This window comes from Acidovorax sp. FW305-C-20-28 (assembly GCF_058783375.1).
Genome location: NZ_JBYSYM010000038.1, coordinates 1 through 53,783, shown reverse-complemented (window position 1 = coordinate 53,783; position 53,783 = coordinate 1). Strand labels below are relative to the sequence as shown.

At 68.2% G+C, this 53,783-nt stretch carries 60 protein-coding genes (1 of these 60 running past the window's edge); 41 read left to right on the top strand and 19 right to left on the bottom strand.

All coding sequences use genetic code 11. The features are described 5' to 3' along the window. From AC3WOH_RS30110 to AC3WOH_RS30080, 7 genes are all read left to right on the top strand, one after another. Positions 1–441: the final stretch of a hypothetical protein gene (locus tag AC3WOH_RS30110; protein WP_492232976.1), read on the top strand. 990 nt of this gene lie to the left of the window's left edge; the window shows 441 of its 1,431 coding nt (coding positions 991–1,431); the start codon falls outside the window, past its left edge; it ends in the stop codon at positions 439–441. Between the two features lie 153 nt (positions 442–594). Next, complete coding sequence (locus AC3WOH_RS30105; RefSeq protein WP_492232975.1) at positions 595–2,355, top strand: methyl-accepting chemotaxis protein; 1,761 nt, start codon at positions 595–597, stop codon at positions 2,353–2,355. A 131-nt stretch (positions 2,356–2,486) separates the two neighbouring features. Continuing rightward, positions 2,487–3,437, top strand: coding sequence for a TIGR03571 family LLM class oxidoreductase (locus AC3WOH_RS30100; RefSeq protein ID WP_492232974.1), 951 nt, complete (start codon positions 2,487–2,489; stop codon positions 3,435–3,437). Between the two features lie 1,138 nt (positions 3,438–4,575). Further along, positions 4,576–5,931 carry a hypothetical protein gene (locus AC3WOH_RS30095; protein ID WP_492232973.1) on the top strand — a complete coding sequence of 452 codons (1,356 nt, stop codon included), beginning with the start codon at positions 4,576–4,578 and terminating at the stop codon, positions 5,929–5,931. 29 nt (positions 5,932–5,960) lie between these two features. Next, complete coding sequence (locus tag AC3WOH_RS30090; RefSeq protein ID WP_492232972.1) at positions 5,961–6,263, top strand: YciI family protein; 303 nt, start codon at positions 5,961–5,963, stop codon at positions 6,261–6,263. 36 nt (positions 6,264–6,299) lie between these two features. Next, positions 6,300–6,470, top strand: coding sequence for a hypothetical protein (locus tag AC3WOH_RS30085; RefSeq protein ID WP_492232971.1), 171 nt, complete (start codon positions 6,300–6,302; stop codon positions 6,468–6,470). A gap of 25 nt (positions 6,471–6,495) precedes the next feature. After that, complete coding sequence (locus tag AC3WOH_RS30080; RefSeq protein WP_492232970.1) at positions 6,496–6,759, top strand: hypothetical protein; 264 nt, start codon at positions 6,496–6,498, stop codon at positions 6,757–6,759. Positions 6,760–6,800: 41 nt separating this feature from the next. Here the strand turns inward: AC3WOH_RS30080 and AC3WOH_RS30075 are convergent, their stop codons facing one another. Further along, a complete protein-coding gene (locus AC3WOH_RS30075) occupies positions 6,801–7,742 on the bottom strand; it encodes a LysR family transcriptional regulator (RefSeq protein ID WP_492232986.1) in 942 nt (313 codons plus the stop codon). 79 nt (positions 7,743–7,821) lie between these two features. Here AC3WOH_RS30075 and AC3WOH_RS30070 point away from each other — a divergent pair, with 79 nt between their 5' ends. Continuing rightward, the gene (locus tag AC3WOH_RS30070; RefSeq protein ID WP_492232969.1) at positions 7,822–8,730 is read left to right on the top strand and encodes an NmrA family NAD(P)-binding protein; all 909 of its coding nucleotides are present in this window, start codon (positions 7,822–7,824) and stop codon (positions 8,728–8,730) included. Positions 8,731–9,244: 514 nt separating this feature from the next. Here AC3WOH_RS30070 and AC3WOH_RS30065 read toward each other — a convergent pair. Both AC3WOH_RS30065 and AC3WOH_RS30060 read right to left on the bottom strand, forming a co-directional pair. Next, on the bottom strand, positions 9,245–10,693 hold the full coding sequence (locus tag AC3WOH_RS30065; RefSeq protein ID WP_492232968.1) for an RCC1 domain-containing protein: 1,449 nt from the start codon (positions 10,691–10,693) through the stop codon (positions 9,245–9,247). Between the two features lie 190 nt (positions 10,694–10,883). Further along, positions 10,884–11,762, bottom strand: a complete 879-nt coding sequence (locus tag AC3WOH_RS30060) for a LysR family transcriptional regulator (RefSeq protein ID WP_492232967.1) — start codon at positions 11,760–11,762, stop codon at positions 10,884–10,886. A gap of 123 nt (positions 11,763–11,885) precedes the next feature. Between AC3WOH_RS30060 and AC3WOH_RS30055 the strand changes: the two genes are divergently transcribed. The 5 genes from AC3WOH_RS30055 to AC3WOH_RS30035 all read left to right on the top strand — a co-directional run bounded on the left by AC3WOH_RS30055 (position 11,886) and on the right by AC3WOH_RS30035 (position 16,275). Next, positions 11,886–12,884 (top strand): Bug family tripartite tricarboxylate transporter substrate binding protein, encoded by a 999-nt coding sequence (locus AC3WOH_RS30055; RefSeq protein ID WP_492232965.1) that lies wholly within the window; start codon positions 11,886–11,888, stop codon positions 12,882–12,884. Positions 12,885–12,918: 34 nt separating this feature from the next. Continuing rightward, the gene (locus AC3WOH_RS30050) at positions 12,919–14,271 is read left to right on the top strand and encodes an FAD-dependent oxidoreductase (RefSeq protein WP_492232963.1); all 1,353 of its coding nucleotides are present in this window, start codon (positions 12,919–12,921) and stop codon (positions 14,269–14,271) included. A gap of 261 nt (positions 14,272–14,532) precedes the next feature. Then, complete coding sequence (locus tag AC3WOH_RS30045) at positions 14,533–15,243, top strand: P-loop NTPase family protein (RefSeq protein WP_492232962.1); 711 nt, start codon at positions 14,533–14,535, stop codon at positions 15,241–15,243. Next, positions 15,240–15,638: a hypothetical protein gene (locus AC3WOH_RS30040; RefSeq protein ID WP_492232961.1), complete on the top strand. Its 399-nt coding sequence runs from the start codon at positions 15,240–15,242 to the stop codon at positions 15,636–15,638. Before AC3WOH_RS30045 ends, AC3WOH_RS30040 begins: the two co-directional genes overlap by 4 nt. A gap of 46 nt (positions 15,639–15,684) precedes the next feature. Further along, the gene (locus AC3WOH_RS30035) at positions 15,685–16,275 is read left to right on the top strand and encodes a hypothetical protein (RefSeq protein ID WP_492232960.1); all 591 of its coding nucleotides are present in this window, start codon (positions 15,685–15,687) and stop codon (positions 16,273–16,275) included. 28 nt (positions 16,276–16,303) lie between these two features. Here the strand turns inward: AC3WOH_RS30035 and AC3WOH_RS30030 are convergent, their stop codons facing one another. Next, entirely contained in the window at positions 16,304–16,951 is a 648-nt protein-coding gene (locus AC3WOH_RS30030; protein ID WP_492232959.1) for an FMN-dependent NADH-azoreductase, read from the bottom strand. Positions 16,952–17,041: 90 nt separating this feature from the next. Between AC3WOH_RS30030 and AC3WOH_RS30025 the strand changes: the two genes are divergently transcribed. From AC3WOH_RS30025 to AC3WOH_RS30000, 6 genes are all read left to right on the top strand, one after another. After that, complete coding sequence (locus AC3WOH_RS30025; RefSeq protein WP_492232958.1) at positions 17,042–17,428, top strand: winged helix-turn-helix transcriptional regulator; 387 nt, start codon at positions 17,042–17,044, stop codon at positions 17,426–17,428. Between the two features lie 233 nt (positions 17,429–17,661). Next, entirely contained in the window at positions 17,662–18,798 is a 1,137-nt protein-coding gene (locus AC3WOH_RS30020) for an ABC transporter substrate-binding protein (protein WP_492232957.1), read from the top strand. 94 nt (positions 18,799–18,892) lie between these two features. Continuing rightward, positions 18,893–19,198, top strand: a complete 306-nt coding sequence (locus AC3WOH_RS30015; protein WP_492232956.1) for a hypothetical protein — start codon at positions 18,893–18,895, stop codon at positions 19,196–19,198. Positions 19,199–19,214: 16 nt separating this feature from the next. After that, positions 19,215–19,793, top strand: a complete 579-nt coding sequence (locus AC3WOH_RS30010) for an alpha-ketoglutarate-dependent dioxygenase AlkB (RefSeq protein ID WP_492232955.1) — start codon at positions 19,215–19,217, stop codon at positions 19,791–19,793. Positions 19,794–19,937: 144 nt separating this feature from the next. Continuing rightward, entirely contained in the window at positions 19,938–20,087 is a 150-nt protein-coding gene (locus AC3WOH_RS30005) for a hypothetical protein (protein WP_492232954.1), read from the top strand. Positions 20,088–20,249: 162 nt separating this feature from the next. Next, positions 20,250–21,110, top strand: coding sequence for a hypothetical protein (locus AC3WOH_RS30000; RefSeq protein ID WP_492232953.1), 861 nt, complete (start codon positions 20,250–20,252; stop codon positions 21,108–21,110). On the opposite strand, the gene AC3WOH_RS29995 is transcribed toward AC3WOH_RS30000, so the two are convergent. Together AC3WOH_RS29995 and AC3WOH_RS29990 are read right to left on the bottom strand one after the other, a co-directional pair. Beyond that, positions 21,111–23,726 carry a putative bifunctional diguanylate cyclase/phosphodiesterase gene (locus AC3WOH_RS29995; protein ID WP_492232952.1) on the bottom strand — a complete coding sequence of 872 codons (2,616 nt, stop codon included), beginning with the start codon at positions 23,724–23,726 and terminating at the stop codon, positions 21,111–21,113. Between the two features lie 3 nt (positions 23,727–23,729). Beyond that, on the bottom strand, positions 23,730–24,206 hold the full coding sequence (locus tag AC3WOH_RS29990) for a prepilin-type cleavage/methylation domain-containing protein (RefSeq protein WP_492232951.1): 477 nt from the start codon (positions 24,204–24,206) through the stop codon (positions 23,730–23,732). 205 nt (positions 24,207–24,411) lie between these two features. Between AC3WOH_RS29990 and AC3WOH_RS29985 the strand changes: the two genes are divergently transcribed. From AC3WOH_RS29985 to AC3WOH_RS29975, 3 genes are all read left to right on the top strand, one after another. Beyond that, entirely contained in the window at positions 24,412–24,861 is a 450-nt protein-coding gene (locus tag AC3WOH_RS29985; RefSeq protein WP_492232950.1) for a hypothetical protein, read from the top strand. Positions 24,862–24,906: 45 nt separating this feature from the next. Then, positions 24,907–25,164 (top strand): hypothetical protein, encoded by a 258-nt coding sequence (locus AC3WOH_RS29980; RefSeq protein WP_492232949.1) that lies wholly within the window; start codon positions 24,907–24,909, stop codon positions 25,162–25,164. Between the two features lie 184 nt (positions 25,165–25,348). Further along, positions 25,349–26,602 (top strand): alpha/beta hydrolase family protein, encoded by a 1,254-nt coding sequence (locus AC3WOH_RS29975; protein WP_492232948.1) that lies wholly within the window; start codon positions 25,349–25,351, stop codon positions 26,600–26,602. Positions 26,603–26,697: 95 nt separating this feature from the next. Here the strand turns inward: AC3WOH_RS29975 and AC3WOH_RS29970 are convergent, their stop codons facing one another. Then, positions 26,698–27,219 carry a DUF2059 domain-containing protein gene (locus AC3WOH_RS29970; RefSeq protein WP_492232947.1) on the bottom strand — a complete coding sequence of 174 codons (522 nt, stop codon included), beginning with the start codon at positions 27,217–27,219 and terminating at the stop codon, positions 26,698–26,700. Between the two features lie 116 nt (positions 27,220–27,335). Further along, on the bottom strand, positions 27,336–27,815 hold the full coding sequence (locus tag AC3WOH_RS29965; RefSeq protein WP_492232946.1) for an SRPBCC family protein: 480 nt from the start codon (positions 27,813–27,815) through the stop codon (positions 27,336–27,338). Between the two features lie 70 nt (positions 27,816–27,885). On the opposite strand from AC3WOH_RS29965, the gene AC3WOH_RS29960 reads away from it, so the two are divergent. Further along, complete coding sequence (locus tag AC3WOH_RS29960; RefSeq protein ID WP_492232945.1) at positions 27,886–28,284, top strand: MerR family transcriptional regulator; 399 nt, start codon at positions 27,886–27,888, stop codon at positions 28,282–28,284. Here AC3WOH_RS29960 and AC3WOH_RS29955 read toward each other — a convergent pair. Both AC3WOH_RS29955 and AC3WOH_RS29950 read right to left on the bottom strand, forming a co-directional pair. Then, positions 28,264–29,715, bottom strand: coding sequence for a sensor histidine kinase (locus AC3WOH_RS29955; RefSeq protein ID WP_492232944.1), 1,452 nt, complete (start codon positions 29,713–29,715; stop codon positions 28,264–28,266). The two genes, AC3WOH_RS29960 and AC3WOH_RS29955, sit on opposite strands and share 21 nt — an antisense overlap. Then, on the bottom strand, positions 29,712–30,368 hold the full coding sequence (locus tag AC3WOH_RS29950) for a response regulator (RefSeq protein ID WP_492232943.1): 657 nt from the start codon (positions 30,366–30,368) through the stop codon (positions 29,712–29,714). Before AC3WOH_RS29950 ends, AC3WOH_RS29955 begins: the two co-directional genes overlap by 4 nt. 95 nt (positions 30,369–30,463) lie before the next feature. On the opposite strand from AC3WOH_RS29950, the gene AC3WOH_RS29945 reads away from it, so the two are divergent. From AC3WOH_RS29945 to AC3WOH_RS29915, 7 genes are all read left to right on the top strand, one after another. Beyond that, positions 30,464–32,518 (top strand): alpha/beta hydrolase family protein, encoded by a 2,055-nt coding sequence (locus AC3WOH_RS29945; RefSeq protein WP_492232942.1) that lies wholly within the window; start codon positions 30,464–30,466, stop codon positions 32,516–32,518. Positions 32,519–32,531: 13 nt separating this feature from the next. Next, complete coding sequence (locus AC3WOH_RS29940) at positions 32,532–32,909, top strand: hypothetical protein (RefSeq protein WP_492232941.1); 378 nt, start codon at positions 32,532–32,534, stop codon at positions 32,907–32,909. Positions 32,910–33,005: 96 nt separating this feature from the next. Continuing rightward, on the top strand, positions 33,006–33,569 hold the full coding sequence (locus AC3WOH_RS29935; RefSeq protein WP_492232985.1) for a GNAT family N-acetyltransferase: 564 nt from the start codon (positions 33,006–33,008) through the stop codon (positions 33,567–33,569). A 95-nt stretch (positions 33,570–33,664) separates the two neighbouring features. Next, entirely contained in the window at positions 33,665–33,901 is a 237-nt protein-coding gene (locus AC3WOH_RS29930) for a hypothetical protein (RefSeq protein ID WP_492232940.1), read from the top strand. Positions 33,902–34,109: 208 nt separating this feature from the next. Then, positions 34,110–34,823 (top strand): hypothetical protein, encoded by a 714-nt coding sequence (locus AC3WOH_RS29925; RefSeq protein ID WP_492232939.1) that lies wholly within the window; start codon positions 34,110–34,112, stop codon positions 34,821–34,823. Positions 34,824–34,960: 137 nt separating this feature from the next. Continuing rightward, the gene (locus tag AC3WOH_RS29920; protein ID WP_492232938.1) at positions 34,961–35,179 is read left to right on the top strand and encodes a hypothetical protein; all 219 of its coding nucleotides are present in this window, start codon (positions 34,961–34,963) and stop codon (positions 35,177–35,179) included. A gap of 16 nt (positions 35,180–35,195) precedes the next feature. Continuing rightward, complete coding sequence (locus AC3WOH_RS29915) at positions 35,196–36,008, top strand: YkgJ family cysteine cluster protein (protein WP_492232937.1); 813 nt, start codon at positions 35,196–35,198, stop codon at positions 36,006–36,008. 16 nt (positions 36,009–36,024) lie between these two features. On the opposite strand, the gene AC3WOH_RS29910 is transcribed toward AC3WOH_RS29915, so the two are convergent. Next, positions 36,025–36,405 carry a GNAT family N-acetyltransferase gene (locus tag AC3WOH_RS29910; RefSeq protein ID WP_492232936.1) on the bottom strand — a complete coding sequence of 127 codons (381 nt, stop codon included), beginning with the start codon at positions 36,403–36,405 and terminating at the stop codon, positions 36,025–36,027. Positions 36,406–36,876: 471 nt separating this feature from the next. On the opposite strand from AC3WOH_RS29910, the gene AC3WOH_RS29905 reads away from it, so the two are divergent. Genes AC3WOH_RS29905 through AC3WOH_RS29895 form a run of 3 tightly spaced genes read left to right on the top strand, consistent with a single transcriptional unit; the run spans position 36,877 to position 37,853 of the window. Continuing rightward, the gene (locus AC3WOH_RS29905; protein WP_492232935.1) at positions 36,877–37,029 is read left to right on the top strand and encodes a hypothetical protein; all 153 of its coding nucleotides are present in this window, start codon (positions 36,877–36,879) and stop codon (positions 37,027–37,029) included. A gap of 19 nt (positions 37,030–37,048) precedes the next feature. Further along, the gene (locus tag AC3WOH_RS29900; RefSeq protein ID WP_492232934.1) at positions 37,049–37,453 is read left to right on the top strand and encodes a hypothetical protein; all 405 of its coding nucleotides are present in this window, start codon (positions 37,049–37,051) and stop codon (positions 37,451–37,453) included. A 37-nt stretch (positions 37,454–37,490) separates the two neighbouring features. Continuing rightward, positions 37,491–37,853 carry an SMI1/KNR4 family protein gene (locus AC3WOH_RS29895; RefSeq protein WP_492232933.1) on the top strand — a complete coding sequence of 121 codons (363 nt, stop codon included), beginning with the start codon at positions 37,491–37,493 and terminating at the stop codon, positions 37,851–37,853. 57 nt (positions 37,854–37,910) lie between these two features. Here AC3WOH_RS29895 and AC3WOH_RS29890 read toward each other — a convergent pair whose 3' ends face one another. The 3 genes from AC3WOH_RS29890 to AC3WOH_RS29880 all read right to left on the bottom strand — a co-directional run bounded on the left by AC3WOH_RS29890 (position 37,911) and on the right by AC3WOH_RS29880 (position 40,366). Further along, positions 37,911–38,222 (bottom strand): hypothetical protein, encoded by a 312-nt coding sequence (locus AC3WOH_RS29890; protein ID WP_492232932.1) that lies wholly within the window; start codon positions 38,220–38,222, stop codon positions 37,911–37,913. A 64-nt stretch (positions 38,223–38,286) separates the two neighbouring features. Next, positions 38,287–39,711 (bottom strand): leucine-rich repeat domain-containing protein, encoded by a 1,425-nt coding sequence (locus tag AC3WOH_RS29885; RefSeq protein ID WP_492232931.1) that lies wholly within the window; start codon positions 39,709–39,711, stop codon positions 38,287–38,289. 187 nt (positions 39,712–39,898) lie between these two features. Then, entirely contained in the window at positions 39,899–40,366 is a 468-nt protein-coding gene (locus AC3WOH_RS29880) for a hypothetical protein (protein WP_492232930.1), read from the bottom strand. A 205-nt stretch (positions 40,367–40,571) separates the two neighbouring features. On the opposite strand from AC3WOH_RS29880, the gene AC3WOH_RS29875 reads away from it, so the two are divergent. Together AC3WOH_RS29875 and AC3WOH_RS29870 are read left to right on the top strand one after the other, a co-directional pair. Continuing rightward, positions 40,572–40,952 (top strand): hypothetical protein, encoded by a 381-nt coding sequence (locus AC3WOH_RS29875; RefSeq protein ID WP_492232929.1) that lies wholly within the window; start codon positions 40,572–40,574, stop codon positions 40,950–40,952. Between the two features lie 155 nt (positions 40,953–41,107). After that, entirely contained in the window at positions 41,108–41,539 is a 432-nt protein-coding gene (locus tag AC3WOH_RS29870) for a hypothetical protein (protein WP_492232928.1), read from the top strand. A gap of 30 nt (positions 41,540–41,569) precedes the next feature. Here AC3WOH_RS29870 and AC3WOH_RS29865 read toward each other — a convergent pair whose 3' ends face one another. Then, entirely contained in the window at positions 41,570–42,499 is a 930-nt protein-coding gene (locus AC3WOH_RS29865) for a LysR family transcriptional regulator (protein ID WP_492232927.1), read from the bottom strand. A 108-nt stretch (positions 42,500–42,607) separates the two neighbouring features. On the opposite strand from AC3WOH_RS29865, the gene AC3WOH_RS29860 reads away from it, so the two are divergent. Both AC3WOH_RS29860 and AC3WOH_RS29855 read left to right on the top strand, forming a co-directional pair. Then, positions 42,608–43,546, top strand: coding sequence for an SDR family oxidoreductase (locus AC3WOH_RS29860; RefSeq protein WP_492232926.1), 939 nt, complete (start codon positions 42,608–42,610; stop codon positions 43,544–43,546). A gap of 36 nt (positions 43,547–43,582) precedes the next feature. Next, a complete protein-coding gene (locus tag AC3WOH_RS29855; RefSeq protein WP_492232925.1) occupies positions 43,583–44,056 on the top strand; it encodes an AtaL-like protein in 474 nt (157 codons plus the stop codon). 157 nt (positions 44,057–44,213) lie between these two features. On the opposite strand, the gene AC3WOH_RS29850 is transcribed toward AC3WOH_RS29855, so the two are convergent. Next, entirely contained in the window at positions 44,214–44,768 is a 555-nt protein-coding gene (locus AC3WOH_RS29850; protein WP_492232924.1) for a hypothetical protein, read from the bottom strand. Between the two features lie 566 nt (positions 44,769–45,334). After that, positions 45,335–46,378 (bottom strand): hypothetical protein, encoded by a 1,044-nt coding sequence (locus AC3WOH_RS29845; protein ID WP_492232923.1) that lies wholly within the window; start codon positions 46,376–46,378, stop codon positions 45,335–45,337. A 166-nt stretch (positions 46,379–46,544) separates the two neighbouring features. On the opposite strand from AC3WOH_RS29845, the gene AC3WOH_RS29840 reads away from it, so the two are divergent. The 3 genes from AC3WOH_RS29840 to AC3WOH_RS29830 all read left to right on the top strand — a co-directional run bounded on the left by AC3WOH_RS29840 (position 46,545) and on the right by AC3WOH_RS29830 (position 50,174). Next, complete coding sequence (locus AC3WOH_RS29840) at positions 46,545–46,871, top strand: hypothetical protein (protein WP_492232922.1); 327 nt, start codon at positions 46,545–46,547, stop codon at positions 46,869–46,871. A 380-nt stretch (positions 46,872–47,251) separates the two neighbouring features. After that, a complete protein-coding gene (locus AC3WOH_RS29835) occupies positions 47,252–48,910 on the top strand; it encodes a methyl-accepting chemotaxis protein (protein WP_492232921.1) in 1,659 nt (552 codons plus the stop codon). A gap of 388 nt (positions 48,911–49,298) precedes the next feature. Further along, on the top strand, positions 49,299–50,174 hold the full coding sequence (locus AC3WOH_RS29830) for a hypothetical protein (RefSeq protein WP_492232920.1): 876 nt from the start codon (positions 49,299–49,301) through the stop codon (positions 50,172–50,174). Between the two features lie 219 nt (positions 50,175–50,393). Here AC3WOH_RS29830 and AC3WOH_RS29825 read toward each other — a convergent pair whose 3' ends face one another. Together AC3WOH_RS29825 and AC3WOH_RS29820 are read right to left on the bottom strand one after the other, a co-directional pair. Beyond that, positions 50,394–50,879, bottom strand: coding sequence for a hypothetical protein (locus tag AC3WOH_RS29825; protein ID WP_492232919.1), 486 nt, complete (start codon positions 50,877–50,879; stop codon positions 50,394–50,396). 280 nt (positions 50,880–51,159) lie between these two features. Next, entirely contained in the window at positions 51,160–52,089 is a 930-nt protein-coding gene (locus AC3WOH_RS29820) for a LysR substrate-binding domain-containing protein (protein ID WP_492232918.1), read from the bottom strand. Between the two features lie 162 nt (positions 52,090–52,251). On the opposite strand from AC3WOH_RS29820, the gene AC3WOH_RS29815 reads away from it, so the two are divergent. Beyond that, complete coding sequence (locus tag AC3WOH_RS29815; RefSeq protein WP_492232917.1) at positions 52,252–53,499, top strand: MFS transporter; 1,248 nt, start codon at positions 52,252–52,254, stop codon at positions 53,497–53,499. The last annotated feature ends 284 nt before the right edge of the window (positions 53,500–53,783 follow it).

The window sequence follows — 53,783 nt, the reverse complement described above, 5'->3', positions numbered from 1 at the left end:
GAGCACTTTCCCCAGGCGCTGGAAGTCTCCGCCGCCTACCGGCAATGGCTCACCACGCCCGGCCAGCCGCGCCAGCTCAGCGTGGTGGACGGCGAATACCGCCAGGACTACACCCGGTTCAGCGTGCGCGAGGCGCTGGACAAGCACGCCGAGCTGCTGGCCTGGCTGGGCCTGCACGAGCACAGTTCGCCCGAGTTGGCCGCCGAGATCCGCCAGGCCATTGCCGACGACGGCATCACCCCCGCGCGCATGCTGCCCATCGTGGGCGACGTGGACGTGCCCGACTGCTTTTTGCTGCGCACCGACGGGCCCGATGCCGGCGCCGTGTACTTCTGGTCGCACGACCAGTGCGCGCTGTTCGAGCGCATCCTCGACAGCGCCGACCAGCTGTTCCCCTGGCTGCGGGCGCGGGCCGAGGCGGGCAACTCCTTCTCCCTCTGATCCTCAGGCCCGCCGCCGCTTCTGCGTGGCGTGCGTGTCAAAAATCCCTTCGGGCAAACCGCCTTTCGCGGTAGGGTGCGCCAGGCGGCCACTCTGTCGACGGATGCGGCATGCCGCTGCGCAGTCGTGCAACCTGCCCGAGGGAGAACCACCATGGACAAGATGACCATCGCCACCCGGCTCACGGTGGCCTTTGCAGCGATGGTGCTGCTGCTCATTGCACTGGGTGCCACCACCCTGGTGCGCTCGGCAGACCAGCGCTCCGAGCTCAACGACGTGCTCGACACGCGCGTGCCCATCACCAAGGCCCTGGGGGTGCTGGCCAACAGCGTGAACACCCAGGCCATCCAGTACCGCAACCTCGTGATCTTCAGCTCGGAGCCCATCACCAAGTCGGCGCTCGAGCAGATCAGCGCCGCGCGCTCCACCACGGCCGAGCAGTACAAACTGCTGGACACGCTGATCTCCTCGCCCAAGGGCGAGGAACTGCTGGCCAGCATGCTCAAGGCCCGTGCCGACTTCTACAGCCGCGGCGACGAGTTCCTGGCGCTGGTGCAAAAGGGCCAGAAGGACGAGGCCACCCGGCTGCTCGAAGAAAAGCTGCGCCCCATCCAGCTCGACTACCAGAAGACGCTGCGCGACCAGGTGGACTTCCAGGCCCAGCTCACCGACGAGGCCGGCAAGGAGGCCGAAGAGGCCGCCGCCGCCCTGCAGCGCGACGTGCTGATCGCCGGGGCCCTGGCCATCGCGCTGGCCATCTTCCTGGCCATCACCATCATCCGCTCCATCACGCGCCCCCTGGCCCAGGCCGTGGAGGCGGCCGACCGCGTGGCCTCGGGCGACCTGAGCGGGCAGATCAGCGTGCAATCGCGTGACGAAACCGGGAAGTTGCTCTCGGCGCTGGAGGACATGCGCCAGAACCTGGCCCGCGTGGTCACGGGCGTGCGCGGCAACGCCGAAAGCGTGGCCTCGGCCAGCGCGCAGATTGCCTCGGGCAACAACGACCTGTCGGCCCGCACCGAACAGCAGGCCTCGGCACTGGAAGAGACGGCCGCCTCCATGGAAGAGCTGGGCTCCACCGTGCGCCAGAACGCCGACAACGCGCGCCAGGCCAACCAGCTGGCCCTGAGCGCCTCCACCGTGGCCGTGCAGGGCGGCGACGTCGTGGCCGAAGTGGTGGAGACCATGAAAGGCATCAACGCCAGCAGCAGCAAGATCGCCGACATCATCTCGGTCATCGACGGCATCGCCTTCCAGACCAACATCCTGGCGCTCAACGCAGCAGTGGAAGCCGCGCGCGCAGGCGAACAAGGCCGCGGCTTTGCCGTGGTGGCCGGCGAAGTGCGCAGCCTGGCCGGGCGCAGCGCCGAAGCGGCCAAGGAAATCAAGAGCCTGATCACCGCCAGCGTGGAGCGCGTGGAGCAAGGCACCCTGCTGGTGGACAAGGCCGGGGCCACGATGACCGAAGTGGTGGCCTCCATCCGTCGCGTGACCGACATCATGGGCGAGATCAGCGCGGCCAGCAGCGAGCAAAGCGCAGGCGTGGGCCAGGTGGGAGAAGCGGTCACGCAGATGGACCAGGCCACGCAGCAGAACGCGGCGCTGGTGGAAGAAATGGCGGCGGCGGCAAGCAGCCTGAACAGCCAGGCGGGCGAACTGGTGAACGCGGTGGCGGTGTTCCGGCTGGCTGCAGGCGATGGCAGCAGTGGTACCCACTCGTACAGTGCGCCGCCGGCGGTGGCAAAGCCCGGTCGCCCACCTGTGGCCTTCAGGCCGGCAGCAGCGCCCCGTGTTGCGGCCGCCAAGGCACCCCCCACCCTGCACGCCAAGGCGCCCACGCCGCTCGCCGTCGGCACGGCGGCCGCGGCGCGCCCAGCAGCAAAGGGGGGCGAGGATGACTGGGAAAGTTTCTGACGGCTGGCGCCCTCTAGGCGACTAGGGCGGGCGACGCGCAGTTAGCGCAGGCACAGACCCCTCACCCCGCGGTGCCGGGGCATTTTCCCCCTCCAAGGCGCGCCCTGACCCATGGCCCTATGCTTCGCGCCATGTCCTCGCCTTCACCCTTCAACGCCAGCCACGCTCAGGTCTTCCAACCCGGGCGGCTCACGCTCGGCTTCATGACCCCCTTTGGCCACCATGGCGGTGCCATGGCCGACCTCCAAACAAACACGCGCCTCGCCGCGTTGGCCGATGACCTGGGTTTTGCTGCCCTGTGGGCACGCGATGTGCCGCTGATGGTGCCGCAGGGCAGCGACAACACGGCCAGCGCGCTCGACGATCCCTTTCTGTGGCTGGCTGCGCTGGCTACCGCCACGCGCCGCATCGCCATCGGTGCGGCCGCCATCGTGCTGCCGCTGCGCCACCCGCTGCATGTGGCCAAGGCCGCGCTGTCGCTCGACCGCATGAGCAACGGCCGCTTCATCCTGGGCATGGGCTCGGGCGACCGGCCCGAGGAGTTCGCCTCCTTCGGCGAAGACCTGGACGCACGCGGCGAGGCTTTCCGCAGCCGCTGGCCCCTGGTGCGCGCGGCGCTGTCGCCCGATGCCGATGAACGGCAGGCGCTGCTCGATGCCACCGGCGGGTACGACCTGATGCAGCCCCCCGTCGCGCGCATCCCCATGGTCGTGGTCGGCTCGGCGCGGCAATCGCTGCAATGGACCGCTGCCCACGCAGACGCATGGGCCAGTTACCACAGAGAGGAGGCACGCCAGCAAGGCCGCATCCACCTGTGGCAGCAAGCGCTGGGCCAGAAGGCGAATGGCGAGCACAAGCCCTTCGTCCAGTCCGTGCAACTCGACCTGCTGGCCGACCCAGCGGCCCCTGCCGAGCCGCTGGAACTGGGCCTGCGCACCGGGCGCCAGGAGCTGCTGGCCTACCTGCAGCGCATGCAGGCCATGGGCGTGGGCCATGTGCTGTTCAACCTGGCACAGCGCAACGGCCGCGCACCGGACGAGGTGCTGCGCGAGATCGGGCAAGAGGTGCTGCCCCGGCTGTGACGGCCCAGCCCAGGGATTCAACTCCCGACCTGCCCCCTGCTCCTGGCTGCCCAGTTGGAGCTACCGCAGGCCATTGGTGCCCCCGCGCCGCCCCTCGGGCAGCACTTATTGCGACACAACCGAACTGCGCCTGCAGCGAGCCCGAGACCACGGCCAGCGCAAGTGGCCGCACCTTGATGGCGGTGCTGGCCTGGCCGGCGCTCAGCAGCACCGTGCCCGCCAGTGCCGTGGGCTGGCCTGCGGCCGTGCTGCCAACGCGTTCTGAACCCGGGCCGGCCGGCCCTGCCATGGCAATGAACGCCGCAAGGCATGGCGCGGCCCCTGGGCCGCGCCAACATTCTGTTGCCTTCAAAAGCTCGACCACTCCCCCTGTTTGCGGCATTCTCCAATGCACCGCCGCGTTCGCGCTGGTGTCCCGAGTTGGAGGTTCGTTGATGAAATAAATCTGCCGAAATCGCAGCCAGGCTAGGCGCAAAGCGCAGCCATGCCGGGTGGCATGGCGAGCATTTGCTTGCGACGCATGGCGGGGATTGTCGGTAGATTGATGCAACGAATTTCCAACTCGGGACACCAGGCCCGTGCGCACCTTCGTGCATGCATGCGCGCCCCACCACCCGAACCGGCAGGCCTACAACCAACAATACAACCCAGGGAGATCCTCGTCCATGCCATTGGCACATACCAGCCTGCACACGCCGCGGGCCTCCGGCCCGCTGTCCATTGCAGTACTGTCCAACGAGCGCATGCTCATCGTCTACGGCGGCCGGCACCCCGATGACAGCGAGGGCGAGGCCATCATCGGCCGCATTGCCGACCGCGGCACCGGCACGCTGACCGGGGGCGAGTTCGTGGTCAACACGGCCACGCAGAACCACCAGTACGGCGCCAACGCCGAGACCGCTGCCGATGGCACGGTGCTGGTGACATGGCAGCCGAACAGCAGCAACGCCATCCTGGCCCAGCGCTTTGGCGCAGACGGCGCGCGCATCGGCAGCGAGCAGACCCTCATTGGCAACCGCGAAGGCATCTCTGGCATCAACGCACTGGCCCTGCACATGGCAAGGTCTTTGTCTCGTGGGGGCAGTACGCGAGCAGCGCTGCCACCTACGGCGGCCTGTACGACGCAGCCGGCGCCGCCATGGGGACGCCCACGGCCTATGCCACCAACAGCCTTTTCTTTGCGGTGGACGCTGCGCGCTTTGCCAGCCTGCGCACCGCGAACACGGCCGACTTCACGGGTGCCACCAACTGGCTGCAGTTCTACAGCGCCGATACGGGCGCGCCCATCGGTGCGGAGATCAACCTCGGCGTGTACCCCGGGCGCGCCCTTGTCCATGCGCTGGGCGACGGACGCCTGCTGCAGCTTACCAGCAGCCGTGGCATGGGCCCCATCACGAACGACAGCATCGACGTGCAGGGTCAGTTCCTCGACGCACAGGGCGCCCCCCAGGGCAGTGTCTTCGTGGTCAACACGGCCGGCGCCACGGGCAACCAGAGCCCGCAGGCCGTGCAGGCACTGGCCGACGGCCGCTTCGTCGCATTCTGGAGCACGGTCGATGTGCAGGGCAACCTGGGCGGCGAGATCCGGGGCCAGATCTTCCACGCCAATGGCAGCAAGTTCGGCGGCGAGATTCTGGTGGACGCGCACTCCTACGTGCGCATCGTGGACAAGACCTTCTCGGCCAGCACGGCCACACAGGCCTTTGCCGACGGCAGCTTCGCCATCGGCTGGACGGCGGGCGATGGCGCCTTCATCTCGGCCTTCGATGAGGTGGGCACCATCGCCACCCACACCGCTCATGTGCAGGCCACGCTCACCGGCACCGCCGGCGCCGACACCCTGGCTGCGGCCGACGGCGTGCGCACGCGCTTTTTCTCCCAGGGCGGGGCCGACCAGATCAGCGGCAGCAGCAACATCGACACCGTGGTGCTAGACACGCCCTACGCTGGCCTGCAGGCCCTGGGCCTGCTGCACCGCAGTGACGGGGCCATCGTCTTCACCCCCGTCGGCGGCAGCGCCGGCACGCCGGCCACCCTGCGCGGCGTGGAACGCATCGAACTCAAGGACACAGTGCTCGCCTACGACACCGCCCTGCCCCACCTGGGCGTGAGCGATGGCGGCCACGTGGGCCAGGCCTACACCCTGTTCAGCGCCCTCATGGACCGCAGCCCCGACCGGCACGAAATCTCGGTATGGACACGCAAGGCCGACGAGCTGGGCAGCTACAGCGCCCTGGCGCAGAACATGATCGACACCCTGCTGCCCGGTGTGGACAACGCCGCCCTGGTGCGGCTGGTGGGCTCCAACCTCCTGAACACGCCCGTGGACGATGCTTTCGTGGCCCAGTTCTCGGCTGTGGTCGGCACGGGCAAGCCCTTTGCCACCCAGGGCGCCCTCATCGCAGCAGCCGCCGCCCTGCCCCTGGCCACCGATCCGCTGGTGGCCCTGGTGGGCGGCATGCAGCAGCTGTCGCTCGAAGTGTTCGCACTGTGAACGGGCCCACCAACAAGAAGTAAGACACCATGAACGAATACATCCTGCTCATGCACGAAGACGCCACCGATACCGCGGCCGCCAACGACCCGCAGCGCTGGGGCGATTACCTCGCCCAGCTGCGCGCCAGCGGCCAGTTCGACGGCGGCAGCGCCATCGGCGCGGGCGAGCGCCTGCGCAAGGGCCAGGCGGGCCAGGCCATCACCGGCGCCCCGAGCGGCTTCATCCGCGTGCGCGCCGACAGCCTGGAGGCGGCCAGGCATTTCCTGGCCGGCAACCCCGTCTATGAGGCCGGCGGCACGGTGGACCTGCGCGAGCTGCCGCGCACCTGAGCCAGGGCAACGACGCACCCCAAGAAGGCACCCGCTATGAAACCCAGGCACTACGCCCTGCTGATCTTCGCAGCCATCATCGCGCCCCTCGCGCTGTACTTCACGGGCCATGCCAGGGCGGCCGGCGCCGTGCTGCTGCTGACCTTCGTGCTTGAAGTGATCGCCTCGGTCCTCACGGGCAAGCAGGGCAACGATACCGAGCGCTGAATGCGGGCGTAGAGACTGTACTCCCATGACAGCGCCCGCCAAAGAAGCGCATGCACGTCAATTTCGACATCGGTCGGCCGACAATGCAGGATCTTTGCAAGGCGCCGAGTCCGCCTACGCGGCACCCCTTGGCGGTGCACGAACCGACGGATATCGTGAAATATTCGCCGACACCTTCAATGCGGCAGTTCAAAGCGGGGCCGCCTCTGCAGTGGACTATCACAAGCGCGCATTGCATTTCGTTCAGCGGCTGGCGGACTTTGCGAAATCGGACAGAACCGAAATCTAGCGGCTACCAATGCATCCCTTGATGCGACAGGCCCACCCCATTCAACAACGGGGGTGAGGGCCTGGCCCCTCTCCTACGAACGACGCCACCACCTCCACCACCCGCTGCCGCACCCACCCATGGGCCGGGTCACCGTGCCAGCGCTCGTGCCAGACCATCGCCGGGGACAGGGGGGCCACCTGCAGGGGCAGATCCAGCAGTGCCAGCGAAAGCCTTTGCGCCAGCAGGTGCGCCAGGCGGCGGGGCACGGTGAGCACCATGTCGCTGTCTGCCACCAGCACCGCACCCGCCAGAAAATGCGGCACCCGCAGCGCGATGTGGCGGGTGCGGCCCGCCGCCGCCAGAGCGGTGTCCACCGCGCTTTCGCCCACGCCGGAAATGGTGATGGCGATGTGGCGCAAGGCGAGGTAGGGCTCCAGGCCCCACCCGCCTTTCGCAACGGGATGCGCGGCCCTCACCACGCACACCAGGTGGTCGGTGTAGAGGCCGCGGCGGTGCAGGCTGCCAGGCAGAGCTTCGAAAATACCCAGGGCCAGGTCTGCACCGCCCTGCTCGATCAGGCGCACGTTGTCGCCCACGGGCGGCGCGATATGCAGGCCCAGTGCGGGCGCCTGGCGCTCCAGGCGCGCCATCAGCCCGGCCAGCACGACCAGGGCCAGGTGGTCGTGGGCGGCGATGGTGATGCGGCCCGTGGCCGAGGCAGGGTCGAACACGGCAGGCGCAATGATGCCCCGGGCATCGTCCAGCAGCCGGGCCACCGGGCCTGCCAGCGCCTGGGCGCGCGGCGTCAGATCCAGCCCGAGCCTGCCGCGCACCACCAGGTGATCGCCCAGCATCTTGCGCAGCCGCGCCAGCGCCCGGCTCGCGGCCGGCTGGCTCAGCCCCAGGCGAAGGCCCGCCTGGGTGACGCTGCGCTCCCGAACCAGGGCGTCGAACAGCTTGAGCAGGTTCAGGTCGAGCGCCGATAAATCCACTTGGTGCATATTCACTATGACTTTCATGCCATTGCCGCATGCTAAGCGGTCTCGCACCATGGCGGCTCTTCTGAACCGGAGTTTTTGCATGACTGCTTCCCCTGCTCTCCCTTATGCCGTGATGGGCGTCACCGGCCGTACCGGTGCCGCCGCCGCCCACGCTTTGCTGCGGGCCGGCCAGCCCGTGCGCGCCGTGGTGCGCGACCCGGCCCAGGGCCGGTGGTGGGCCGACCGTGGCGCCGAGATCGCCGTGGCCGACCTCACGGACCTGGCCTCCATGACCCAGGCGCTCAGCCGCTCGCGCGGCGCCTATGTGGTCTGTCCGCAGCACTACGGTCGCGATGACCTTTTCGAGCAGGCGGACGCGATGGCCGCCACCACGGCGCACGCCGCACTGGCGGCGGGCGTGCCCAGGCTGGTGGCCCTGTCATCGGTGGGCGCCGACCGCACGGGCGGGACGGGCTGGATCCGGATGAACCACGGGTTCGAGCAACGCTTGAAGGCGGCCGGCGTGCCCACCGTCTTCCTGCGCGCGGCCTACTTCATGGAAAACTGGGCGCCGATGGTCGCGCAGGCCGCACGCAGCGGCACGCTGCCGAGCTTTCTCGCGCCACCCCGGCGCGCCCTGCCCATGGTGGCCACCACGGATGTCGGCAGCGCTGCCGCGGCCTTGCTGCTCCAGGGGCAGGAGAGCTGGACCGGGACCCGCGCCGTGACCCTCGCGGGGCCCCGGGACTACGCACCAAGCGATGTCGCCGCCATCCTGGCGGCCACGCTCGGCAGGCCGTTCGACGTGGCCGCCGTGCCCGAAGCCCAATGGCCCCAGGCACTGGCCGACGCCCGCTTCTCCCAGGCCGCCCTGGCGGGCTTCACCGAAATGACACGGGGCCTCAATGCCTCGCACATCGACATCCACAGCGATCCCGCGGCCACCGAACAGGCTGGAACGACCCCGCTCGGGCAGGTCATTGCAGCGCTGGCACAGCGCCCGGGCTGACACCTGGCGCAGGCAGGCAGGTGCGGTGCGCACAGAGACAATGCCGCCCCATCACCGCCGAAGAAAGACGCCCGATGAGCTATATGGTCCATCTCTGGGAGCACCCCCGCCGCACCAGCTTGGCGGCGGCGGAGCGCCTGCACCAGGTCCTGATTGACCGCCCCTCTGCGCCCAACGCCAAGTGGCGGCAGTTGCGCCACGCGATCGAAGCGCGCATGGTGGCGCAGGGCACGCCCAGGGAGTGGATCGAATACCCCATCGACCCCGGGCATCGCGAGCGCAGCCAGGCCTCGATTTCCACGGGCCCGACAACTACCAGGAGGTGGTGGTGGAATGCGCCACTCGGCTCGGCTTCAGCGTCTACGACTAGGGCCTGTTCACCCTAATTTCGGGGTCGCGAAGGCCCTTGCCGGCGTGCCAATCTAGGCGCGCGAGGCGTGGGAGGCGCTGCGCGCCCTGCCGCGCGGTGCGGCCGCGGCCTGAGACAGCCGGACCCGAGCCCGCCCCTGCGGGGCTACCGGATGGTGTGCACCAGCTGGTAGCGCTTGCTCTCCATCATCTCTTGCAGGCCGGCTGACAGGTCCGTCCTGAGGCCATAGCCGATATAGACCTGCGTGCCCGCCAGCGATGTCAGGTCCTGGTCCGCAAACAGTACCGTGGTCTTGTTCTCCAGACTCCAGCTCCAGGGCCGGGGAACGTCGAAGGTATTGAGCGTTGCGAAGAAAGATCCGTTGTAGGTGAAGCCCCCCGCATTCGGGGTGAAGGCGAAGAGGTAGACACTGCCCTGGGCTCCACTGGCCAGGTGCTCGCTGCCGATCTGCACGCGCGCCGTGAGCGTCTGGCGCGTGAGGGGCCCGGACACGGTGATCCCGCCCAGCTGTGGCGAGGGCGTGCCGCCGAAAACCACGGCCGTGGGTTGGACCGGCGTAGCCCCTGCAGCCCCGGTGCCCAGCTGCCCCACACTGTTGCTGCCCCAGGCCACGAGGGTGCCGTCGGACTTCAGGGCCAGGGTGTGCTGGGCCGCAGCCGCGATCGCGGTGTAGCCGTTGCCGATCAGTTGCGGGCTGTCCGCATCGGCCGCTGCATCGGTACCCAACTGGCCATTGGCGTTGGAGCCCCAGGCCCATACGGTGCCATCGGTCTTGAGCGCCACGGTGTGCGACGCGCCCTTCGCCACCAGGCCATAGCCCGCACCCAGCGAGGCCGGCTGCTCCTCGCCCTTCCACTGCCAGAGCGTGCCATCGGTCTTCACGCCCGCGGCGGTGGTGGCATTGAGCGCCACCTGGGCAAAACCGCTGCCCGCTGGCCCCGCGCTGCCGTAGGCCGTGCGCCAGGTGTTGAGAACATTGTTGTTCGACACGTAGCGCAGGGCGCCGCCATCGAGCACGAACAGCGCGTTGTAGGGGCCCGTGGCCATCTGCTGCGTGCCGGTGGGCAACTGGTCCAGCGAACCAGTGCCCCCGGCAGGCGCGCTGTAGACGAGCTTGGACTCGCCCCAGAACCAGACCGTGCCGTCGGCCTTGGCGGCCGTGTCGGAGGTGAGCAGCTTGTCAAAGCCGCTGCCGATCTGCACCGGCGCGGTCTCGTAGAACTCGCGGTCCTTGAGCACCGCATGGCCCCACATCCACAGGCTGCCATCGGCCTTGAGGGCCACCATGTAGCGGCTGCCCACCTGCACCTGGGTGAAGCCGGTGCCCACCCGCACCGGCTTTTCCGCGCTGACGGAGCTGCCGTTGCCCAATTGCCCAGCCATGTTGTCGCCCCAGGTCCACAGCGTGCCATCGCTCAGGATGGCGGCCGAATTCGACGCGCCCGTGGCGAACTTCACGACCGTGGCCGCATGGGCGCCCAGCGCGGTGGCGAACAGGGCGCACGCCAGGCCCAGCCCCGCCGCAGGTCGGCGGGGCGAGGCGATCCTCTGCAGCGGCTGCAATGCATGGGTCAACACGGCCAGGAAATTCATGGGGGCGCGCCTTTCAAGACAAAAAAAGATGGGAAACGCATGGGGACAGAAAGACAGAAAGCAAAAACACGCACCGCAGCCGCCCCGCACCAGCGCTCCAGGCAGTATGCGCAGGGCGACGCGGCTTGCCCCTCCCCCGGCCGGGGGGCTTGATAGCCCCCTCAGGAGCAGAGGGCGAGGCCCCGCCCCCTCACTCCAGAAACAGCTCCGCCACCATCGCACGCAGCCACCGGTTCCCCGGGTCGTGGTGAAAGCGCTCATGCCAGTGCTGCTTGATGGCAAAGCCCGGCAGCACAAACGAGGTCTGCACCAGGCGCACTGCCGCAATGCGTGCCAGCGTCTGCGCAACGCGCGCGGGCACCGTGGCCACCAGATCGGTCTGCGCCAGCAGGTTGCCCAGGCCCGGCAGGGTGTGCAGGGTCAGCACCACATCGCGTTGCATCTTCAGGCGCTTGAGCTCCTGCTCCAGCAATTCATGGCCCGTGCCCGGCGCGATGATGGCCACGTGGCGCTCGCGCTTGTAGAGCGGGCGGGTGGCGCGCGACACCAGGCGCGGGTGGGCGCGGCGCACTACGCAGGCAAAACCTTCGTCGAACAGCTTTTGCTGGTAGAAGCCCGCGTCGAGCTCGGGCATGTAGCCCACGGCCAGGTCGGTGTCGCCCGACTCCAGCCGCGCCGCGGTGTCGGGCGCGATGCGCAGCACCTCGATCTGGATGCCCGGGGCTACGGACTCGACCTTCTTGACCACGCGTGGCAGAAACTCCAGGTGGCTCACGTCGGTCATGCTGATGCGAAAGCGCCGCTTCGACGTCCGCGGGTCGAACACCACCTGCTGCTTTGTGGCAGCGCGCAGCAGCTCCAGCGCCTGGCGCAGGGGCCCCAGCAAATCGGCGGCATGCGGTGTGGGCACCATGCCCTGCGCCGTGCGCACAAACAGCGGGTCATTGAACTGGCGCCGCAGGCGCGCCAGCGCCAGGCTCACCGAGGTCTGGGGAATCTCCAGGTTCTCGGCCGCGCGCGACACGCTGCGCGTCTTGTAGACCTCATCGAACACGGAGAGCAGCCGCATGTCCATTATTTCAAATCCTGCTGGGAGCTATACCGCTCATTAAATAGACGCAATGTTGCTCCGCGCCTAAAGTTTGCGCAATCCCCGCAGCGCCGTCGGGGAAGCAACCAGGAGACAACACCCATGGCATCCGGCAAGCGATCCATTTCCTTCGCAGCATCCCCCACCCTCCGCGCCACCGCACTGCTGGCATGCCTGTGCCTGGCCGGCATGCCGGCCTGGAGCCAGGACTGGCCCCAGGGCCCCGTCAGGCTCGTGGTGCCGTTCGACGCAGGCTCCACCCCCGACCTGGCCGCGCGCGCCATTGGCGAGCGGCTGGCGGCGCGGCTGCACCAGCCCTTCGTGGTCGAGAACAAGAGCGGTGCGGCGGGCAACATCGGCACCGACGCCATTGCCAAGGCCAGCCCCGATGGCCGCACCATCGGCGTGAGCATCGCCGAGCCGCTCGGGGTGAACGCCCTGCTGTTCAAGAAGCTGCCCTACGACCCCGCCAAAGACTTGGCGCCCATCACCATCGCCGTCTCGCAGCCCTCGGTGCTGGTGGTGCGCAAGAAGCTGGAGGGCACCGATGCCAAGGCCCTCGCCTCCAGCATGAAGGACGCGAAACTGACGTTCGCCTCCATCGGCGCCGGGTCCATCTCGCACCTGGGCATGGCCGCGCTGGCCAGCCAGGGCGGTGCCGATGCGGTGCACATCCCCTACCGCGGTTCGGGCGCGGCCGTCACCGCCGTGCTGGCGGGTGAGGTCGACATGGCGCTGCTGCCCGCGGCAGCCGTCATGCCCCACGTCAAGGCGGGCAAGCTGTCGGCGCTGGCCGTGGCCTCGCCGGCCCGCTCGCCCTCGCTGCCCAACGTGCCCACCCTGGCCGAAAGCGGCCTGCCCGCCATCCAGGCCGATGCCTGGATCGGCTTTGTCGCGCCCGCGCGCACGCCCGATGCCGTGGTCAAGGCCCTGCAGAACCAGATCGCCCAGGTGCTCGCCGAGCCCGCCATGGTGGAGAAATTCCGCGCGCAGTACATGGACCCCGCAGGCGGCTCGCCCGACGACATGCGCAAGCAGATCGGTGCCGACATCGCGCGCTGGAAGCCGGTGATCGAGGCCAACCGCATCGCCCTGGATTGATGCCATGACCAACGCAATGAAAGAAGAGAACGCAATGGCTGCTGTTGCCACCCTGCTGGAGCCCGCGCGCGAGTTGCCGGTGTTTGGCGAATACGACGTGGTCGTGGTGGGCGGCGGGCCGGCCGGGCTGGCGGCCGCGGTGAGCGCCGCGCGCCGCAAGGCACGCACCCTGCTGGTGGAGTCCTACGGATTTCTGGGCGGCATGGGCACCGCAGGCGGCGTGACCAACTTTGCCGGGCTGTACGGCCGGCACGAGGGGGAGATGAAGCTGCTGGTGCGCGGTGTGGTCGACGAACTGCTGGATCGACTGGAGGCCATGGATGGCCTCAACCAGCCGCAGGATGGCATGCAGGGCCGCATCCGCGTGCGCTCGTACGACACCTCCCTCTACAAATGCGCGGCCGACCAGTGGCTGCTGGCCGCGGGCGTGCAGCTGCTGTTCCACGCGCGGGCCGCAGGCGTGCTGCGCGACGGCAATCGCATTGAGGCACTCGTCGTCGAAACCAAGTCGGGCCGCCAGGCGATCCGCAGCCAGGTGTTCATCGACTGCTCGGGCGATGCCGATGTGGCGGCGTTTGCCGGCGTGCCCTACGAGGTGGGCGACGGGAATGGCAGCGGCCTGTTCCCCACCACTATGTTCCGGGTCGGCCATGTCGACCCCGCCCAGGCGCTGCCCGCCGTGGGCGAGTTCAAGGCCATCAACGACTTCATGGAACGGGCGCAGCAGCAGTTCCCGGGCCGCTACCGCTTTCCCCGCGAGGGCGCGATCCTGCGGCCGCAGATCCACCCGTCGGAGTGGCGCGCCAATGTCACCTCCATCGCCAACGCCCGGGGCCAGGCCATGAACGCCGTGAATGCCGTCGAGCTGAGCGACGGCGAGGTAGAGGGCCGCCGCCAGATCGCCGAGTACTTCCGCTTCCTGCGCGAGCAGGTGCCGGGCTTCGACGGCTCACGCATCGTGGAGATCGCGCCGCAGATCGGCATCCGCGAAACCCGCCGCATCGAGGGCCTGTATGCGCTGACGGGCGATGACATCCTGCAGTCGGCCCGCTTCGACGACCGCATCGGCATCAACGCCTGGCCCATGGAGCTGCACCGCGCGGGCGGCATCACCTGGGGCTTCCCAACGGACCCGCGCAGGGCCTACAACGACCTGCCCTGGCGCATGCTGGTGCCGCAGCAGATTGAGAACCTGCTCGTGGCCGGCCGCTGCGCCAGCATGACGCACGAGGGCCAGTCGGCCGCGCGCGCCAGCGGCGGGTGCTTCGTGATGGGCCAGGCCGCGGGCACGGCTGCGGCCCTGGCGGGCAGCACGCGCTTGCAGGATGTCGATGTGCAGCACCTGCAGTCGTGCCTGCGCGAAGACGGAGCGCTGCTGGAGGCATGAGTTCTGGCCGAGTGCAAGCACAGCAGCAGTCGCCGGCCCCGTGGCGCGGCACCTGTTGATGGCCCACAACAGGCCAGGCAAACAGCGCTCCGCCCGCCGCTATAGTGGGCTGCGGTTGCATGCGGGGCTTTCACTGAGGAGCCCGCTTGCCAGGCAACAGCACCTGCCGTGCACCCAGCCACACTCTTTTTCTCACCACGCCAAGCGATGCACCCCCCTCCAAGCCTGCCCTGTGTCCAGTCAGCCCACCGCCTGGTGATCGTGGAAGGCATCATGGGCTCAGGCAAGTCCACCACCATGCGGTTCATCGCGCAAAGTCTGCAGGACGCTGGCCGCGCCGCCTTGCCCGTGCACGAAAGGACCGACCCGCATCCTGTGCGGGCGACAGACGAGTTGGAACACTGGTTCCAACCCTGGCTCGACACAACCCCGACGCAACTGGCCGCGCGCAGCATCCGCAGATGGGCAGCGCTGGTCGAGGCGTCGCAGGCAGACGGCGCCATCCGCGTCATGGATGGCCAGCTGTTCCACGGTGACCTCACGAACCTGTTCCTCATGCAGGCCGATGCGGCAGCCCTGCACGACCACATCCAGGCACTGGCATCGGCCATCGCCCCGCTGAACCCTGTGGTCGTGTACTTTCGACAAGAGGACGTCGAGCACGCCATCCGCACTGTCTGCGAAGAGCGCGGCGCCGAATGGATGGCCTACCAGGTCAACTGGAAGCTTGCAGCGCCGTACAGCACAGGCCGCAGGTTCGCGGGGCTGGAGGGCCTGGTTGCCCTGTACCAGGACTACCGGCGTCTGACCGACGCGCTGTTTGAACGCCTCCCGCTCTCCAAGCTGGCGATCGAAAACTCAAGGCAGGACTGGCCCGCCTACCATGCCCTCATCTTGCAGACCTTGGGCTTGCCGCCGGTGGTGCCTGCAGGCGCAAGTCCATCCCGCCCTCCCGCCCCACAAACCCCATGAGCCACAGCGTTTTCCGCTTCAAGCCCTCTCAGCCGGACCTCAGCGCCCCACAGATCGCGGCGATCCGCCGCCTCAGCCCGCACTCCATCGCCGAGATCCGGCGCAGGGCGGTGGCGAACGAGTCCGTGCTCGACATCCCGGTCTTCTCGGGCGAGTGGCCGGCCAGCAAGGCCCAGGTGGTGGAACTGCTGCACAGCATCGAAACGGGGCAGATGCCGCTGGCAGTCTACGCGGCGCGCGGGTCCGAAGAAGAGCACCTGGGCGTCGAGAAGGCGCGCCAGCGCCTGCAGTTCCTGCGCGGCATTGCGCTGGAGCAGGACATGCAGGCCCAGCTCGAATCCGGGCACATCGCCTCGCCCGAGGAGTACACGCCCCTGCCGGAGGACGAGGGCTGAGCCCTGCGCGTGGCACCATGCCTGCCCCAGAAAGAAAGGAAAGCCGGTGAGCAGCAGCCAAGGCAGCATCGACCAGGAAACCGCAGAACGGCTGGGTTTCCCCAGACCCCACTACACCGCCGTCGAGCGCGAGCGGCGCTGGCTGTGCCGCGAAGTGCCGCCGCGCGAGCGCATTCGCCGCACGGACGCGATCACCGACCTCTATGTCACCGGCGCCCGGCTGCGCCTGCGGGAAGCCCGCCCGCTCGATGGCGGCGCGCCCCTGCGGCGGCTCACGCGCAAGGGGGATGTGGACAGCCACACCCGGCTGATCACGTCGATCTACCTGCCCGAGGATGAATTCGCCCTGCTCGCCGCTTCCCTGCCGGGGCGGCACATCCACAAGCTGCGCCACCGGCTGGAGCCGGTGGATGGCGTGGTCGTGGCAGTCGACGAGTTCCAGGGCGAGCTCGCGGGCCTGGTGCTGGCAGAGGCCGAATTCGAGACTGCCGAGCTGCTGGCCGCGTTCCCCGGGCCGGACTTTTCCGTGCGCGAGGTGACGCTGGATGCCCGCTTCACCGGGGCCCGCCTGGCCAGGGACGGCATGCCGGACCTGGGCCCCCCACACCTGGGAGCACGGCCTGCGGCCGAGCGCTGAACGAATGCGCTGCGGCCTGGGCAGACGGCTACAGCGCTGCCGCCGCCACGGCCTGCACCACCGCAGGCTCCACCTGCTGCAGAAACTCCGCGCGGGGCTGCTGCCCCAGGTCCACCACCTTGGTGCCGCCCGCGGCGACAAAGGTCACGTCCTCGATGCCGATGACCTGGAGGATCATGCGCAGGTAGTTGCTGGCGATGTCGCGCTCGCGGATCGGCGAGCCCTCGGTATACACCCCGCCCGAGGCGATGAGCACCGTGGCCTTCTTGCCGCGCACCAGGCCCTCGCCGGTGGTTCCCAGGGTGAGCCCCTTGCGCACGATATGGTCCACCCAGGCCTTGAGGCTGGCGGGCACGTTGTAGTTGTACACGGGCGTGCTGATGGCGATGTGGTCGGCCGCCAGCAGCTCGGCGACCAGCGCATCGGACAGCTGCAGCTCGGCCTTCATGGCCGGCGTGTGCTGGTCTGCGGGCGTGAGGCTGGCACCCAGCCAGGGGGCGGTGACGTAGGGCAACGCGGTGGCGGCCAGGTCGCGCTGCACCACGTGGCCGCCCGGGTGCGTGGCCTGCCACTGGGCCACGAAGGTACTTGCGAGGTTTCGCGAAATGGAGTGCTCTCCACGCGGGCTGGCCTGCACCAGCAGCAGGGTCGGGGTCGGGTTGGATGTCACGGTCATGCGGTCCTTGTCATGCAGATGAGTTAACGAACAATTTGTTCGTTACATCAGTATGGGATGTGTGCGAAGATCCCACAAGAAGGCACTTTTATGAGCGAAACGAACATTTCTGTTCCCAAAGACACCCTGTCGCCCACCGACTGCAAGGGCCTGGCCGACGTGCTGGCCAGCGTGGGCGACAAGTGGACCATCATGGTCGTGGGCGCGCTGGCCAAGGGGCCGCTGCGCTACAACGAGGTGCAGCGCCGGGTGAGCGGCATCTCGCAGCGCATGCTGACGCTGACCTTGAAGCGCCTGGAGGTGGACGGCATCGTCACGCGCACCCTCTTCCCCTCGGTGCCGCCGCGTGTGGACTACGAGCTCACCGAGCTGGGCCAGACCCTGCGCGGAGCGCTGCTGCCGCTGCACCTGTGGGCGGCGAAGCACCGCGATGCCATCGTCCGCAACCGCGAGGGCGCGACCGAGCCATCGGCGTGAATCGAAGGGCGCGGGCCGCCCCCCACCCGCTGCCACAAAGTCCACCCTGCGGGCCCTGCCTGGCGGTAGACTCGCCTCTTTCGCACTGCAGCAAAATGCCTTGCCCAGGCCCCCGGGCGTGGCCGGCCTGCTGCCGTTGCGGGGGTTTTCTTCAATGCTTCGGTGCCGCTGGGGGACAGTGGTTTTTTTGCGGATGGTGCGGCCCGGACTCCAAACGACTACGACATTCATCCATGCGCCCTTCTCTTGCCCTTCTGCGCCGCTCCGTGCTGGCCGCCTCCCTTCTTTGCACCGGCACGCTGGCCCTGGCCCAGGGCATCGTGCTCGGCCAGATCGGGCCCTTCACCAAGCTGCCCGTGCCCGATGCGGTCGAGGTGAACCAGGGCATCAAGGCCTATGTAACCCAGGCCAACAAGGCCGGCATCAAGGGCCAGAAAGTCTCGCTGTTCGAGGCCGATGACGAGTACAGCCCCGAAGGCTTTCTCGCGCAGTTCCCCAAGGCGCTGGAGAAAAAGCCCGTGGCGCTGATCTCGCCCATCGGCTCGGCCGCCATCAAGCGCATGCTCGACGACAAGCTGCTCGATGCCGCGCCCGTGGTGGTGATGAACGCCGTGCCCGGCGCCGAAAGCCTGCGCACGCCCGGCCATGCCAAGCTGTTCCACATCCGTGCGGGCGACAAGCAGCAGATCGAGAAGATCGTGACGCACACGCGCACCCTGGGCATGACGCGCCTGTCGGCGCTGTACCAGGACCTGCCCATCGGCACCTCGGGCATGGCCATGGCGCAAGAGGCCGCCAAGGCCACGCAGGGCATCACGCTGCAGGGCGTGAAGTCGGCCACCGACGCGGCCGCGCTCGACGCCGCCGCACAGCAACTGGCCAAGCAGGACGCACAGGGCGTGCTGGTGCTCGGCGCCCCGCGCTTCATGGCCGAGGGCATTGCCGCGCTGCGCAAGGCGGGCGTCAAGCAGTCGATCTTCGTGCTGTCGTACGTGCCGGCCGGCCTCATCGTCAAGCTCGCGGGCGTGGAAGGCGCGCGCGGTGTGGGCATTGCCCAGACCTACCCCAACCCCAACGGCAAGACCCTGCCGCTGCACCGCGAGTTCCAAGCCGCCATGAAAGAGGCCTTCCCTGCCGTGCAGGAGTACACCTCCTTCCACCTGGAGGGCTACCTCTCGGCCCGCACCGTGGGCGAGGCGCTCAAGCGCAGCAAGGACGCCAACCCCAGCGCCGCCGCCCTGGCCAGCACGCTCACCAGCATGGGCGAGATCGACTTCGGCGGCTTCCGTGTGGACTTCTCCAAGGGCAACGTGGGCAGCCGCTTTGTGGACATCGGCGTGATCGGCAGCGACGGGCGCTTGCGGTATTGACCTGGTGACAACGGGGTGGGCGCGCTCCGCATAAATCTGCTGCACGCTTTTCCAAAATACTGTAAATTCATACAGTATTATCTGGAGATCGAGCATGGCTGTTCTGGACGCCACCTACACCGTCGCCCTGTGCGACCACCCCGGCCTCACGCAGGCCGAACGCACCGCTGCCGAGGTGCGCTTTGCCGTTGCGCTGGAGCACCAGTTCGGCGGCCCCGATGACATTGCGACCACCCTGCACACCATCGACGCGCTGGAGCGCGTGGAGCCCGAGGACGTGTCGGCGCACGACCTGGTGGCCCTGCAGCACTGGGTGCGGGCCCTGGGCATTGCGCGCCTGGCGGGCTACCGCGGCATGGCGCCGCGCGACGGCAGCCGCTTCGAGGTGCGGCTGGGGTAGCGGCGGGTCCACGGCCATGGACCAGTCCACGCTGTTCGGCGATGCGCTGGTGCTGGCCTCCATTCCCGGCCTGGTCTACCAGCCTGAATTTCTGGGCCGGGCGGAGGAGGCAGCGCTCATCCCCATCCTTCAGTCCCTGCCGCTGCGCGCCGCCCGGTACAAGGAGTACCTGGCACGGCGCCGGGTGGCGGGCTTTGGCGGCTCGTTCGACTTCGACACCAACCAGCTGCTGCCGGGTAAGCCGCTCGATGAGCGCCTTGCGCCCCTGCGCGAGCGCGTGGCCGCGTGGCAGGGCATGCGCCCTGAGCAACTGGCCCATGCCTTGGTGTCGGAGTACGCACCTGGGACGCCCCTGGGCTGGCACCGCGACGTGCCGGACTTCGAGCGCATCATCGGCGTCTCGCTGGGCAGCCCGGCCACGCTGCGATTTCGGCCCTGGCCCTACCGCCCGGAGTTGCAGCGCGAGGTGGTGGCCCTGGAGGTGGAGCCCCGCTCCATCTATGTGCTGCAGGGCGACGCACGCTGGAAGTGGCAGCACTGCGTGGAGCCGACCCCGGCCCTGCGCTGGTCAGTCACCTTCAGGGACAAGCGCTGAGCTGCACACGGGCCCTGGGCGCATGCGCAGGCATGCGCTGCACCTCCACCATCCCCTTGCCGACGCGCGCTCGCCCCCACCTCCTACAGCGGCCACCCGAGCGGCAGCCGATGCTCTGTCTCCCCCCAACCTGGAGAACACCCCATGCGCAAGATGATCCTGATGGCGATTGCCGGCTACCTGTGGAAGAAATACAAGGCCCACAACGGCCATGCCAGCACCAAGTCCCCCGGTGCAGCAGACGGCGGCCCCGCAGCGGCGCCAGCCACGGCAACGCCTGCGGCCCGGACCTGAGCATGCCGTGAGCGGCCCGTTCGAGCCCGCGCCCCCATGCTGCGCAGTGGCAAGCGGGCACGCCGGGCTGCAGCGACCAAGGCAGGTGACGGGCGTCGCTGGACCCTACCTTCGTGGGGTTCCCCCGCGTGCGAGGCCTCGCCATACTTCGCACCTTTTTCCATGACCATCACCGTGTCCTTGCCCGCTCCACACTCTCCGTCCGCAGCATCCGTGCACCGCTGCGCCCCGTTGGCCTGGTTGGCCCTGGCCGCATCGCTGTCGGCCTGCGGCGGGGGTGGCAGTGATGGATCGCCCGCCCCTGGCCCCGGCCCTACCCCCATCGAGCGCTTCACCCTCGGCGGCACGGTGAGCGGCCTGGCACCCGCGTCCGGCATCAGCGGCAGCAGCCGGCTGGTGCTGCAGAACAACGAGGGCGACGACCTGCTGCCCACGGCCAACGGCCGCTTCGTGTTTGCCACGCCGCTCACGTCGGGCAGCGCCTATGCTGTGCGCGTGAAATCGCAGCCCGACGGCCAGACCTGCACCGTGGCCCAGGGCAGCGGCGCCATGCCCGGCGCCGCCGTGGACTCCGTGCAGGTGGGCTGCGCCACCGCGGTGTGGGGCCTGCCCGAGGGCGCATGGGTGCGCGAGACCTGCAGCAACGCCACCCCGGGCCAAGGCTTGCGCAACTTTTTTCGCCTGACACGCCAGGACGAGACCCGCCTCACCGTCAACAATGGAACCATGGCCTATGCCAATGCCCAGTGCAGCGGCGCAGGCACCGTGCAGTCCGAAAAGGAATACGCCCGCTTCGTGGTGGACCGCAAGGAGACCCGGGGTGGCATCACCGCCTTCTGGGGCAACTGGACCTTCACCGCGACCCCCGCCAACCCCACGCGCGCCGTATTTGCGCGCTCGGGCCCCTACCTGTGCTGGGGGAACGACCACTTCTGGGCCCAGTTCCCCACCATGGACGATGTGGAGCGCATCGTGGTGGGCAACCCGGCGCAAAGCGGGCAGTGCTTCTTGCTGCCGAACTAACTACGGCTTGAACGCGGCGGGCGCGCTGCCCGCCCATGACCGCGCCAGCTCGGCGGGGGTCTGCGGCTTGCCGTAGAGGTAGCCCTGCAACTCGTTCACGCCCAGGCCCTGCAACAGGTCGGCCTGCACGGTCGTCTCCACGCCCTCAGCCACCACGCGCTTGTCCAGCGCCTTGGCCAGGGCCACGATGGCCGTGGCAATGGCCAGCGCGGGGCGCTCCACGCCAAAGGCGAAGACAAAGCTCTTGTCGATCTTGAGCGTATCGAACGGCAGGCGGTTCAGGTAGCGCATGGCCGAGTAGCCCACGCCAAAATCGTCCAGCGCGATCGCCACGCCCTGCGCGCGCAAGGCCGCCAGGCGCGTGACGGCGGCATCCACGTCCTGGATGAGTGCGCCCTCGGTGACCTCCAACTCCAGCTCGCCGGGGCGGATGCCGAACTCCTGCACCAGTGCATGCAGCGCCGCGGGAAAGCCCGGGTCGGCCAGTTGCACGGGCGAGAGGTTCACCGACAGGTGGCGCACGGGCACAGCGGGGTCGGTACGCCACTGCGCAAACTGCTGCAGTGCCTGGCGCAGCACCCACAGGCCCAGCTCGAGAATGAAGCCCGACTCTTCGGCCAGCGCGATGAAGGTGTCGGGCGGCACCAGCCCGTGGTCGGGGTGGCGCCAGCGCAGCAGCGCCTCGACCGAGGCAATCTGGCGGTCGCTGGCGCCCACGCGCGGCTGGTACACCACGAACATCTGCTGCGCGGCCAGAGCCTGGCGCAGGTCACGCCGCAGCGCCAGCCGCTCGGCCTGCTGGACGGCCAGCGCGGGCTCGAACTCCACCAGCACATTGCGGCCCGCCCCCTTGGCGGTGTACATGGCCAGGTCGGCGTGCCGGAGCATCTCGTCCCGCGAAGCCCCATGCACGGGGAACAGCGCCATGCCCAGGCTCGCGGCGAGCGGCAGCACGCGCGGGGGCACGTGGTAGGGCACGCGCACGGCCTGCACCACGGCCTCGATCTCGACCCTGAAGGCCCCTTGCGCATCGGCCGGCAGCACAAAGACAAACTCGTCCCCGCCCGGGCGGGCCATGGCCAGTGCGCGCCCGCCGATGCATGCGCGCAGGCGGCTGGCCACCTCGCGCAGCACGCAGTCGCCCACATGGTGGCCATAGGCGTCGTTGATTTCCTTGAAGCCATCGAGGTCCATGCAGACCACGGCGAAGGGCCGGCCTGCGGCGCGCGGGCTATCCCCATCCAAGGGGGGTGGCACCAGTTGGTCGAGGGCCTCCATCAGCCCGAAGCGGTTGAGCAGGCCCGTCAGGCTGTCTTGCGTGGCGCGTTCGCGCAGCTGCTGCTCGTGCTGCTCGGCATGCAGGGCCACGGCCAGCCGCTGGCGAAAGGCGCCGAGCTCGCGCCCAGCCCGGCCCTGCGGTTCCGGCAGCTCGGTCAGGCGCAGCCACACGCGCTGGGTGCCGGTCTCGGCCACGGGCAGGTCGTGCCCGGGGCTTATTTCGCCGATGGGGTCCACAGGGGCTTCGCGCTGCTGCAGCGTGCCGTCGGCCGCCAGCGACAGCAAATGGGGCCCGGGTGCGCCCGCAGGCCACTGCAGCACGCCCACCGGGTCTTGCGCCGGCAGGCGGTGCAGGTGCGCCAGCATCATCTGCACCACCTCGGCAAACGGCCGCTGGCCGATGATGGCCTGGTCCATCTGCGCGAGCACGCGGAACAGCGCCAGGTCGCGCCCCACCTCTTCGGTCATGGCGTTGAAGGAGTCGGCCAGGTCGGTGAACTCGCTGCGCTGGCCGCCGATCTGCACCTGGCGCGTGAAATCGCCGCGCAACACCGCGCGCGTGCCCGAGGTAAGTGCATCCAGCGGCCGGGTCAGCCGGCGCAGCACCACCGAACTGCTCACCAGCGCCAGCAGGAACGCGATGCCCGCCACATTGCCCACCAGGGCCGCCACGCCGATGGGCAGGTAGCGGCGCACGTCCGGCTGCAGCGTGGTGATGAGGGTCCAGGCCGGTGCATCGAAGTACGGCGTGAAGAAGATCTCGCGCTGCGTGCGCACGGCCTGGGCGTCCTGCACCTCCACCCCCTGGCAGAAGGGCGCGGCCAGCTGCGGCCCCGAGAAGCAAAGCCGGTGCGTGCCCGACTGGGCGTTCTCCCACAGGTAGTCGGCGGTGAAGCGGCCGCGCACCGCGGCGCCTTCCACTGGCACGATCAGCTCCACCACGGGCGCCGCCCCGGGCTGCGCAGCACCGGTCACGCGCAGGGCGCTGCGCCCGCCGGGCGCCAGCGCGGCCTCTGCCGGGGCAAGCCGGTCCACGCGGGCAAAGACAGCCTCGAGCCCCGTGTCCAACGCCACCGGCCCGGGGCCATCGCCCGATGGCAGGCCATGCACATGCAGCAGGCTTTCGGCGGCGCGCAACCGGTCGATGAGGTTGATGCCCACCGCCTTGGCCAGCTCACCGCTGAGCTGCGCGGCCGATTGCTGCACCACGTACTGCGTGAGCTGGTAGGCCAGCAGCGACATGGCGCCCACCGGCACCGCCACCAGCACAAAGAACGTGGCCAGCAACTGGCGCCCCACGCGGCTGTGCAAGATGGCCTGGGCCGCACTCAGGCGCATGCGTCAGTAGTCCTCGGCCACACCGATGAATCCCCCGTTGTTGGCGCGGATGATGTCGTCGCGGCTGGCCTTGGCGGTCAGCGGCGTCTGGCTCTTGCCATCGGGCCCCATGCTGTACAGATCGTAGTCGCTGTTGAGCGGGTGCAGGGACTTGTCCTTGCGCTTGTCACCCACTTTGGCACCCTCCATCGACAGATAGCGGTAGGGGTTTCCCCAAGGGTCGAGCCGGTTGTCGGGCAGAGCGGCCAGGCTCGTCGGAAACGCGTTCGTGAAGTTCAGGTACCGGTCCAGCTTGACGCTGATCTCCAGGATGTCCTTCTTGGCGGCGGCGATCCTGGCACGTTGCATGTAGGCCTGGTAGCTGGGCAAGGCCACGGCGGTCAGCAGGCCGATCAGCGTGACGGAGATCAGCAGCTCCAGCAAGGTCACGCCCAGGGCGCGCAGCGCCCGTTGGTGGGGACCGCCGATCCGGATGGTCATGGCCTGGCACCTTCGCACACGGCAGCTGCCCAGCGCAGCACCACGAACAGGGCCGTGGCCCATGCCGCGCGCGGCACAACCCATGTCTCCCTGACATTTTGTTTCATGCTGCATGATATGCCACGACGCGCCCCCACAGCGTAGGACGCCATCGACGATGCCCTGCGCTACCATTCGCCTCGACAACAACGGGAGGATCGGCAGCATGCGACGACGACTGGCAGCAGCAGGATGGGCCATGGCTGGGGCAGCAGTGCTGGCCGGGTGCGCCACGGCACCCGACAAGCTCAAGGATTCGGACTTCAACATCCGCGAGGTGGTGCTGGCCATGCCGGCCAAGGAGGCTTCAGCCGCCTTCCGCGACACCATGCGCCATTGCAGCCGGGGCACGGCGTTCTGGGGAAACACCCTCGGCAAACCGGACTGCGGCCAGGAAGGCGCCGACGGCTCCATGACCTGCAACATCTACGCGGACAAGGGAATGGGCCTGGGGCGATCCAACGTCGTGCTGGGCATCATCAACATCCAGCCCGCGGCTGCAGGCAGCACCGCCACGCTCAAGGTGCAGACCTGGGTAGGTCGCAACCATGTGATCCTCGACACCTGGGAGAAATACGTGCGCGGCGAGCGCAAGGAAGCCTGTCCGGGCAAATAGGCGGCGCAAACCACCGCAGCACCAGCCAACGGAGGGACGCTGTCCATGGACGAAATCATCACCATCGCGCTCAGCGCGCTGCTCACCCTGATCGGGCGCTTCTTTCTGCGCGTCGCCAGCCTGGGCCAATGGAAATGCGAACCCATGGGCAGCGATGCGCACCGCATTCACAGCGCGGCGGGCGCCCTGTCGTATCGGCACGATGGCCGGCGTGTGGTGACGCCCACTGGCCAGATGCTGGCTGGTACCCTGCTCTGCGCCAGCCCGCTGCTGTTGCTGCTGATGGTCCATGTTCTGAGGTAAGCACCTTTGGCCAGCGTTAAGAGAGCCTCTGCACAATGGCGGGATGCAACGACCTGAATCTGCCCGCATCGCCGGCCTGCTGCTTCTGCTGTGCGGGGCAGCCACAGCGCAACCGCAAGCCGCGCCCACAGCAGCGCCCCCGGCACCGGCCAGTGCTGCTGCAGCCACTGCATGGCCGGCCTACATGCCCCACCTCTCCCCCGCCCCGACGGAAAGCGCGGTGGCAGCCGCACTGCCACCCGATGTAGCCGTCACCCCGCCCGACGCCGCCCTGCCCGCCGCCAAGGCCCGCTTCAGCGGCGTGTGGCAGGGCGCGGCCTGTGCGGCGCGGGCCTGCGACATCCGCATCGCCGTGGAGTCGGTCACGACCACCGGCGCCACGGTGGTCTATGCCGGGGCCAACGAACAGCAACCCCAGATCACGGACCGCACGCAGGCCACGTTTGTCGGCAGCGAGCTGCACGCACGGCTGCACACCGGCGCCCGGCTGGTGATGCGCCTTCGCGAAGGCGGCGGTGAGCTGGAGATCGCCGCCTGGCGCCCCGAGACGCGTCTGCTGCTGGCCAGTGTGCTCAGCAAGCAGGCCCTGGCACCGCGCTATGCCCGCTCCGTCGAGCGCCTGCCCACGCCCTGGGTTGGCGACGATGGCCGCGCCCAGACGCTGGAGGCGGTGGTCTACCGCCCGCTGGGCGCCAGGGGCCCGCTGCCCACGGTGGTGTTCAACCACGGCTCCACGGGCGCGGGCAACCGACCCGAGTGGTTCGGTTTCACCTGGACGAGCCCCGAGGTGGCCGAGTACTTCACGGCCAAGGGCTGGCAGGTGGTCTTTCCCCAGCGGCGCGGGCGCGGCAAGTCCGACGGGCTGTACGACGAAGGCTTTGGCGCCACCCGCTCGGCCGGCTACTCCTGCGAGCCCGCCCTCTCGCTCCCGGGCTTGGACCGTGCCATTGCCGACCTCGATGTGGTGATGGCCCACCTGCAGCAGCGCCCCGATGTGGACAAGGCGCGCCTTCTGATCGGCGGGGTCTCGCGCGGCGGCATTCTGTCGGTGGCCTATGCGGGCACCCGGCCCGGCATGTTCCTGGGTGTGGTCAATTTCGTGGGCGGCTGGCTCGGCGATGCCTGCAGGGAGGCCGCCGTGGCCGTCAACCGCAACGGCTTCACGCGCGGCGCGGCCTTCGCCCGGCCCACGCTGTGGCTGTACGGCGAGCACGATGCCTACTACCTGCTGGAGCACAGCCGCGCCAGCTTCGACGCCTTCCGCGCAGCGGGCGGCCAGGGCCGCTTCGTGGGCTACGCGCTGCCGACCGGGCAGGATGGGCACGGCATCCACAACCACCCGGCGCTTTGGCAGGCCGACCTGGATGGCTACATGGCACAGGTGCTGCAGGCTGCGGGGCGCAGCAGGCCGGTGGCTGATGGCAACGCAGCGCGTTGACGTGGGAACGCCCACCGCAAGCACCATCTCCGCGAAGTCAAGCGATTGTGCCCCGGCAGGTGATCGCACCGGCCCGGAAGCACAAGGACGTCGGTTCAGCGCTTTGCCGGGGCCGGTTGCTGCAGGTCTTTCATCAGCCCGGCGAGCAGTGCGGTCGTGCGGGCCTGACCTTCATTGTTCATCCACGCCGAGAAGGCCGACATGGCGGCCTTGTTGGCCGCAACCTCTTTCTTGCCGATGGGCGACTCGTAGTGCTTCAGGATCTCGCGCAGGTCACTGACCGACAGATCGGCACCATAGCTGGCCACCCACTTCGCGGCCAACTCCCGGGCTGAAAACATCTGCGTGCAGCGGATCAGAAAGCGGTCGAACGCGGCCTTTTGCGCCTCACTCGCCTCGCCACCGCTTTGGCCCACGATGTCACCCAGCAGCTTGGCGCCATAGCCCTTCAAAGACTCGCGCTGGTCTGCCAGCTGCTGCTCGAATTGGTCCTGGACCCCTTGCGCTGCGGCGATCTTCTGCACCAGCTCCTGCCGGCTTTCCTGGGCAAAGGCTGCGGGCACAGAACCGCAGACGAGGGCCGCGACGGCGAAGTGGAAAAGGCGATGGTGGTGCATGGGTCTTTCTCGGTGGAAAATTCGACACAGGTTGCCCCGGTAGAGGCCCGCCTAATGTATCCCGCCCACTGGGCCGAAGGGGGTCGCGCTCCACCCCCCGAACGGGTGACCCCCCGTCACCCCGCTGACCGCACGGGTGCCGCCGCGCCCGCCTCCAGCCGCCGCTTCAGCGCTTGCATGCCTGCGCCAGCGCGGGCGGCCATCACGCGCCGTGCCATCGGCAGCAGCAGGTAGCGCACGGCCGGGCTGGCGCTGCGGCTGAACATGCGCCAGGTCAGCTCGCACGAGCCCGGGGCCGCCTCCGCCAGGGTAATCTCCATGCGCGGGAGCAGCGGCAGCAGCCGCCCCTCGGTGGCAAAGAAATGGGGCGAGCGCGACTCCTTCACCTGCAGGCGGATCTGCCGGTGCCCGCGCCATGGCAGGCGCACGGTCTCCAGGTACTGCTTGCCAGGCTGGCCCGGGGCGAGCGCGTCGGCCCCCGCCATGGCCACGACGCCAGGAAACCACTCTGCGAACCGCTCCATGTCGGACACGTAGGCAAACACTTCCGGCACCGGCCGCTCGATGTGCACCATTGTTTCAACCAACAAATGCATGGGCTCTCCCCTCTCAAAAGAGGCCATGCTATTGTGTAGAGTGCACTCTACAGTCAAGGAATGTTTCCTCATGCGCATTGCCGAACTGGAAAGCCGCACCGGCCTGGGCCGCCATGCGCTGCGCTTCTACGAGCGCGAGGGCCTGCTGACCGGTGTGCGCCGCGGCGCCAACAACTACCGCGACTACCCCGAGTCGGCCGTGCGCGACGCCACCCTGCTCCAGCAGTTGCAGTCGCTGGGCTTCTCGCTCAAGGAGATCGGCGAGGTGCTTGCGGCCATGCGCGCCAAAAGCATCGACTGCGCCCAGGGTGCCCTGCTGATGGCGCAAAAGCGCGCCGCCGTGGATGCGCAGATTGCCCAGTTGCGCCAGGTGAGCAAGGTGCTGGCACGCGAGCAGCAGCGGCTGCAGGAGCGCGCCGCGCAGCACCTGCAGGGCAAGGCGCCGGCCTCAGCCTCCCGCCCCCGGTAGCGGCACCCGCACGAAGAAGCCCACCCCCTTGCCGCCCAGCCCCTCCCCCACGCGCACCTGGCCACCCATGCGCAGCGCGGCCTGGCGCACGATGGCCAGGCCCAGGCCGGAGCCGTTGGCGGCATGACCCAGGCCGCGGTAGAAGCGCTCGAAGATGCGCTGGTGCTCGCTGGCGGCGATGCCGGGGCCGTCGTCCTGCACGGCCAGGTGCAGATGGCCGCCCTGCTGCGCGAGCGTGAGGGCCACGTTGCCGCCTTCGTGCGCATAGCGCAGCGCGTTGTCGATGAGGTTGTGGGCGATGGACTCCAGCGCGGGCAGATCGAGCCGCGCGGGCAGGCTGTCGGGGGCGTCGAGGGAGAGTTCGATGTGCCGCGCCATGGCCTGGGGCGCAGCCTGGGCCAGTGCGGCGCGCAGCCACTGCGCCACGTCAAGCTCGCGCGGCGCGGGGCGCTGGGCCTCGTCCAGCGCGGCCAGGTCCAGCAGCTGCTGGGCCAGGTGCGAGGTGCGGGCGATGGCATCTTCCAGATGGGCCTGGGCCTCGGTGCGCTCGTGCGCGTTGGGTGAGCGGGCCATCACATGGGCCTGGGCGGTGATGACCGCCAGCGGGGTGCGGATCTCGTGCGCGGCATCCTGCACGAAGGCGCGCTCGCGCTCGACCTTGGCGCGCAGTTGGGCGAGCAGGCTGTCCAGCGACTGCTCCAGCGGCTGCAGCTCGCGGTGCCGGGCGTTGAAGCCCACGGGCTGCAGCTCGTCGCTGCCGCGCTGGGCGATGCGCTGCGCCAGCTGCTGCAGGGGCCGCAGGCCGTTGCGCACCGACAGCCACACGGGCAGCAGCACAAAGGGCGCGGCCAGCAGCAGGTAGGGCACCAGGTAGCGGCCGTTGTAGTGCAGGTAGTCGGCGTCGGCGCGCTTGGGCTCCAGGATGCGCAGCACCCAGCGCTCGCTGCGCCCGGTGTAGATGCGGTAGGGCCGGCCCTGCACGCTCGCTTCGACCAGCCCGGAACCCGGGCCCGCAGCGGGCGGCGGTGGCAGGTCCATGCCCTGCAGGCCGCTGGCGGCATAGACCGGTTGGCCCGAGGCGCGGTCGTGCAGTTCGTGCAGCAGCACGCCGGGCAGCAGGCCGATCTGGCGGCGGCGCACATTGGTCCAGTGGTCGGTGGCGGCCAGGGCCGCCGCCGCATGCGCGGGGTCCGCCATGCCGGCCAGCGACTCCAGCACGGCGTCCCCGTACTTGAGCATGCCCGGGTCGTAGGTAATGGCCTGCTTGTACTTGTAGTAGTTGTAGCCCAGCAGCACGGCCCACACCAGCACGAAGGCCACCATGACCGAGGCCACGCTGCGGCGCACCAGCGTGGGCTCGGCCAGCCGCCGCCACAGGGCGCGCAAGCGCCCCTGGGGCCTGGGTGGCAGCGTATCGGTCACGGCGCTCATGGCTGAAGCAGGTAGCCCACGCCGCGCACGGTGCGGATGGCTTCGGCACCGATCTTGCGGCGCAGGTTGGAGACATGCACCTCGATGGCGCCAAAGTCCACCGGCTCGCCCAGCGGGTCCAGGCGCTGCGCGAGCACGCCCTTGGGCACCACGGCGCCAGGCTCGCGCGCCAGCTCCAGCAAGAGCTGGAACTCGCGCGGCGACAAATCCAGCGCCTGGCCGCCGCGCTGGGCCTGGTGGCGCCGGGGCTCGATCACCAGGTCGCCCAGGGCCCAGCGCTCGCTGGCCTGGCGGGCACTGCGGCGCAGCACGGCGCGGATGCGCGACATCAGCTCGGCCGTGGCAAAGGGCTTCACGACGAAGTCGTCGGCCCCGCCGTCAAGCCCGGCCAGCCGGTCTTCGACCGCCGAGCGCGCGGTGATGACGATGATGGGCACCTGCTCGCCCTGCGCGCGCCAGCGCGCGAGCAGGTCAAAGCCGCTGCCGTCGGGCAGGGTCAGGTCCAGCAGCACGCAGTCCACCGTGGTCGGGTCCACCGCCAGGGGCGCGTCCACGGCGCGGCGCAGCCACTCGCTGGTCAGGCCCTCCACCTTCAGCGCGGACTGCAGGGCGCGGCCCAGGTCCAGGTCGTCTTCGATCAGCAGGATGTGCATGGTGGCGCCTATTGTGGCGCGGGCGGGCCGGCCCCGGCATCTGCAGGGTGCGTGCCTTTGGCTGGCGTTAAGCAAGGTGTTTGCACAATGGCCGCATGCATCCCGACCACCACCACGACCATTCCGCACCACCCCGAGGCCATGGCACGCTGACCGCCACACCCCGACCACGCGGGCCCGCCCGCCTGGCGCTGGCCGTGGCGGTGGCGACGGGCCTGCTGGCCCTGGCCGGCTGCGCCACCGGGCCCACGCATCCCTCGCTGGCGGCAGCCGGTGCGCAGTTGCCCGCGCTGATCCCGGTGCGCGACTTCGTCACCAGCCTGGAGGGCACGGGCAACTACCGCATCTCGCCCGACGGCACGCGCCTGGCGTGGATGGGCGTGTCGGGCCTGCAGCCCGCCGTCTGGGTACGGACGATGGGACACGCCGATGCGCGCGCCCACCCCATCCGTGCGCGCAGCCTGCGCTGGTCGGCCGATAGCCGCTACCTGGTCGCCACGGTGGACGCCACCGGCGACGAGAACACCCACCTCCACGCCCTGGCGGTGGACCGCGCCGACGCAGGCTGGGTGGACCTGACGCCCTTTGGCAAGACGCTCAGCGCCCTGGTGCAGACCGTGCAGGGCAGCCCCGAGTTGATGGTGACCAGCAACCGGCGCGACCGCAAAGTCTTTGACCTGTACCGCGTGGACCCGCGCACCGGCACGCACACCGTGGTGGCAACCAACCCCGGCAATGTGAGCCACTGGGTCGTGGACCGCCAGGGCCGGCTGCGCGCGCGCGCCACCCTGGCCGGCGACCAGGTCACGCTGCAGCGCCCCGATGCAGCCGCACCCGGCGGCTGGCGCGACGGCATGCAGTGGAACCGTTTCGACGCCGTGCGCCTGCTGGACGCCGCCGAAGACGATGGCGAGCACATGTGGGCCCTGTCCGCACGCGGGCGTGACAAGAAGGCCCTGGTGCGCCTGCGCCTGGCCGACGGCGCCGAGACCGTGGTGCACGCCAGCGACGACGTGGACCTGGACCACGCCCTCATCAGCCCGCGCACGCAGCAGCCGCTGGTGGCCTATTCCCTGCCCGACTACCCGCGCCGCGAGGTGTTCGACGCCCGGCTGCGCGAGCGGCTGGACGCGCTGGCCGGCAGCGAGCCGGCCGAGGTCTCCATCACCAGCATGGACGACAGCGAGCGCACCCTGACCGCCGTGGTCGCCACCGACCGCGGCCAGCGCAGCTACCTGCTGCCGGCCGATGGCCCGCCCGAGCTGCTGGGCGAATCCGGCCTGAGCCTGGTGCGCGGCACCCTGGCCCGCAGCCGCCCCATCGCCCTGACCGCGCGCGACGGCCTGCCGCTGCACGGCTACCTGACCCTGCCCGAAGGGGTGGAGCCACGAAACCTGCCCCTGGTGCTGCTGGTGCATGGCGGCCCCTGGGCGCGCGACCGCTGGACGGTGGGGCCCACCAGCCGCTCGATGCAGCAGTTCCTGGCCAACCGCGGCTACGCGGTGCTGCAGATCAACTACCGCGGCTCCAGCGGTTACGGCCGCGCCTTCATGGAAAAGGCCATCGGCGAGTTTGCCGGCCGCATGCACGACGACCTGGTCGACGGCGTGCGCTGGGCCTTGCAGCAAGGCATTGCCGACCCCGCGCGCGTGGCCATCCAGGGCGCCAGCTACGGCGGCTACGCGGCCCTGGTGGGCGCCACCTTCACGCCCGAGGTGTTTGCCTGCGCCATCGACGTGGTGGGCATGTCCAGCCTGGCCCTGCTGCTGGAAAAAGCTCCGCCCTACTGGGAGATGGGCATTGCCGGCTGGCACCGCTATGTGGGTGACCCGGCCCGGCCCGAAGACCGCCGCACCATGGACGCCAAGTCGCCGCTGTTCAAGGTGGGGCCCGAGACACGCCCCCTGCTCATCATGCACGGCGTGAACGATGTGCGCGTGACGCTGGAGCAGTCCGAACGCATGGTGCAGGCCCTGCGCCAGGCCGGCCGCCCGGTGCAGTACGTCACCTTCCAGGGCGACGGCCACGGCAACCAGCGCTGGCCCAACAACCTCACCATGTACCGCAAGACCGAGGACTTCCTGGCCCAGTGCCTGGGCGGGCGCAGCAGCGGCTTTGACTACTACCAGCTGGGCGCCTGGGCGTTCTGAAGACAATCCACCGATGCACTTTGACACCCCGCTCGCACCCATCACCTTGCGCCCCTTTGCCGGTCCCGAGGACTTCGAGGCCATGGTGGCCTGCGCCAACGCCAGCTTTGCGGCCGACGGTACGGGCTTCTTCCGCACGGTGGAAGACGTGGCGCGGGACTATGCCAGCTTCACCAGTTGCGTACCCGAGCGCGATGTGTGGATCACCGATACCGGCAGCGAGATTGCGGGCTATGTGCGCTCCTGGCCCTGGGCCCAGGCCGACGGGCTGCAGCTGTACTCGCAGTTCGCTGTGGTCGCACCCCAGTGGCGAAAAGAGCCTGTTTACGATCTTTTCAGGGCCGCGCAAGCACCTTGCCGGGATGGGATGCAAGGCGCGGTGTGCAGTTGATAGCCCGGCTATCAACAAGCGCCGCAACGCCGCAGACCGCCCGGCAAGGCTCTTGCCCGAAGGGTTGGGGCGAAATCGGGCGATTGGACGCCCCGGCTGCTTGCATGGGCACGAGCCCATGCGGCGCACCCGAAGCATCCACTCATCCCGATTGCGCCCCAACGCGGCCTTGAAAAGATCGTAAACAGGCTCTTAGGGCATCGGCGCTGCGCTGCATGCCTGGCTGGAAGAGCGCCAGCGCACCCAGGCTGCCGCAGAGCACCACAGGGCCCCGCGGCATGCCCACCATGCCTTCGTCACCCAGGGAGAGACCGCGCGCGCCCCATCTTCCAGCCCCACCTGTGGCAGGTGGCCTGGGACAGGCAATCGCACCAGGTGGCCGGCCAGGTGCGCACCTACATCGATGCCGCCTGGAACCAGGGCAACGGCCGCCAGCGCGGCTGGACCGAGTTCATCAGCGTGGGCGAGCCCTGGCGCCGCCGCGGCCTGGCCCGCGCGCTGATCTCGCACAGCCTGCGCGCCCAGGCCGCCGCCGGCATGACCGAGTCGGGCCTGGGTGTGGACAGCCAGAACGCCAGCGGCGCCAACCGCGTGTACGAGGACTGCGGCTTTGGGGTGGACCGGCGCAACTGCGCGTACCGCAAGGTGCTGGTGGCGTAGGGGGCAGCGCCCGCCATCCCGGTGCCCACCCCTCTTGGCCGCCGCATCCGCTACGATGACAACCATCGGCAGCACACGAGAAGGCCCGCAACGACATGGTGTATGAATTTCTGCTCGCCCTCACCGGCCAGGTGGTGTTGCGCGCGGCAACGCTCGGCCGTCTGGAGTGCCAGGACCTGGGCAGCAAAGACCACCGCATGCACGGTGCATCGGGCGCCCTGTGGTACACCCACGATAACCGCCGCCTGGTCACGCCCACGGGGCAGATGCTGGTCGGGCTGGTGTTCTATGTTGTGATCGCACTGGTGCTGGCGGGCCAGGCCTTAGGTTGAGGAAGGCGGTTGCTCTGCACTGCGCTACTCCGTGCCGCGTGTCATGCCGCGCTGATACGAGGGGCCAAAGCCTCAGGCACCCAACTCGGGCCGCGGCGCTGCCACGACTGGCCACTGAGGTGGCGGCCTGACTTGAACCCAACAGCCTCCACAGAGCCCGGGGCGATTCATCTGGAATGACCTGCCGTAGACCCATAGAGGTACTCCCATGTTGAGATCCCTGCATCTTCTGCTGCTGGCCTTCCTGGCCGCACCGTCTTTCGCAGCGCCCCCTGACGCCCTTGGCCAGTGGATACCCAATGGTTGGAAGGTCATCACCCACAACGCAGGAGACCTGAACGGTGACGAAATGGACGATGTGGTGCTTGTCACTGAAGCAACCGATCCCGCCAATTTCAAGAAGAAGCCCGAGGGGTCTCTTGGACCGGACATCCTCAATTTGAATCCACGCCGTCTCACCATTCTCCTGCGGTCATCCAGTGGGCTGAAAGAAGTCCTGCGCAGGGATGATCTGCTCCCCAGCGAGAATGCTGAAGGCATGGATTGCTTGGCGGATCCACTCGAGAACGGTGGTGTGTCGATTGCGAGAGGCAATCTCGTCATCGAATTGCAAGATTGGCGAAGCTGCGGCAGCTATGGCGTGGTGAACGAAAAGTTCACTTTCCGCGCTCAGGGCACTCGGTTCCAGTTGGTTGGTTATGACCGCGATGAGTCTTCCCGCAGCACTGGCGAAAGATCCGAGTACAGCACCAATTATTTGACGGGCAAAAAGAAGACAACGACGGGGCTGAATGACTTCAGGGACTTCAAGGCCAAGGTCTCCTGGAAGAGGCTTGCGTCCCAGAGGGCTTTTTTCTTGAACGACATCTCCCTCTCTTGCGACGCAGCCGATCCAGCGCAAAAGGACAATTGGTGTCAGTAGCCATGCGTAACAGGGTTTCCCGGTGGCATGCCGCGCCGCGACGGCCACTGGCCGGCACCGGCACCGCACCTCCGGCAAACTGGTACCCTGCGGTATGGAGCCCATCCACTGAAGATCCTTTGATTGCCCAAGCCCCCATGAAAACCATCGACGAAATGCTGAGCCTGGACCTGCTCACCCCCGCCCAGCACACCGAGATCAGTGCCTGGATCGACCGCTCGGCCACGCCCGAGGAAATACTGCAGATGCCCTCTGCGCTGTGGCGCGCGGTGGAAAAGGCCAGCCAGGTGATGGGCATCGATGCCGACCTGCTGCGCCCGCCCGCGCTGGATGCGGGCGGCATGGTCACCGGTTAGCCGAGCGGGCCTGCCCGTGCAACTGAACTTTGCCTGCACCGAGTGCGGCCGCTGCTGCCAGAACCACCGGGTGCCGCTGTCGGTGTATGAGGCCATCGCCTGGCTGGACCGGGGCGGCGATGTGCACCTGCTGTGCGACGCCATTGCCTGGCCCGCCGAGCCTGCGCCAGGCGATGCGCCGGCGCAGTACCGGCGCCAGCGCAGCTTTGCCGCGGCCAGCGGGGCGCTGCCGGTGCGCGTGGGGGTGGTACTGGCCGCGTCCTTTCCGGGGCGCTGCCCGCACCTGCAGGGCGACAACCGCTGCGGCATCTACGCCGAGCGGCCGCGCGTGTGCCGCATCTACCCGGCGTCGATCAACCCCTTCGAGCCCCTGGGTACCGAATCCAAGGCCTGCCCGCCCGAGGCCTGGGACGCGCGCCACCCCGCCTTCGTGCGTGCAGGCCAGTTGGTGGACGCCGCCACCCTGCCCCTGATCGACGAGGCCCGCCGCCTGGCCGTGCAGGAGATGCCCGCCAAGCAGCGCCTGTGCGATGCGCTTGGCATACGGACTGCGGCCATGGCCAACGAAGGCTTTGCGGTGCACAAGCCCCCACGCGCCGTGCTGCTGGCGGCGCTGCAGCGGTGCAGCGACAGCGATGGCGCTGCCCCATCCGACCCGGCCCCCGGCCACTGGCAGTTGCTCAGCCACCAGCCGCAGACGCTGGAAATACTCCACGAGGTGGGCGCACAGGCGCAGCACGCGCACCAGGCTACGGACCTGGCAGTGGAGTACCTGGGCCTGCAGCCAGCGCCGCGGGATGGTCATCAAGCGCCCCACGCAGGCCCATGATGGTCAGCGCGCTCCGTCAGGAGGGGCGCCGCTTCTCCAGCCGGATGTCACCACCGCCGACATCCGTCTCGTGGCCCCAGCCCAGGTGGCGGTAAAAGCCCGCAGCGCGGCTGTGCCGGGCCGTCTCCAGCCAGGCCACGGGGTGCTGTGCGAACAGGGCCGCCTCACACGCGGCGACCAGTTGCCGCCCCAGGCCCCGGGCCCCGCAACCGGGCAGCACGAAGGCGGCGAACAGGCAGGCCTGCTGCAAGTCCACCATGGAAAAGCCCACGACCTCACCACCACCCGCCTCGGCCACCCAGGCGCAGGTCGGCGTGCTTTGCACGATCAGCGTGACGGCTTCGGGGGTGATGCCCAACTGCGCGAGCTGGTCCAGCGCCAAGGCGTTCTCCGTCACCGGGGTTCTGAGAACCTGTTCAAGATCTTTTTGCAGCCGCGTTGGAGTGCAATCGGGATGAGTGGATGCTTCGGGTGCGCCGCATGGGCTCGCGCCCATGCAAGCAGCCGGGGCATCCAATCGCCCGATTTCACTCCAACCCTTCGGGCAAGTGCCTTTTCGGGCGGTCTGCGGCGTTGCGGCGCTTGTTGATAGCTGAGCTATCAACTGCGCACCGCGCCTTGCATCCCATCCCGAAAAGGGACTTGCGCGGCTCCAAAAAGATCTTGAACAGGTTCTGGTGTGGAACATGGCACCCACATCGGCGGGCCGGGCCGGGCGGACCCGGGTGGGGGTGAAAGTCGGCAGGCAAGTGCTCATGGCTGCATTGGAACAGCATGGCGGGCATGCTGGACAACTTGTCCAGTGGCCCGCCCGATCGCTCCCTAGAATCCGTGCGCGGGAATGGGCAGGAGAAAGGGAGAGAACACCATGGAGAAACAGCCTATCGACGCACCGCAGATCCTGCGCCAGGCATGGACGCTCTGGAGCACGCGCGAGGCCCACAACCGGGCCAAGGCCAGGGCAGCCGCCAAGGCCGCCGCAACAAGCACCGAACCCCAGACCGATTCCACCCCAAGCTGAACCCGCCACCCACCCCACCATGTCCACCGAATACCTCGTTGCCGCACAGGCCCTCTGGGGCAGCGCAGACCGCGCCCTCACCGAAAAGACATTCGCCCTGGTGACGGCACGCGCCGCACCCTACAAGATCGAGATGGCGTTCGAAGCCTTTGGCCAGGATGCCGAGCAGCGGCTGTCCGCCATCCTCGACAAGCATTCCAACCTGTTCCGATCGCTGCAGTCGTGCACGCCCGGCGTGGAGGGCATTGCCCTGCGCTGGAACGGCTACGGCAGTGGCGAGCCCTTTCTCGAACGGGTTCTGGGCCTGCTCGCCGCCATGGGCCTGGCCGACGCGCACGGGCAGGCCGTGGGGGACGAGGGCAGCTACCACTGCCGCCTTGCAGCCGACGGGCTCGAGTGCGATTACGTGGACCTGGAACCGTGATGGGCGCACCTGCCACCGGCCTGGACCCAGGAGCCCCATGAAACCCTTGACCCCGCTTGAACTCGATGCACTGGAAGCCCGGCTGCAGCACCCCATCCCCGCGCCCTATCGCGAGTTGCTCACCCACACCGGAGCCGGCGAACATGGCGATGTGCAGGTCTACCACCCGTTGGAGATCGAAGAAGCCTACCAATACCACTTCGAGGAACCCGAGGAGCTGTTCAACACCTACTTCCCCTTCGGCTGCAACCAGCGCAGCCAGGAGATCTGGTTGATCCGGGTTTGTGACGGACGGGCAGCTGCGATCTGGCACGAGACGCACCCCGAGTCCTACCCCGATGAGCGCTGGCTGGACTGGGCACAGTGGCTGGCCGAGCATGGGCGGGGGCTGCCGGGCTGAGCCCGCCGTTCTGTCGGGGACCAAGGTCTGCCCGCCACAGCCAAGACTGACTGGTGCCTAGCCGAACAGCACCAGCGCGCAGAGCGCCACCCCGAAGGCCAGCGCGGCCACCAGCGTGCCCAAGATGCCGCGCTGCCAGCCCGCCAGGTCATCCCACTTGCTGGCCAGCGACAGGAAGGGATGCCCCGTCAGCAGCTCCAGAAAGCCCGTGAGCGCGAACGCCCCCGGCAGCCCCACCGCCACCAGGCCCCCACCAACGGGTACCTGGTGCCAGTGCACATGCACCCAATGCACCAGCACGCCGCACAGGCCGGCCAGCAGCCCGCCGCACAGCAGCTTGAGCGCGCCGCCGTTTCTCACCGATCCCATCATCACAGGCTCCCTCCCATCGTTGACTGCTGCCTCGTCTTTCGGACCTCGCGGCCAGCGGCTATCACGCCTTCTTCTTGGCAAGCCGCGCAACCGTGGCCTCGTACGCCTCCAGCACATCGGCCCGCGCTTCTTCAGCCGCGTTGAAACGGCTGGCCAGGACCGCGGCATCGGCCTTGCTACCCAGTTGGCCGATGGCCTTGAAGATCTTTTTCATGAACGCGGCATCGCCGCCGATGATGCGCGGCTCCAGGCGCAGCAGGTCCATGACCGGCTCCACCAGCTGTGGAGCCCCGGTCTTGCCCACCACATCGAGCAGCTTCTTGTAGTGGTGCAGATGCGCTTCGGAAAAGCCTTCGCGCACATTGAAGAAGGCGAGGAACAGGTCGGTGTATGCCGGGCCGGCCACCTGCAGCAGCACGCGCATCACCATGGCGTGCTCGATCTCCAGCTTGCCTTTGGCAAAGTCGTCGTGCTCGGGGTGCGCCGCCAGCGCCTTGTAGAAGCACTCGGTCAGCGGCGCAATGGTGCGCTCGCCAAAACTGCTGAGCACGTCCACCAGCAAGGCCGCCTCCACCGAGTAGTGCGCGCGCAGGCCCTTGGCCACCATGGCGTGGAAGGTGCCTTCGGCCGGGTGGGCGAGCACGCCGCGCAGGGTCTCTTCGTCGAAGTGGCCGTGCACCAGGGTGGAGAAAGCCTCGCCCAGCAGCGCCAGGTCGGTGATGGCGTAGAGCGCCGGCCAATCCTTGGCCTTCATCAGGTCGGCCACGCGCCATTCCTCGGTGCGCTCGGCGCTGTTCACATAGGGATCCTCGGGCAGCAGCAGTTGCAACGCCTGCTGTTCCTCGCGCAGCGGGGCATCGGCGTAGAAGCGGGTGAACTTGCGGCCCGCCAGCGGCACCAGGCTGGCAATCGGGTTGTCCTGCACTTCCAGGTCCACCACCCAGGGGCACGCGGTCAGCGGAGTCAGGTCGCGGACCTTGTTGCCCCGCAGACCCAGCCGGGCCAGGCGGGGATAGCTCTGAACGAAAGACAGGTCGGTGATGCCGTTGCCCGACAGGTCCAGGTGCTCTAGGCGCGGCAGGTCCAGCCCGGCCGGGAACGCCGTGAGCTTGCAATTGAAGAAGAACAGCGATTCCAGCGCCCCAAAGGCGTTCAGGTCCTCGAAGTCGGCGCACGCACAACCATCGATCGAGATATGCCGCAGGTGGGGCAACGCACGCAAGGCCTTGAGGTTGGTGAAGTTCAGGCGGTCCAGCTTCAGGTAGCGCAGGCCGGTGATGTGGGCAATGCGCGCCAGGTCCACGGGTTCGGCCATCTTGCTGCTGCGCAGCGTGAGATCCATGACATCGTCGCAGCCGGCGATCTGGTCCAGGTCCTCACTGGTGAACCGGTCCAGGCGCAGGTTCTCGGCGTGGTTGAGCACGCTGATGGGGGAAGAGAGGCGGTCGGTCCATTTGGATTTGGATTTGGATTGTGCGATGGCCATGGGGGCTGGGGGCTGTGGTCAGGATGTTTCATCCGATCATAGGGAGCCTGTGGGCGGCTGGCTGGACATGTTGTCCAGCGGGCGCATCGCTCCAATCGGACAGCCACTCAGGCAGTCCCAGGCCCAGGGCCATCTCTGCGCCCATGGACACCATCAAGGGCAAGACCTCTCGATGGGTACACCAAGCTCATCCGAAAAGATCCGCTATGCGCCCGCTGGGCAGCCGCACCTTCATCTGTGCGCCGGGAAATTCGGCGAGACCGTCTTCGATGAACCTGAGCGATCTGGCAAACGTCTCTTCCAGCGGAACAGGCTCACCATCGTCGTCAAAGCCTTCCGCTTCGTCCAGGACGACAAGCCGGGACAGGTGTCCAGACAGCATCTGAAACAACGCTAGAACCTGCCGATGCACAACAGGTCCGGCAAACTGCGTTTTACAGAACTCTGAGAATCGCCTCGTCTCCGAGAACCGGATGTGCAGTGGCTCGCAGTCGGGGTGAGGGAGGAGCGCCAGGCCGTCTCTCCTGAGCAGTTCCGGCGGTGTTTCCGGCGTTTCCCAGCCGAACCGATGCGCGAAAAGGAGACAGTCTTGAAAAGCGTCAGCGATGCTGTCCTCGGACTTCGCCCGACCAGCGTAGTGAATGGTAATTCCCATGGTGTGTTTGGTGAAACTTGAGGTACTTTAGCCTGTACCAGCACGCACGCTGCATGCAGTACCGGTGGGCGAGTCTCGGGGTTGCTCAATCCGGATGCGCTGCGAGGCCTGGCGGCTTGCGGACCAGCACTGGGGCGGTTCCCAGGCATGCCACACCGCCCACCCATCCACTCGCCGAACGCACAACCCTGCACCAACTACCCCAATGGACTTGAGCAACAAAGACATATTCCTTGCACGGGTCGATACGATTTGCAAACGCCCAGGCATGTACGTGGGAACGGAAAGCCTTCGTGATGTCGCAATCTATCTGGACGGAATGTATGACGGACTGACAGGCAACGTCGATGGTGAATACCTCACTCAAACATGGTGCCGCTGGCTCGAGGGCCATTACATGGTGCGCCACCAAGCGCAGCCCTGGACGCAAGTCCTTTGCGATCTGCTTGGCTCCAACGAGGCGGCTTTGGCCGCATTGCCCGGCCTCTATCGCGAGTTCTTCCAGGACCTGGACAGCCTCGGTGAGGAAGGCATCGAGCAACGCAACTTGCAGCGATTCATTGCAAGGCGCTCATCGGGCAACTGACCTGCCATGGAACATGGGCCCAACCCACCTTGTTGGACGGCCCTGTTGCGTCCCGGAAACTGCAGTGCTGCTGCACGGTAGAGTACACCCGGCCATTTCAGGAGCCCATCTTGCTATCGGACCACGCCATCGACCACGATGTCCAAGGCCTTGCCTTGGCCCGCATTCGTCGCCGCTCGCGTGGCTCGCAGGAATGGAAGCACACGTTCATCGGTGAGCTCCACCCGGGCATCGCGCACCGGCTCACATTGCCTGCTGGCGAACTGCCCATTGCCTGCGGCTTCATGGGCGACAGCAGCTGGTGGCTTGTCACCACGCGCCGCATCACCAGCCTGCATGCGGGCCAGCAGCGCACACTGGACCCACGCAGCGACAGCATCACAGCCACCTTCGGCCATGGCCCCAAAGGTACTGCCCATGACTTTGGGTCAGCGGCAGCAGGGACCACTCCGGCCACAGGCTTGGCGACGGTCACGGCAACCGATGGGCGGCAGCTGCGCCTGGAATTCGAGACAGGCCCAGCCTGCATGGTGCCCATTCAAGCTTGCCACTTCTGGCAGAGCGCCACGGGCTTGCACCGCCCGTAGCCCCGTATAGTACGGATCGTTGGCCCTGCGTCATGCCCCCACATACACCGCCAACTCCTCCGGCGCCCCCTTCGAAAACGCCGCCTTCAGGTGTTCCAGAAATGCCGACACCCGCGCACTGAGCAGCCGGCGCGAGGGGTACAGCGCCCACAGCTCGATGGCGGGCCCGGGCACATCGCCCCAGTGCACCAGGGTACCGGCCGCGATGTCGTGGCCGACCAGGGAGATGGGCAGGCGCGCCACCCCCACGCCGCGGCGCACGGCGTCGCGCACCATGATGAGGGAGGCGAGGCTGAGCACGGGATCGATGGCGAGGGTCTGGGTGGTCGCAGGGGCCTTGCTTCTGGCTTTTGCGGGCACTGCCATTGCCCATGGGGCGGCTTGCAGCGCCCCCGTGCCGCGCACCACGGCGGGTACGGCAACCGCGCTGCCGCCCTTGCGCGGCCGTGCCAGGCCGGGCGGCGCCACCACCACCAGGCGGTCGCGCAGCAGCACGCGGCCGACCAGGCTGGCATCAGGGGCCGGGTTGACGCGGATCACCAGGTCATAGCCCTCCTCTACCATGTCCACGCTGCGGTCCTCGGTGGTCACCTCCAGCCGCACCGTGGGGTAGCGCAGCGCAAAGTCGGCCGCCAGCCGGCCCATGGCAGTTTGCGAAAACAGCAGCGGCGCGCTGATGCGCAGGCGCCCTCGCGGCTGCTCCCCGCCCGAGGCGATGGCGGCGGCAGCCTCGTCGATCTCGGTGAGCAGCGCGCCGGTGCGCTCGTGCAGGGCGCGGCCTTCTTCGGTGAGCTTCACGGCGCGCGCGCCGCGCTCCAGCAGGCGCAGGCCCAGCGCGGCTTCCAGCTCGGCCACGCGGCGCGACAGCGTGGCCTTGGGCCGCCCCGACTCGCGCGCGGCGCGCCCAAAGCCGCCGTGGCGGGCGACGAGGTTGAAGTCGGCAAGGGCGTGCAGGTCCATGGCGCAGTGTTCCGCTGTTGAGACAGTGCGTCCAACTATAACGGCTATCGGATCATGGATGGGATCTCTAAAGTTCGGGCTGTCAACCACCCAACCCGGAGAAATTCCATGACCACCGTTTCTGCTTCTACCGCTTCCTCTGCCTCCAACGCTTCTTCTTCCTCCCCCGCCATCCTCGTCACGGGCGCCACCGGCACCGTGGGCAGCCAGGTGGTGCAGCAACTCGCCCGGCGCGGTGCCAACGTACGTGCACTGGTGCGCGATGTGGCCAAGGCCGGCGACCTGCCTGCCGGCGTGACTGCCGTGCAGGGCGACCTGCTCGACGTGGATTCGCTGCGCGCCGCGTTCCAGGGCGTGGACACCTTGTTCCTGCTCAACGCCGTGGTGCCCGACGAGTTCACGCAGGCCCTGGTGGCACTGAACCTGGCGCGCGAAGCGGGCATCACGCGCATCGTCTACCTCTCGGTCATCCACGCCGACCGCTATGTCAACGTGCCGCACCTCGCGGGCAAGTACGGCGTGGAGCGCATGATCGAGCAGATGGGCTTTGGCGCCACCATCCTGCGCCCGGCCTATTTCATGGGCAACGACTGGACCGTCAAGGACGTGGTGCTGGGCCATGGCGTGTACCCCATGCCCATCGGCGCCAAGGGCCTGGCCATGGTGGACACGGCCGACATCGCCGAGGTGGCCGCCATCGAACTGCTGCGCCGCGCCCAGGCCGCAGGCCCGCTGCCCACCACGCGCATCAACCTGGTGGGCCCCGACACCCTGACCGGCGCCGCCGTGGCCGCCATCTGGGCCGAGGTGCTGGGCCGCCCCATCGTGCACGGCGGCGACGACACCGCTGCCTTCGAGGCCAACCTGCGCAACTTCATGCCCGGCTGGATGGCCTACGACATGCGACTGATGGCCGAGCGCTTTCTCACCGACGGCATGGTGCCCGAGGCCGGCGACGTGGACCGCCTGACCGCGCTGCTGGGCCGGCCGCTGCGCAGCTACCGCGACTTTGCCAACGGCGTTGCTGCAGCCGCCCACCAGGCTTGAGCCCCGCGCCCCCTCAACAAACACAGGAGCATCACCATGATCTATTCGACCGCCACCGTCCCCGTCAACCCCGCCGGCGAGGCGCCTCTCACCCGCGGCCAGGCTTGGGCAGGGCTGGTCCTCAAGGCCCGCGATGCGCGCCAGTTCCTGCCCCCTGGCCTGTGCACGCGCTGCGACGTGGTCTACGACGGCGCCGACCACATCGTGCGCGAGGCCACCATCGGCGGCGCCGAGCTGCGCGAGATCATCGCCTTCGAGCCCGGCCACAAGGTGAGCTTCTTCCAGGCCACGGGCCCGCGCGAAGGCGTGATCGTCAACGAGCTGTTCGAGGACGAATCAGGGGCCCTGCAACTGCGGTTCTATTGCTACACAGGCTTGCGCGGCAAGCAGCCCGGCGGCCCCGAGGAGCAGGCCGAGCAGGCATGGATGGACAGCGACAAGGGCTACAAGACGGCGCTGCTCTCCACCCTGAAGCGCACGCGGGAGCTGGTGGCGCAAGGGCTGCTCTAAGCGCGCGGGCACCCGAGCAGAGGGGATCGCGCGGCCTGGCAGTTCACGCCCACCGGCTCCGTGAGCGCCACAGACGCCACTTGCGACACCGCCCAGGCACGGGTGGGGGGGCGAATGGCCAAACAGGCCGCACAGCGCGTACGGTGCCGGGCCTGCCTCACTGTTCGTCTTCGGGGCGCAGCGGAGTGTGCGACCAGGGCAGGTATGCCAGCAGCGCCAGAGCTTCGCTGTCGAACTCCTGGCGATAGTGGTGCTGGTGGGGAAACGACATGTCGGTATCGCCCCGCGCAAAGCCCAGTGCGTCAAGCACCGCTGCGTACCCGGCCAGTGGCCCATAGGCGAACAGCTGGTTGTGCCGATCCCAGACCACGGTGGCCCGCTGCGCGGCCGAGTGGGCCCACAGGTCGAACCGTGCATCCGATGACAGGTAGGCGCCGAAGCGGTGCATGAAATCCTCGAACTGCGCTCTGGACAAGGGCGGGCTCTGGTAGCGTCCCGCATCGCCTTCGCCCCGCGGTGTGTGCAGCACGTACAGCAGGAAGTACGGGGGGCCCAGGCTGGCGACAAGCTGCGCAAAAGGCGCAGGGTCACCGCCGGGCACGCCCGCCAGAAGGCGCTCGCCGGGTTGCCACTCCATCGGCGCCAGGCGGTAGGTGGCGCTGTGGGAATGGGGGATCCAGTGGCCATCGATCGGACGGGACAATTTGTGCATGGTGGGATTGGTGGACGGAGAAAGAATGCAGTTGGCGCAGGCGGGTACGATACTGCCAGGAACGCTGCTCGGCCACTCTGCCGTGCTCGCTTTTCAACCAAAGCGCACCCGGGTTCGAAGCGCCATGCGACCATTGAGGTGTGTCAACCCGCTGGTCGGGCAGGACAGCAGCAGTCGCCTTTCGTGCAAGCCTGTCGAGGTTTGGGGTGTCGATGCCATGGAACCCATTCACGATCGATGAGACAGCATCGTGGTCCTGTCCGACGATCCGCCAGCGGCGCTGTTCTTGACGCCCCTCCTCCAGGCAACCGAGGTGAAACGGGTCTGCCAAGGCGTGTCCCACAAGGCGATGCCGCTGTCCTGTCGGCTTCCTGCTCCATGAACCCACCAGCACGCCCGGCTACGAAGCCATCCCCGCTTTGAGCGACATCCATTCATGCGTTCATGAGACCCGGCTGCTCGTCCCTCGGGGCGGCAATCCAGCAGGTGCTGGCTTCACGTCCAGCGAGCGACCGCACCATTGACCGAAAGAACCCCAAAGATGCCCGCCGCTGGGCGGCGAGCGGCTACCGATCCTTGCGCGGAATGGCGATCGGTTTGCCGCCCTGGCCCTGCTGCTTTCCACCGCCCACGGGGTTCTCGCCAAAGGCCACCTTCTCGCTGCGCATTTCGTTCAACAGCAGGATGAAGAAGGGCTTGAGCGGCAGGAAGTCGAAGTCCTTGTCCACCACCAGGAAGCGCGGGATGGCTTTGCCGGTCAGCCCCTTGGCGCTGCTGCTGCCGGCCTGCACCTGGCGAAAGCGCCGGGCGCCCGGCTCGGCCTGCAGGGTTTTGAACTTGCGTGCCGGAAGATCGGCACGGGCCACCACGAAGTCGGTCTGCGCTTTGAAGCGCACCCAGGTGGCTCCCTCGCTCGGGATGTTGGTGGAATTGGCGCTGGCTGTCTCCAGCACGCTGCCCGTGGGGCTGCGCGGCGTGGGCGGGCCCATGATGGACAGGCGCAGCTCCAGCTGGTAAGAGGTCTCGCTGCCCACGTTCTTCACCAGCACGTCCAGCTCGCGCCGCGAGCCCGGTACCGCCTTGAAGTCGATGAACTTCAGGTTGGAAAACGGGTTGGGCGGTGTCGGCTTGTCCGGCAGGGCAATGGGCGCCACCTTGGGCGTCTGGGCCGTCTCCCAGGTGAAGGTGTTGTCGTCCTCATTGGATTCGGGGACGGCCAGGTACACGTCGGCCTTGAAGCGGAACCCGTGCTTGGCGCCAAAATCGTCCTTGGGCATGCCTTTGGGCAGCTGCATGGAAAAACTCTTCATGTAGACATTGCCATCGGGGTGGGCGTCCAGCCCGTCGACCGAGAAGGGGGCCAGCATGTGCAGCGTGCCTGTCGAAGCCGTCTGGCCCTTGAACACCTCGAACGACACCTGGAACCCACCCGCCTTGGCTGTGGGCTGCTTCACATCGAAGTCGCCCGGGCCAAAGGGCGAGTTGGCCTTGTTGTTGGCGTTGGCCACCGTGACCTGAGCAAACCAGGGCTGCTCCGGGTCATAGCACGCCATGTCGGGCGTGGCTTCGTTCAGGCCATCGAAGAAGATCTGCAGGTTGGGCTGTGGCATGTGCGTCCCTCGTGTGGTGGATGGTGGTTGCCCCGGGCGGGCCAGTGCAGCCGCGCATGGTGGCACGCGCCCCTGGCAGCAGCAAGGCCGAAACTGTCTCCGACTGTTAATCCAATCGGGCCGCTCCACGCCTGAGCCGCCATGCGGCCGCTGCACAATACGCCCCATGCCCAGGCGCGCGCACCACAACGTCTATGTCATCGAACTGTCGATGGCCGTACTGCGCGAGCGCAAGTTCCTGCGCTGCAACCCCGGCTACATCGAGGGCAAGCCCTGCGTGTATGTGGGAATGACCGGGCTGGACCCCGATGTGCGCTTTGACAAGCACAAGGCCGGCATCCAGGCCAACCGCTTTGTCATGCTGTACGGCCTGCGCCTGCTGCCCGACCTGTACGAGGGCTTCAACCCCATGCGCTACGACGATGCGGTGGAGCGCGAGATCGAGATCGGCATCGACCTGCGCTCGGCAGGCTTCGGCGTCTGGCAGGCGTGAAGTGAAACACCCCCTGAGGCGCTGCGCGCCTCGGTGTGTCCGCCAGAGGCGGCCACTCTTCGGGCACGTCCAAGCCTGCGCAGGCAGGCTTGGAGCCGCGGCCCTCAGCCCCTCTCTCGGCTTGCTGCGCAAGCCGGGAAGGGGACGCTCCCGGTGCACGCAAGCGAAACGCCGCCTACGCGGCTTGGCGGCCCTTGCACGGGAGCACTGGCCTTGGCCGCGCCAGTTTCAGGCGTCGATGCCAAGCTTGGGGGAGCTTGGCATGGCTGCGCCTATTTGGTGCGCTGATTGACGCCAGTCAAGCAGAGGTTGACCTTCGTCAAGGCGCGCCGCCAGGGAGGCTCGGACAATCGAGCGCATCGTCCAGCGGAGCTTTTTCCATGCGCCAGAACCTGCCAGTCACCGGACAGGAGTATCCCGTCCCCAAGGGCCAGACCCTTGTTTCCACCACCGACACCAAAGGCCGCATCACCCACTGCAACGCGGCCTTCGTGGCGGTCAGCGGCTACACGCGCGAGGAGCTGCTGGGCCAGCCGCACAACCTGATCCGCCACCCGGACATGCCCGAGGAGGCATTCCGCGACATGTGGGCCACCATCGCCTCGGGCCGGCCCTGGTCGGCCCCCGTGAAGAACCGGCGCAAGAATGGCGACCACTACTGGGTGATGGCCAATGCCACGCCGCTGCTGCACAACGGCCAGCCCGTGGGCTACATGTCGGTGCGCACCGAGGCCACGCGCGCGCAGATCGAGGCGGCCGAGCAGCTGTACGCCACCATGCGCCAGGAAAAGCAGGCCGGTCAGCGCGTGCACGGGCTGAGCGCCGGTCGCGTGCTGCGCCACACGCTGGCCGGGCGCGTGGCGCACGGGCTGACCACGCTGGGCCTGTCGACCCGTCTCGCCCTGGCGCTGCTGGTGCTGCTGGTGGTTTCGCTCGCCGCCAGCATGTCGCGGCAACTGCTGCCACCCGGCACGGCCGGGTGGGTACTGCTGCAGCTGGCACTGTTCGGCGCGGCCTGGTGGTACCTGGCGCGGCAGCTGGTGCGACCCATCGCAGGCCTCACGCTGGCGGCCAACCGGGTGGCGGCCGGCGACCTGACGGCCACCGTGCGCCGCAGCCGCAACGATGAACTGGGCGACCTGGAGCAGGCGCTGGGCCAGTTGTCCTTCAACCTCTGCGCCATCGTGCGCGATGCCCGTGACGAGAGCGAATCCATGCGCCTGGGTGCGCAGGAGATCGCCCAGGGCAACCTGGACCTGTCGGCACGCACCGAATCGCAGGCCTCCAGCCTGGAGCAGACCGCCGCCGCCATGGAAGAGATCACCGGCACCGTGCGCCAGAGTGCCGACGCGGCCCGCCAGGCCACCGGCCTCGCGGCCCAGGCCAGCGCAGCCGCCGACCGCAGCCACGACGCCGTGGACAGCGTGGGCCAGACCATGCGCGACATCGAGGCCGACTCCACGCGCATCGGCGAAATCACCCAGGTGATCGACTCCATCGCCTTCCAGACCAACATCCTGGCGCTCAATGCCTCGGTCGAGGCCGCCCGCGCCGGCGAGCAAGGCCGCGGCTTTGCCGTGGTGGCCGGGGAGGTGCGCGCCCTGGCCCAGCGCAGCGCCCAGGCGGCGCGCGAGATCAAGGGCTTGATCGACCAGTCGGCTCACCGCGTGGAGCAAGGCCAGCAACGCACCCAGGCAGCCCGCGCCACCATGGCCGAGGTGGTCGAGGGCGTGCGCCGCGTGAGCGCCATCGTCGGCGAGATCAGCCACGCCAGCCAGGAGCAACTGGCCGGCATCTCCGAGGTCAACACCGCCGTGGGCCAGCTCGACACCATCACCCAGGACAACGCAGCCCTGGTGGAGCAGGTGGCCGCCGCGGCGCAGGGGCTCACGCGCACTGCGGGGGCGGTGACGGAGGCGGTGCAGGTATTCCGGCTGGAGGCGGCGTCTCCACAGGCGCGCACTGCGATGCAGGCGCCACGCCAACCGCTTGCCAGGCCGCAGACGCATCCACATCGCAGGGCACTGTCGGTTGGGTGACGCGGCCCAGCGCCCGGCGCGACCCTGCCCCACTTAGATCCGCCTTGTGGAGGCAGGTTCTGCCGCATGCGGCGCTCCTTGACGCAGGGAGCCTGGCAGAAAGGTGTAACTGCGTGTGTGCGTGCACCGCAAAGCCCAAGGTGGTTGGCGGGGCGCTGCGGGTGCTCCGGCATATGTACCAACAGAGCGGCGCGGCCTTGCCAGCCGCGCAGGCATTGGGTTTGGCAGGCGGCGGCAGGCCAAGCACAGCAAACAAATCCCGTGCAGCGCACGGCTCCAAAAGGGGGCCTGAGTGGATTGGTACGGATACGACAGATGCCACCAGGGCGTGGTTACGGGCGGCTACGATCCCGCCACCCAAAACCACTGATAACAAGGGATTTCGTTCATGAGGGCATCATCCAAAACCATCTGCGCCGCGATTGCGGCGGCCACGTTGTCGCTATCCGCTTCGGCGGCTATAGGCGTCGATCTCACCAATTCGGGCTACCAGACCGAGGCGGTCGACAGCTTCACCGTCAAACGCCTCAAGGTGCCTGGCGCAGGCGAGTGGGACGTCACCTTCAAGTGGGACCCGCAGTCCCTGCACTTCGTGCCCCAGGCCGTAGTGGCCAGCACCGCGGCCCAGCTCAGGATTTCGGGCCCGACCACGGTGAACGAAGGCGGCACCATCACCCTGGCTGCTGCCGTGCAGAACGCCGATGGCAGCACCACCCCCACGGTGGCCGTGTGGAGCGTGGTGCCCGCCTCGGCTGGCACCATCTCGCCCCAGGGTGTGTTCCTGGCCGCCAGCCAAACGGCAGACGTGAGCGCCGTGTTCACTGCCAGCGTGCTGCTGCAGGGCAAGACCATCACCAGCACCTACACGGTGAAAGTCGCCAATGTGGCCGCCGCCGAGCGCACTTGTGCAGGGGCCTTGTCCAACAACAGCAACGGTATGCTGCTGGCTGACTTCCGCGTGAACCCCGAGGCGCAGAAAGTCAGCATGCTGCTCACTGCGGCATCGGGCAACCCCAACTTCCTGAGCGGTAGCCTGCTCTTCGTTCAGGGCACGACCTCTATCGACGTATCGCCCTACCACTACGACGCCGACACGGCGCTCTTCACCCCTTCAGGCGGCTGGTCCGGCATCGGCACCATCGCCTCGCCCGCACAAAAGGAAGCCGTGTTCTCGGCCTTCCCCTCCAGCATCAACCTGGCGCAGCCGTTCCAGGTCCGCTATGCCGGGATAGCTGGGGCACCAGGCACCATTGCCTGCAACTGAGCGCAGCCGGCGGCCCACCACTCACACCCCGCCTGCAGAGGCGGCTGATGCGGCCTCCGCAGGCGGGGTGTGCCCTTTCACGGTTCATGCGCCGCTGAGAGTCTGCGAACTGGCTGTATGACGATACCGCAGCCACTATTGCCTTGTAGCTTCGGTGACCGTCAGCGAATGGCCCTCGGACACCAGCGACCTCCTTGGCAAAAGGGGCGGCAATGGCGTTCACGCATCCCGCGCTTCGCACAGGCTTGGTCTTGCACCGGCCACTTCCGCCAGCCTTCCCAGTTCCCCCACCTGCCACCGAAATTCGTCTGCAAACGCCTCCCGGTCCATCACCGCGCTCCCCCCATACACGTACACCGACGCATACGCCGCGTAGCTGGCGGCATCCAGTGCCCGCCCCGCCAGCGCATGCGCCACTGCGTTCGTGGCCGACACCGCAGCATGGGCCGCACCATCGATCGACTTGGAGCCTGGATGGCTGCGCGCCACCAACGCCACCTCGGCACAAGCAGCCTTCAGGGCAGCCGCATCCAGCAGCCCCGCGACAAAGGCGCCAAGACAATCCAGCGCTACCACAGCGCGCACATCCTCCAGCAGATGACGCACCCGCTCCACGCAGGCCAGCCCGAAAGCGTGGCGCAGCCATGCACAGGATGGATCCGCCAGGCCCAGCGAACGGGCCAATGCCGCAAGTTCTTCGTTCATGAGCAGGAGCCCTCGCAACTGTGAGGGCACCATCATCCACCCATCCACCCATCCACCCATGCACCCGTATCGCAAAACGCGCGGGGGCGGCAAGCCAAGCACACTGCGAGCGGATAGCCAGTGTGCTGTCCCGCAAATAGGGGGTACAAGTAAAACCGATGGATTTCGCGCCATGGCAAGGCGCAAACCGCAGCGATAGCGGGTGCTATCGCGAGGATTTGCAACGCCGCCATGGTGTGAAAGACGCGGTTTTAGTACCACTTTTTTGTGGGACAGCACACTAGCCCCGCTCCGCCTTTGCCGTAGCCACCAACCACTCCTTGAGCGCCCGCGCCGCAGGCCTGAGCACCCCACCCCGCCGGTGCACCAGGTAATACCCCTTCCCCACCCCCAAGCGCATGGCAGGAAATGGCTCCACCAACCACCCCTCCCGCAACTCCACCTCGGTCAGGATGGCACTGCTCAGCACCACCCCCTGCCCATGCCGCGCTGTCTCCAGCGCCATCATGCTCTGGTCAAAATGCTGGCCTGCGATGGCATCCACCTGCTCCCCCGACAACTGGCTGAAGCGCTGCAGCCAGGGCTTCCAGTACGGCAGCAAGGTCGTGTGCAGCAGCGTGGCGCGGGCCAGGTCGTCGGGGGTCTTGATGCGCAGGCGGCGCAAATAGTCCGGGGCGCAGTACAGGCGCGCCTCATCGGGGTACAGCAGCGTGCTGCGCAGCGCTGCGTCCTTGCCGTCGAAGTAGCGGATCGCCAGGTCCACCGGCTCGCGCTCGAAGTCGCTGAGCGCGGTGGTCGCGCCCAGGTGCAGCGACACATCGGGCCGGTGCTGCAAGAACGCCGCCATGCGCGGCGCGAACCACTTGGCCGCCAGCGTCGGCGGCATCGACAGCCACACCGCGTTGCGCTGCTGCTGGGCCTGCGCCTGCTGGCGCTGCTGTTCGCGCAGCTCCACGCTGGCCTGCTCGATGCGTGCCAGCGCCGGGCCCACGCTGCCCCAGTAGGCCAAGGCCTGCGCCGTGGGCTGCACCTGGCGCACCGAGCGCACGAACAGCGGCGTGCCCAGCCACTCCTCCAGGTTCTTGATCTGCTGGCCCACGGCGCCAGGGGTCACATGCAGCTCCTGCGCGGCCAGGCTGAAACTGGCGTGCTTCATCGCCGCGTTGAAGGCGAGCAATGCCTTGATGGGGACGGAAGGGGTCGTGCTCATGGGAAATAGCCGGTGGTTATAGTGCATATTTTCTGCACCATGTCGCAAATTTAATCGATTGTCGGAAAAGGACGGCGCCACCACAATCCGCCATACAGATTGGCCCTCTGCGCCCTGCGCGCCCGCGGCCACCCCACAACAACAGTCCAGAGATTTTCGTCCATGCCGGAACCCAGCAGCAGCAGCAGCAGCGCCACTCCCACCAACCCCTGGCTCATCGTCGCCGTGGCCGCGGCCATCCTCATGGTCACCATGGGCTCGCGCCAGTCGCTGGGGCTGTTCCTCTCGCCCATCAACACCCACACCGGCCTGGGCGTGGCCAGCATCAGCTTTGCGATGGCCATTGCGCAGCTCGTCTGGGGCGCGGTGCAGCCCGTCTTCGGCGCCGTGGCCGACCGCTGGGGCCCGGGCCGCGTCATCGTGCTCGGTGCCGTGCTGCTGGCCGCGGGCTCGGCGCTCACCACCCAGGTCACCAGCCAGTTCGGGCTGATCTTCGCCATCGGCCTGCTCAGCGCGGCGGGCGCCGGGGCGGGCAGTTTCTCCATCCTCATCGGCGCCACGGCGCAACGCATTCCGGCCGAGCGCCGCTCGTTCGCGGGCGGCGTCATCAACGCGGGCGGCAGCGCGGGGCAGTTCGTCTTTGCGCCGCTCAACCAGGCCATCATGTCGGCCTTCGGCTGGATGAGCGCCATGTGGACCATGGCCGTGCTCGCCCTCACCACCGCGCCCATGGCCTGGTGGCTGCGCGGCAGCAGCAAGCCGCAGAGCGCGGGCAATGGCGCCAGCAGCGACAACGCCATGACCCTGCGCCAGCAGCTGCGCGTGGCCCTGCGCGACCGCAGCTACTGGTGCCTGCACGCGGGCTTCTTTACCTGCGGCTTCCACATTGCCTTCCTCGTCACCCACATGCCCGGCGAGGTCGCGCTCTGCGGCCTGAGCCCCAACGTCGCCGCCACCTCGCTGGCCATCATCGGCCTGGCCAACGTGGCCGGCAGCCTGGCCGCCGGCGCCCTGGGTTCGCGCGTGCGCATGAAGATGATCCTGTTCTGGATGTACGCCTCGCGCGCCGTGGCCGTGCTGCTCTACCTGGCCGCCCCCAAGGACGCCTGGACCTTTTATGCTTTCGCCGCCGTGCTCGGCGCCACCTGGCTGGCCACCGTGCCGCCCACCGCGGGGCTTACTGCCAAGCTCTTCGGCACCCGCTACCTGGCCACCCTGTTCGGTCTGACCCTGCTGAGCCACCAGATCGGCGGCTTCTTCGGTGCATGGCTCGGGGGGCTCACGGTGGTGAACACCGGGGCCTACACGTGGATGTGGTGGGCGGATGCGGTGCTGGCGTTGGCTGCGGCGCTGGTCAACCTGCCGATCAAGGAGGCGCGGGTGGTGCGGCAGCAACCGGCGGCGGCTTGAACGGCCGCCCCCTCAGCGGCTGGCTGGCATCACTGGCGGTTTTCGGCGATGGATGCTGCGTGTTTTGATTGAGGGCGGAGGCCGGGTCTCGGCCCGGCGGCCGAGGTACCTTTCTTTGCGTCGCCAAAGAAACATACCCCAAAGAAAGGCGACCCCGCTGCCCGTGTCCCCCTCGCCGGGGGCGAGGGGGCAGCCTGCGATGCTCGATCCTGGGGTGTGCCGCAGAACTCGCTGCGTTCTTCGAACTCCGCTCAAACAGCTGCGGCAAGCTTGACAACGATGCG

Excerpts from the sequence above, each read along its gene's own strand:
- AC3WOH_RS29960 (WP_492232945.1), top strand. The coding sequence starts at position 27,886 with ATGCGCATTGCCGAACTGGAAAGCCGCACCGGCCTGGGCCGCCATGCG.
- AC3WOH_RS30065 (WP_492232968.1), bottom strand. The coding sequence starts at position 10,693 with ATGAATTTCCTGGCCGTGTTGACCCATGCATTGCAGCCGCTGCAGAGG.
- AC3WOH_RS29855 (WP_492232925.1), top strand. The coding sequence starts at position 43,583 with ATGATCTATTCGACCGCCACCGTCCCCGTCAACCCCGCCGGCGAGGCG.
- AC3WOH_RS29990 (WP_492232951.1), bottom strand. The coding sequence starts at position 24,206 with ATGACCATCCGGATCGGCGGTCCCCACCAACGGGCGCTGCGCGCCCTG.
- AC3WOH_RS30040 (WP_492232961.1), top strand. The coding sequence starts at position 15,240 with ATGAGCCACAGCGTTTTCCGCTTCAAGCCCTCTCAGCCGGACCTCAGC.
- AC3WOH_RS30055 (WP_492232965.1), top strand. The coding sequence starts at position 11,886 with ATGGCATCCGGCAAGCGATCCATTTCCTTCGCAGCATCCCCCACCCTC.
- AC3WOH_RS29815 (WP_492232917.1), top strand. The coding sequence starts at position 52,252 with ATGCCGGAACCCAGCAGCAGCAGCAGCAGCGCCACTCCCACCAACCCC.
- AC3WOH_RS29900 (WP_492232934.1), top strand. The coding sequence starts at position 37,049 with ATGTCCACCGAATACCTCGTTGCCGCACAGGCCCTCTGGGGCAGCGCA.
- AC3WOH_RS29920 (WP_492232938.1), top strand. The coding sequence starts at position 34,961 with ATGAAAACCATCGACGAAATGCTGAGCCTGGACCTGCTCACCCCCGCC.
- AC3WOH_RS29930 (WP_492232940.1), top strand. The coding sequence starts at position 33,665 with ATGGTGTATGAATTTCTGCTCGCCCTCACCGGCCAGGTGGTGTTGCGC.
- AC3WOH_RS29940 (WP_492232941.1), top strand. The coding sequence starts at position 32,532 with ATGCACTTTGACACCCCGCTCGCACCCATCACCTTGCGCCCCTTTGCC.
- AC3WOH_RS29995 (WP_492232952.1), bottom strand. The coding sequence starts at position 23,726 with ATGCGCCTGAGTGCGGCCCAGGCCATCTTGCACAGCCGCGTGGGGCGC.
- AC3WOH_RS30085 (WP_492232971.1), top strand. The coding sequence starts at position 6,300 with ATGAAACCCAGGCACTACGCCCTGCTGATCTTCGCAGCCATCATCGCG.
- AC3WOH_RS29845 (WP_492232923.1), bottom strand. The coding sequence starts at position 46,378 with ATGCCACAGCCCAACCTGCAGATCTTCTTCGATGGCCTGAACGAAGCC.
- AC3WOH_RS29970 (WP_492232947.1), bottom strand. The coding sequence starts at position 27,219 with ATGCACCACCATCGCCTTTTCCACTTCGCCGTCGCGGCCCTCGTCTGC.
- AC3WOH_RS29980 (WP_492232949.1), top strand. The coding sequence starts at position 24,907 with ATGGACGAAATCATCACCATCGCGCTCAGCGCGCTGCTCACCCTGATC.
- AC3WOH_RS30015 (WP_492232956.1), top strand. The coding sequence starts at position 18,893 with ATGGCTGTTCTGGACGCCACCTACACCGTCGCCCTGTGCGACCACCCC.
- AC3WOH_RS29880 (WP_492232930.1), bottom strand. The coding sequence starts at position 40,366 with ATGGGAATTACCATTCACTACGCTGGTCGGGCGAAGTCCGAGGACAGC.
- AC3WOH_RS29830 (WP_492232920.1), top strand. The coding sequence starts at position 49,299 with ATGAGGGCATCATCCAAAACCATCTGCGCCGCGATTGCGGCGGCCACG.
- AC3WOH_RS30105 (WP_492232975.1), top strand. The coding sequence starts at position 595 with ATGGACAAGATGACCATCGCCACCCGGCTCACGGTGGCCTTTGCAGCG.
- AC3WOH_RS29975 (WP_492232948.1), top strand. The coding sequence starts at position 25,349 with ATGCCCCACCTCTCCCCCGCCCCGACGGAAAGCGCGGTGGCAGCCGCA.
- AC3WOH_RS29835 (WP_492232921.1), top strand. The coding sequence starts at position 47,252 with ATGCGCCAGAACCTGCCAGTCACCGGACAGGAGTATCCCGTCCCCAAG.
- AC3WOH_RS30100 (WP_492232974.1), top strand. The coding sequence starts at position 2,487 with ATGTCCTCGCCTTCACCCTTCAACGCCAGCCACGCTCAGGTCTTCCAA.
- AC3WOH_RS30090 (WP_492232972.1), top strand. The coding sequence starts at position 5,961 with ATGAACGAATACATCCTGCTCATGCACGAAGACGCCACCGATACCGCG.
- AC3WOH_RS30060 (WP_492232967.1), bottom strand. The coding sequence starts at position 11,762 with ATGCGGCTGCTCTCCGTGTTCGATGAGGTCTACAAGACGCGCAGCGTG.
- AC3WOH_RS29850 (WP_492232924.1), bottom strand. The coding sequence starts at position 44,768 with ATGCACAAATTGTCCCGTCCGATCGATGGCCACTGGATCCCCCATTCC.
- AC3WOH_RS30005 (WP_492232954.1), top strand. The coding sequence starts at position 19,938 with ATGCGCAAGATGATCCTGATGGCGATTGCCGGCTACCTGTGGAAGAAA.
- AC3WOH_RS29875 (WP_492232929.1), top strand. The coding sequence starts at position 40,572 with ATGGACTTGAGCAACAAAGACATATTCCTTGCACGGGTCGATACGATT.
- AC3WOH_RS29885 (WP_492232931.1), bottom strand. The coding sequence starts at position 39,711 with ATGGCCATCGCACAATCCAAATCCAAATCCAAATGGACCGACCGCCTC.
- AC3WOH_RS30000 (WP_492232953.1), top strand. The coding sequence starts at position 20,250 with ATGACCATCACCGTGTCCTTGCCCGCTCCACACTCTCCGTCCGCAGCA.
- AC3WOH_RS30020 (WP_492232957.1), top strand. The coding sequence starts at position 17,662 with ATGCGCCCTTCTCTTGCCCTTCTGCGCCGCTCCGTGCTGGCCGCCTCC.
- AC3WOH_RS29925 (WP_492232939.1), top strand. The coding sequence starts at position 34,110 with ATGTTGAGATCCCTGCATCTTCTGCTGCTGGCCTTCCTGGCCGCACCG.
- AC3WOH_RS29820 (WP_492232918.1), bottom strand. The coding sequence starts at position 52,089 with ATGAGCACGACCCCTTCCGTCCCCATCAAGGCATTGCTCGCCTTCAAC.
- AC3WOH_RS29985 (WP_492232950.1), top strand. The coding sequence starts at position 24,412 with ATGCGACGACGACTGGCAGCAGCAGGATGGGCCATGGCTGGGGCAGCA.
- AC3WOH_RS29965 (WP_492232946.1), bottom strand. The coding sequence starts at position 27,815 with ATGCATTTGTTGGTTGAAACAATGGTGCACATCGAGCGGCCGGTGCCG.
- AC3WOH_RS29840 (WP_492232922.1), top strand. The coding sequence starts at position 46,545 with ATGCCCAGGCGCGCGCACCACAACGTCTATGTCATCGAACTGTCGATG.
- AC3WOH_RS29825 (WP_492232919.1), bottom strand. The coding sequence starts at position 50,879 with ATGAACGAAGAACTTGCGGCATTGGCCCGTTCGCTGGGCCTGGCGGAT.
- AC3WOH_RS30070 (WP_492232969.1), top strand. The coding sequence starts at position 7,822 with ATGACTGCTTCCCCTGCTCTCCCTTATGCCGTGATGGGCGTCACCGGC.
- AC3WOH_RS29890 (WP_492232932.1), bottom strand. The coding sequence starts at position 38,222 with ATGGGATCGGTGAGAAACGGCGGCGCGCTCAAGCTGCTGTGCGGCGGG.
- AC3WOH_RS29865 (WP_492232927.1), bottom strand. The coding sequence starts at position 42,499 with ATGGACCTGCACGCCCTTGCCGACTTCAACCTCGTCGCCCGCCACGGC.
- AC3WOH_RS30075 (WP_492232986.1), bottom strand. The coding sequence starts at position 7,742 with ATGCACCAAGTGGATTTATCGGCGCTCGACCTGAACCTGCTCAAGCTG.
- AC3WOH_RS29860 (WP_492232926.1), top strand. The coding sequence starts at position 42,608 with ATGACCACCGTTTCTGCTTCTACCGCTTCCTCTGCCTCCAACGCTTCT.
- AC3WOH_RS29945 (WP_492232942.1), top strand. The coding sequence starts at position 30,464 with ATGCATCCCGACCACCACCACGACCATTCCGCACCACCCCGAGGCCAT.
- AC3WOH_RS30095 (WP_492232973.1), top strand. The coding sequence starts at position 4,576 with ATGGGGACGCCCACGGCCTATGCCACCAACAGCCTTTTCTTTGCGGTG.
- AC3WOH_RS30030 (WP_492232959.1), bottom strand. The coding sequence starts at position 16,951 with ATGACCGTGACATCCAACCCGACCCCGACCCTGCTGCTGGTGCAGGCC.
- AC3WOH_RS30050 (WP_492232963.1), top strand. The coding sequence starts at position 12,919 with ATGGCTGCTGTTGCCACCCTGCTGGAGCCCGCGCGCGAGTTGCCGGTG.
- AC3WOH_RS30010 (WP_492232955.1), top strand. The coding sequence starts at position 19,215 with ATGGACCAGTCCACGCTGTTCGGCGATGCGCTGGTGCTGGCCTCCATT.
- AC3WOH_RS29895 (WP_492232933.1), top strand. The coding sequence starts at position 37,491 with ATGAAACCCTTGACCCCGCTTGAACTCGATGCACTGGAAGCCCGGCTG.
- AC3WOH_RS29950 (WP_492232943.1), bottom strand. The coding sequence starts at position 30,368 with ATGCACATCCTGCTGATCGAAGACGACCTGGACCTGGGCCGCGCCCTG.
- AC3WOH_RS30080 (WP_492232970.1), top strand. The coding sequence starts at position 6,496 with ATGACAGCGCCCGCCAAAGAAGCGCATGCACGTCAATTTCGACATCGG.
- AC3WOH_RS29905 (WP_492232935.1), top strand. The coding sequence starts at position 36,877 with ATGGAGAAACAGCCTATCGACGCACCGCAGATCCTGCGCCAGGCATGG.
- AC3WOH_RS29955 (WP_492232944.1), bottom strand. The coding sequence starts at position 29,715 with ATGAGCGCCGTGACCGATACGCTGCCACCCAGGCCCCAGGGGCGCTTG.
- AC3WOH_RS30025 (WP_492232958.1), top strand. The coding sequence starts at position 17,042 with ATGAGCGAAACGAACATTTCTGTTCCCAAAGACACCCTGTCGCCCACC.